Raw genomic sequence first — 57671 nt, forward strand, 5'->3', positions numbered from 1 at the left:
GATCTCGTGGGCGAAGGCATCCGAGATCGGCTTCGACGGGATCTTCGCCTTGACGAGGTAGCTGCGCCCCTGGGTGTTCGCCGTGGCCACGGGCGCGCGGCCGGAGAGGATCTCGGCGCCCTGCTCCTCGAGGTCCGCCTCGTAGCGCTTGAGCACGTCGGGCCACGGATCCTCGGGGCTGTCGATGCGCTCGTAGATCGAGAACAGGAACTGCCGCGGGGACTGGTACGTGATGAAGCGGCGCTCGGGCGTGTAGTCGGCGCCGCCGACGTTCCAGTCCATCGGGCGGCTCATCCGGACGTCGCCGTTCATGAGGCCCACGCCGATCCGGCGCGGCACCCGGTCCGTCGCCGGCGCGTCGAGCGGCGGGAAGTACACCTCGAAGCTCGAGTCCTTGCTCAGGGAGCCGGCCGCGCCGTGGAGGTAGAAGACGTCGTCCTGCTTGGGGGCGGTCGGGGAGCCGCCGCAGCCGGCGAGCAGCGCGATCGCGGCCACGGCGGCGCAGGCCACGCCCGCGCGCCCCGCTCCGGCGGCGAGCGGGCGGCGGGCGCGGAAGGCGGGGAGGTGCGCGAGCATCGGCATTCCGAGGTGCCTCATCGGGGGGAACTCTAGGCCAGCGAGGGCACGCCAGCCAAATGTTCGCCGAGGAGTTTGCCCTCGGGGTGCCCGGCATTGAATGATTGCCCGGCCCGGGCAGCGCTGCGCCCGCCGATCGAGGCGGTACCCCGTGCCGCGAGAGAGACATGTCCAACGAAAGCAAACCGAGTCGCAAGGGCGAGCCCGCCGGAGCACCGGCGGCGAGCGCGCCGAGCCCCCCCTCCACCAGCACGAGCCAGGGCCACGAGCGTCCGGCGCCTAGCCGCCGCACGCCCCGGCGCCCCGCGCTCGCGGCAGCCTTCGCGCTTGCGCTGGGGGCCCCGGCGTGCAGCGGCATCGACGCCGGCGTGGAGTACCCGGACGACCTGCCCGCGATCGATCGGTACCTCTTGACTCCCGAGAACGGCCCCGAGGCGCCGCTCGCGCTGGGTGAGTTCAAGATCGGCCCCGAGACGTGCAGCGGCGTCGACACGCACCCGGTCACCCAGAAGCTCTCGCCCGAGGATCTCAGCCGCTTCCTCGCGGCGCAGGGCGCCGGGAGCATCACCCCGAAGCTGGCGAGGTCGAACCTGTACTGGTTCGACTTCCCCGCGCGCGACAAGTCGTTCGTCCGCCTGCGCCTCGCGGTGCTCGAGGACTCCAAGCACGCGACGCAGGATCTCCACGACGCGGTGCTGCAGCACGGGCCAGGCTGGTGGGGCGTCCGTCGCTCGAACCTCGCCGTGCTCGCGCCGAAGGCGAACCTGAGGGAGGCGATGGCGTTCGCCATCAAGTACAAGCTCGTCTGCTGGGGGGTCTTCACGTACGCGGCCAACGACGACGCGTACGTCGTCCCCGGGCCCTACGCCGAGCTGTGAGGGGAGCCGGCGGCGCGCGGGGCGGAGGCGCACGCCGCCGGCGCGCCGTATGCAGAGCTCTGCGAAGCTGGCCCACGCTCGGGGAGAACGCGTAGACTGCGCCCATGCGCCGTTACGTCTTGCTCGCCGCCGCCGTTGCCCCGATCCTCGCCGTGACCGCAGCCGTCTCTGTGCCCGGCTGCGCAGAGGAATTCGATGACGTCTGCGCGTTCCTCGAAGACACCAGCAACTGCTACGCGGATTTTCATGCCGATGTCGTGAATCGGTGCGGTGCACCTGGCGCAGGAAACGGGCCCAGCGGCCAGTTCGCCAGCCGCGAAACCCTCGACATATGCTTCCTCAGGGAGGGAGGTCAGGTCGTCTTCGACCCGCCGCTCGACATCGCCGCGTTCCCTCCGAAGAGCATCGCATTCAAGCGCCTCGACGACCAGGCGCAGGAATGCGGCTCCTTCACGTACTCGGGGGAGTTCAGCTACTCGGTGACCATCAATCCATGCGTCCAGACGGGGAATGGAACCGGTGCCGGTGGTGATGGTGGTGGCGGCGGCGGTGCCGATGGTGGCGGCGGTGCCGCCACCATCCCACAATGCGAGAACGCAAGTGCCGGCGGTGGTGGCGCCACTGGCGGGGACGGCAACGAGGCTGCCGACGTGGACGGCGGTGCAGTGACCGTTATCACGCCGGAAGGCCGTGCAACACTCGACCTGAGCTGCTCGGAGGGCACGCAGTACCACTTCAACCGGCTCGAGGCCGAAACGAAGTGCGGCGGCTACGACGCGCTCCTTCCGAGGGCCATACTCAAAACGAGCCTAGGCAAACAGCCCCCCCCGGAGGCGGACCCCAACGATCTCGATGAGTACAATGGTTTCATTTCCTTCAGCATCCACTACCCACCTATCATTGCGCCTGGGGAGGGCGGCGGGGGCGATGGTGGAGCGGGCTCCGACGCGGCCCCCTCAGCTGAAGTGGTGGAATATTTCAATTGCGAGATCCCGGCGGCCCTCCCGCTTTGCTTCAATGGCGTGAAGGACGGCACGGAGACCGACATCGACTGTGGCGGCGCGCTCTGCAAAGCGCGGTGCGGCGATGGGCAGTCGTGTATCAGGGGCGGCGATGATTGCTCGGATGGGCTCGAGTGCCTCATCGTGGATGGCTTCTCCAAATGCACAGGGCCCACGGAAGGCACCGGCGCTGGTGGCGCCGGCGGCTCGGGTGGCGCCGGCGGCGCAGATGGTACTGGCGGTGCAGGCGGCGCCGGCGGCCAGTAGCCTCGCTCTCCGCTCAGGCGACCAGCACCTTCACCACGAACGTCGTGCTCCCGAGGCGCAGCCGGTCGTTGTCGCGCAGCTGCCGGCGCTCGCCCTGTCCGAGGCGCTGCTCGTTGACGAAGGTGCCGTTGCGGGAGCCGTCGTCCTCGATGAAGACCTGACCCGTCGTCGGGTCCGCGTGGATCGACGCATGCCGTGAGGACGCGCTCGCATCGGCGAGCCCGATCTCCGTCGCGGTGTCCGCCCCGGCGCGCCCCACCTGCGTCCGGCCGCTGTATATCGGCCAGAAGCTGCCTCCGGGATCGTTCTGGAACGTCACGATGAAGCCGACGAGGACACGGGCGGGCTGCGCCGATACCTGCGGCACCGCGCCCGAGACCGCGCCCTGGACGATCGGCGGCGCGACGATCGCAGGCGCCCTGGCCTGAGCGGCCATCGGCACCCCGCCCTGCATCATCGGCGGCGGCGCGACTGCGCCTCCCTGCACCATCGGCGGCGGCGCGACCACGCCCCCCTGCACCATCGGCGGCGGCGCGACAGCACCCCCCTGCACCATCGGCGGCGCGACCAGCCCAGACGCCCCCGCCGGCACGACCATCGGCGGGGGCGCAACCATCTGCGGAGGCGCGCCGAAGACCGGCCCCGGCGCCACGGGCTGCTGCCCCATCGCGCCACCCATCGACGCGCCAGGCACCATGCCCGGGCCCGGCGCCCCGAGCGCCGGCTGGACCGGCGGGACGCCCGGCGCGTTCATCGGAGGAGACGCCGGCTGCGACGTGAGCCCCGCGGAAGGTGCCGCTCGGGCCCAGGGGGAGACCGGGAAGGAAGCTTCCGCGCCCGTCGAGAAGGCGACGCCTCCCCCCGGCGATGCCGGCACCGAGAGCCCGCCTCCCCCGACCCCGTAGGCCTGAGGAGGAGGCGGATAGGCGCCCTGCGCGCCCCCCGCCGCGTAGCCTGGTGACGCCGCGCCGCCATAACCCGCGACGGCTGGCTGCTGCCCTGGATAGCCCGGCGGGCCAGGCGGAGCATAGGCGCCAGCCCCCGCCTGCACCGGCGGAGGCGCGACCGGAACAGAGGCTCCAGGCGATGCGCCCGCCACGCTCGTACCGCACATCGAGCAGGCAGCGTCGGTCTCCTTGAGCATCCACGCGCAGTTCGGACACGGCCTCATGCGATCTCGAGGCTACCGAGTCGCTTGACATCCGTCGAGGCGAAAGCCGCGCTTTGGCGAGAGCGCGCGAGCACGCCGCGCAGCTCGGCGCGCGCTGCGCGGGCGATGCGATGCCGCTTCCACGCGCTGCAACGCGAGAGCGCCAAGCTCGCCGAGAGGCAGGGGCGTCCGTCGCTGCCGCTCGCGCGTCTTCACGAAAAAAAGCACGAAAAAAGGCGCCGCGCGTTCAAGCCGCGCGGCGCCTTGGAGACAGGTCGCTCAGCGATCGCTGGCGACGGCCGTCATCAGTTGCTGGCGATCGAGCTCTTCTCCGACTTCTCGATCTCCTTCTTCTCGCCGTCCTTCGACTCCTCGGTCACGGGCGCGGGCTCGGGCAGCCGCTCGAGCGCGGCCTCCAGGACCTGCTCCATCCGGCTGACGAAGAAGAACTGCAGCTCGTCCACGACCTCCTTCGGGACCTCCTCGAGATCCGCCCGGTTGCGCTCGGGGACGATGATGCGCTTGATCCCGGCGCGGTGCGCCGCCAGCACCTTCTCCTTCAGGCCGCCGATCGGGAGCACGCGACCGCGGAGCGTGATCTCGCCCGTCATCGCGACGTCGTGGCGGACCTTGATCCCGGTGAGGAGCGAGACGAGCGCCGTGAACATGGTCACGCCCGCGCTCGGCCCGTCCTTGGGCATCGCGCCGGCGGGGATGTGGATGTGCAGATCGCTCTTCTCGAGGAAGTCCTTCGCGATGCTGTACCTCGACGCGTTGCTGCGCACGAACGACAGCGCCGCCTGCGCCGACTCCTTCATCACGTCGCCGAGCTGGCCGGTCAGCTGGAGCTTGCCCGTGCCGTACATCCGCGTCGCCTCGATGAAGAGGATCTCGCCGCCGACGCTCGTCCACGCGAGGCCCGTCGCGACGCCGCTCTCGGCGGTGCGCTCCGCGACCTCGCTCGTGTACTTCGCCGGGCCGAGGAACTCGTGCAGGTCGTCCTCGTTGTCGACGCGCCGCTTCTGCGTGTCGCCCTCGGCGACCTTCACCGCCACGCCGCGGATGACGCCCGCGATCTGCCGCTCGAGCGACCGGACGCCGGCCTCGCGCGTGTAGTGATCGATGATCTCCTCCAGCGCCTTGTCCGTGACCTCCAGCTGCTCGGTCGTGAGCCCGTGCTCCGACAGCTGCTTCGGGAGCAGGTGCTGCCGCGCGATCGCGAGCTTCTCCTTCCGCGTGTAGCCGGGGATCTCGAGGATCTCCATGCGGTCCCGGAGGGGCGGCGGGATCGGATCCGCCACGTTCGCGGTCGCGACGAACATCACGTGCGACAGGTCGTACGGGATCTCCAGGTAGTGATCCGCGAACGTGTTGTTCTGCTCCGGATCGAGCACCTCGAGCAGCGCCGCCGACGGATCGCCGCGGAAGTCGTGCCCGATCTTGTCGACCTCATCCATCATGAAGACCGGGTTGATCGTCCCCGACTTCTTCATGCCCTGGATGATCTGGCCAGGGAGCGCGCCGACGTAGGTGCGCCGGTGGCCGCGGATGGCCGCCTCGTCGTGCACGCCGCCGAGCGAGACGCGGTGGAACTTGCGGCCGAGGGCGCGAGCGATGCTCCGGCCGAGCGACGTCTTGCCGACGCCGGGAGGCCCGAGCAGGCAGAGGATCGGACCCTTCTTGTCCTGCTTCAGCTTCCGAACCGCCAGGTACTCGAGGATGCGCTTCTTGACCTTCTCCAGGCCGTAGTGGTCCTCGTCGAGCACCTTGCGGACGCTGCCGATGTCGAGGTTGTCCTGCGTCGACTGCGTCCAGGGCACGTCGAGGATCCAGTCGAGGTACGTCCGCACCACGGTGTACTCGGCCGACCCGACCTGCATCGTGCGCAGCCGCTTCAGCTGCTTCTTCGCGACGGTCTCCGCCTCGGTCGGCAGGTTCGCCTTCGCGATGCGATCCTCGAGCCCGTCGAGATCGCCCTGATCGCCGTCGTCCTCGCCCAGCTCCTCCTTGATGGCCTTGAGCTGCTGGCGCAGCACGTACTCGCGCTGGTTCTTGCCCATCTCCTCCTTGATCTGGGAGTTGATGCGCTCGCGCATCTTCAGGATCTCGAGCTGCCGCGTGAGCAGCCGCAGCACCTTGCGGATGCGCTCCTTGACGTCGATCGTCTCGATGAGCTGCGCCTTCTCCTCGACCGGAGCGTCGAGGTTCGCCGCGACGAGATCGGCGAGCGCGCCGGGCGCCTGGATGGAGTCGATGAGCGAGCCCGCCTCGCGCGGGAGCTCCGGCATGAGCTGGATGACCTGCTTCGCGATGTCGCGCAGGCTCATCGCCAGCGCCTCGGCCTCGACGTCCTCCGTCGCCGGCTCGTCCATGCGGCGGATCTTGGCGCGCAGGTACGGCGTGTGAGCCGTGACGCTATCGAGCCTGATCCGCGTGAGGCCCTGCAAGATCAACGAGTAGTTGCCCGAGCTGTGCTTCAGCGCCTTCAGCACGCGCGCGGCGCAGCCCATCGGGTACAGGTCCTCCGCCCCGGGATCGTCGGTCGACGGATCGCGCTGGGCGAAGATCGCGATGACCGGGCCGGGGAGGTTGTCGACATCCTCCACCAGCGCGACCGACTTCTCGCGGCCGACATCGAAGGGCGCGACGGCGCCCGGGAACAGCACCGCATTGCGGATCGGCAGAACCGGCAGCTCGTCGCCGAAGACGACCTCTTCCTCGGAGCGCGGCGGCATCGGCGGGTTCTTTTTCTCGGACATGGCGATCTCCTCTAGGCACCCGACCGGGGGAGGTAAACCCCTTCATCAACACGCAGCCGGGCCGCGCGGCCACCGCGCGCCCCGGTCATCTTGGCTTGCATCCAGACGGATGCGGATGGTGCAACGCGGAGCCCTGCTGGCAGCTCTTGGTGGAAGACAGCCCGCGAGGCTACGGGAACTCACCATAGACACGGCGCATGCCGCGTGCCACAGCCCTGGCCATTTTTTTGAATGAGGATACGCTGCGGGTGGTCAGCTCCGACTCCGACCTGCAGCGCTCGCTCGTCACGCTCGTCACCACCTGGCGCGCGACGCGGCGCAGGATCCCCGGCGGCTGGGTCAACGAGGCGCGCCGAGGAGGCGCGCCTCGGCCTTGCCGCGCGGCGCGGCCGAGGCTGCGCCCGGCACGGAGCGACACCCTGGCCCTCGCTGAACGATGATCGATCCCCTGCTCGGCCTCGGCGCGATCGCGATCGCGATGCTCGGCCTGCCGGCGGCGCCGTCGCTCGATCCAGGGCCCAGCCCGGCGTGCCCGGCGGACATGCGGCTCGTCACCGGCACGCACCGCGACGAGGTGCAGCACGTCTGCGTGGAGCCGGTCAAGAGCGGCAAGGCGACCCACTGCTTCGCGTACTGGGAGGACATCACGGCCGAGGAGGGGCCGTCGACCGAGATCGCCGTGTGCATGGACCAGTTCGAGGCGCCGAACCAGCGGGGGGCGAAGCCGCTCGTCATGCAGTCGTTCGAGACGGCGACGGCGTGGTGCGCCGCGCGCGGCAAGCGGGTGTGCGCCGAGCAGGAGTGGGAGCTCGCGTGCGAGGGCCCCGAGCGGCGTCCCCTCGCCTACGGCTGGCGCGTGGACAAGGCGGTCTGCAACAGCGGCAAGGCCTGGCGGCCGGTCGACGAGCGGAAGCTCGGCGCCTCCGGCGAGGCGGCGCAGCGCGAGGTCGAGCGGCTCTGGCAGGGCGCGCCGAGCGGCTCCCATCCCGGGTGCGCCTCGACCTTCGGCATCTTCGACATGATGGGCAACGTCGAGGAGTGGGTCGCCTCGCGCCGCGGCCGCCGGTGGCCAGGCGCGCTCATGGGCGGCTTCTGGGCCAAGCCGTGGACGGGCTGCCGCGGGACGAACGACGCGCACGATCCGAAGTTCGTGTTCTACGAGACCGGCTTCCGCTGCTGCGCCGATCCGCGCTCGGCTCTCCCTTCGCCCGGCGCGGCGGCGCCCGCGGCGGACGAAGAGGGCGGCGGGCGCCGAGCGCCCGGGCCCTGAGGCCGAGCCTCCACGGCGGCGATCGACGCGAGCGAAGAAGGCGGCACGACGGGCGCAGGTCCTGCTAGAAGCCAGGGCGTGCGCGCCCTGTTCTTCGGTACCCCCGCCATCGCCGTGCCGTCGCTCGAGGCGCTCGCGTCGATCGCGGACGTCGTCGGCGTCGTCTGTCAGCCGGATCGGCCGGCCGGCCGCGGGCTCGAGCTGAAGGCGCCGCCGGTGAAGGTGAAGGCGCTGGAGCTCGGCGTGCCCGTGCTGCAGCCCGAGAAGGTCCGCACGCCCGAGTTCGCCGCGTGGGTCGCGGGCGCCGGAGCGGACGTCGCGCTGGTGATCGCCTACGGGCGCATCCTGCCGAAGGCGGTGCTCGAGGCGCCGCGGCGCGGCTGCATGAACCTGCACGCGTCGATCCTGCCGCGCTACCGCGGCGCCGCGCCGATCACCTGGGCGATCGTCGGGGGCGAGGCCGAGACGGGCATCTCGCTGATGCAGATGGACGAGGGCATGGACACGGGGCCCGTCTACGCGGTGCGCCGGACGCCGATCGGCCCGGACACGACCACCGACGAGCTCGCGATCGATCTCGGGGCGCTCGCCGCGCGCGTCGTGCGCGAGGACCTCCGCCGCGCGGTGGACGGCGAGCTCGCGCTGACGCCGCAGGACCACGAGGCGGCGACGCACGCGGCGCTCCTGAAGAAGGAAGACGGGCGCATCCGGTGGGAGCGGAGCGCCCGGCAGATCCACGACCACATCCGGGGGATGACCTCGTGGCCAGGCGCCTTCACGACGATCGACGGCAAGGCGCTCAAGGTGCTGGCCGCGCATGTCGAGAGCGAGGCCGACCAGGCCGGCGCGCCGCCGGGGACCGTGGTGATGGCCGGCCGCAGCGTCGTGATCGTCGCCTGCGGCGCGGGCGCGATCCAGATCGTGCGAGCCCAGGTCGAGGGGCGGAAGCCGCTCGCGGCGGCGGACCTCGTCGCCGGGCGGACGCTCCAGACGGGGATGGTGCTCGGTCGTTGAGCGCCCCGGGCGCCGTTCACGGCGCCCTGTCGTCGAGCGCCGCTCGCGTCACGGCCCGGCCGGGTGCCAGATCGTCTTCATCTCGACGAACCGCTCGATCCAGCGGGGGGACGTTGCCGCCCTGTCGTCGAACCACTCCGCCTCGCCGAGCGATCGGGCGCGCACCCGCTTGACGCTGGCCGCGGCCGCCTCCTCGAGGCGCTTCGTCAGCGCCGCGTCCACGCCGTGCAGATCGAGCGCGGCGACGTCCATGTGCGCGGCGAGGTGCGGCAGCACCTCCGCGAGCTGGCCGGTGAGGACGTTGACGACGCCGCCCGGGAGATCGCTCGTGGCGAGCGCCTCGCCGAAGACGAGCGCCGTGCGCGGATCCGCCTCGCTCGCGAGCACGACGCAGGTGTTGCCGGCGGTGATCACCGGCAGGAGAGCGCCCAGGAGGCCGAGGAGCGCCGGCCGCGGCGGCGCCGCGATGACGACCACCCCCATCGGCTCGGGCACCGTGAAGGTGAAGTGCGGGCCGGACACAGGGTTCAGGCTCGCGAAGAGGCTCTGGTACTTGTCGGCCCAGCCCGCATAAGCGACCGCGCGATCGATCGCCGCCAGGACCTCGCGCTCGGCGGCGCCTGCGCCCTGCCCGCCGCGCTCGAGCGAGGCCGCGAGCTCCGCGCGCCGCGCCTCGAGCATCTCGGCGAGGCGGTAGAGGATCTGCCCGCGGTTGTACGCGGCGCGCCCCGACCAGCCGCCGAGCGCGCCGGCCGCCGCGAGCACGGCGTCGCGCCCGTCCTTGCGCGAGGCGCGCGGGATGTTCTCGACCGCGCCCGCGCCTCCGTGATCGCGCACCTGCGTGTACCTCCCGGACTCCGAGCGCACGAACGCGCCGCCGACGAACATCTTGTACGCCTTGCGCACGCCGACCCGCGCGCGCGCCTCGCCCGGAGGAGCGTCGAGCGCTGCCGCGCCGGCGCAATCCCCGATCGGCGTGCACCCCTCGTCGCCGCCGCTGTCCTTGTCGCCGAGCGCCATCAGTCCACCTCGAGGTAGGCGAGCAGCCCCTGGCGCCCGCCCTCGCGGCCGAAGCCGCTCTCCTTGTAGCCGCCGAACGGCGCGCTGGGATCGAACTTGTTGAAGGTGTTCGCCCAGACGACGCCGGCGCGGAGGCGCTGCGCGACCCAGAAGCTCTTCGAGCCCTTGCCGGTCCAGACGCCCGCCGACAGCCCGTACATCGTGTTGTTCGCCTTCTCGATCGCCTCCTCGGGCGTGCGGAAGGTCAAGATCGAGAGCACCGGGCCGAAGATCTCCTCGCGCGCGATCCGGTGCGACTGCGCGACGCCCGTGAAGAGCGTCGGCGCGAACCAGTAGCCCCGCTGCGGGAGCGCGCAGCTCACCGAGAAGCGGGCGGCCCCCTCGCGCTCCCCCGCCGCCACGAGCTCCTCGATCTTCGCGAGCTGCGCCCGCGAGTTGATGGCGCCCACGTCCGTGTTCTTGTCGAGCGGATCGCCGACGCGCAGGGTCGCCATGCGCTCGCGCAGCTTGAAGAGGAGCGCGTCGTGGACGCTCTCCTCGACCAGGAGGCGCGAGCCCGCGCAGCAGACGTGGCCCTGGTTGAAGAAGATGCCGCCGATGATCCCCTCGACGGCCTGATCGAGCGGCGCGTCCTCGAACACGATGTTCGCGGCCTTGCCGCCGAGCTCGAGGGTGAGCCGCTTCCCGGTGCCGGCGAGCGCGCGCTGGATGCGCTTGCCGACCTCGGTCGACCCGGTGAACGCGACCTTGTCGACGCCAGGGTGGCCGACGACCGCGGCGCCGGTCGCGCCGGCGCCCGTGACCACGTTGACGACGCCGGGCGGGAGATCGGCCTCCTCGATGATCTTCGCGAGGAGCAGCGCGGTGAGCGGCGTCGTCTCGGCGGGCTTGAGGACGCACGTGTTGCCCGCCGCGAGCGCGGGGGCGAGCTTCCACGCCGCCATGAGCAGCGGGAAGTTCCACGGGATCACCTGGCCCGCGACGCCGAGCGGCCGGGGGTCGCGCCCCGGGAAGGCGTGCTCGAGCTTGTCCGCCCAGCCCGCGTGGTAGAAGAAGTGCGCGGCCGCGAGCGGGAGATCGACGTCGCGAGACTCCTTGATGGGCTTGCCCCCGTCGAGCGACTCGGCGACGGCGAGCTCGCGCGCCTTCTCCTGGAGGGCCCGGGCGACGCGGTAGAGGTACTTGCCGCGATCGAGCGGGCGCATGCGCGACCAGTGCTTCTCGTACGCGGCCCGCGCCGCCTGCACGGCGAGATCGACGTCCTGCTCCGAGGCCTCGGCGAACTCGCAGAGCTTCTCCTCGGTCGACGGGCTGATGCTGTCGAGGTAGCGGCCCGAGGCCGGAGCGCGCCACGCGCCGCCGATGAAGAGCTCGTACCGCGGCGCGATCTTCACGTGGTCGCGCCCCTCGGGCGCCGGCGCGTAGCGCCAGGCGTCGCCGAACACGACGGCCGCGTCCCGCGCCGCGGTCGCGTCCGGGGGCGAGCCCCCGTCGCCGCCAGCCGCGGCGGTGCTGTTGTCGCTCATGCGGCGCACTCTACGCCCGCGGCCGCGCGTTGAACACCGACGCGGACCCGCCCTCGCGGGCGGTCAGTCCTTGCTGAAATGGTCCCCGCTCTGGTAGGCGCCCGTCCGCTCCTTCTCGAGCTGCATGAGCACGTCGTTGAGGAGCGTCGACGCGCCGAAGCGGAACAGGTCGCTCGTGAGCCAGGCGTCGCCGAGGGTCTCCTTGACCAGCACGAGGTAGTGGAGCGCCTGCTTCGCGGTGCGGATCCCGCCGGCCGGCTTCATCCCGACCCGCCGCCCGGTCGCCTGCGCGTGATCGCGGATCGCCTCCAGCATCACCAGCGTCACCGGAGGCGTCGCCGCCGGCGTGATCTTCCCGGTCGAGGTCTTGATGAAGTCGGCGCCCGCGAGCATCGCGATGCGGCTCGCCTTGCGGACGCGATCGTAGGTCCCGAGCTCGCCCGTCTCCAGGATCACCTTGAGGTGCGCGTGCCCGCACGCCTCCTTGGTCGCGGCGATCTCGTCGTACACGGCGCGGTACTCGCCGGAGAGCATCGCGCCGCGGTCGATCACCATGTCGATCTCGTCGGCGCCGAGCTCGACCGCCTGGCGGACGTCGGCGAGCTTGACGGCGAGCGTGGAGAGGCCGCTCGGGAAGGCGGTCGCCACACTGGCCACCTTGACGGTCGAGCCCGAGACCGCTCGCTTCGCCACGGAGACGAGCTTGGGATAGACGCACACCGCCGCACAGGAAGGGATGTCCGCGCGCTCGTGGGGTCGAAGCGCCTTCTGACAGAGCTGCTCAACTTTTCCCGGGGAGTCTTTCCCCTCGAGGGTGGTGAGGTCCATCATCGAGATGGCGAGCTTGAGGCCGGCGACCTTGGCGGGGCCTTTGATGCTCCTTTTGCCGAGCCCGGCTGCGCGCTCTTCGACCATGACCTTATCCACGGTGGGCGAAGAGAAATCGGGGTAGGTGACCTCCCTGCCCTGGCGCACCACGCCGGGCGCGGCGCCGCTGTCGTTTCCGAAGATCGCCATCGGCCTCGTCTCCTGGCGCGGGAACGTACCAGAAGCGTCGGATCGATCCTACCGAGTGCGTGCTAACGTGGCGCTCTGATGAAGAGACGCTTCCCGATTGCCGTCGTTTTTGTCGTACTTGCTGTCGTCTTTGCCTTTGCCTCGCTGCTCGGCTGTGGCGCGGCCGAGCGACCCGATGGTGGACAAGGGCTGATCCCGGTCGGCGCGGCGGCGCCCGACGTGTTCGCCGCGGATCAGCACGGCGCGATCCAGCGGCTGTCCGACCAGCGGGGTCGGGCCGTGGTCGTGTACTTCTATCCGAAGGACGGGACGCCGGGCTGCACCGAGGAGGCGTGCGCGTTCCGCGACGCGTGGGATCGCTTCAAGCAGGCCAACGTGCAGGTCTTCGGCGTGTCTTCCGACACCCGCGAGTCGCACGAGAAGTTCGCGACCGAGAACAAGCTGCCGTTCCCGATCCTCGTCGACACCGATCACGCGTGGGCCACGGCGTTCGGCGTGCCGATGCGGCTCGGTGCGACGGCCCGCGTGACCTTCCTCGTCGATCCGGACGGCAAGATCGCGAAGGTCTATCCGGACGTGGATCCCGGGGTGCACGCGGACGAGGTGCTGAAGGACGCCGCGCAGCTCACGGGCGCCGCGCTCCCGGTCGCGCCAGCGGCGTCGGGCAGCGCAGCGCCGGCCGGAGCGGACACCGCGGCGCCGGCCGCCACCGGGGCGGCGCCCGCGGCGGCGCCTGCGGGAGCGGCGGAGCCGGCCACCGCTGCTCCGGTGGCGACGGGGACGATGCTGCCCCCGGCGGCCCCCGCGGCGCCCCCGGCGAAAGGTCCGCCAGGGAGGCGGTGACGCCCGCGCGCACGCGGCGCAGGAGCGCCGGCAGGTCGCGCGCTGACCGCGCGGGCCGCGCGGAGGGCTGACGGGAGATCTGCAGACGGGAGCGCGCGCGTGGTGCGTAGGTCGTCGGAATTTTTGAACACCAACGGGTTGGAGCTCTGCGTCCATCGCTTCCGCGACGACCACGCGCGGCCGACGGGCCTCACGCTGCTGCTGCTCCACGGCTTCCTCGACGCCGGGAGCACGTGGGACCTCGTGGCCGGGCCGCTCGCGCGGGCGGGGCACGACGTCGTCGCGCCAGACCTGCGCGGGTTCGGCCGGAGCGCCCGCGTCGGACCGGGCAGCTACTACTACTTCCCCGACTACATCGCCGACGTGGCGGCGCTCGTGGACGCGCTCGCGCCGGCGCGCCTCGGCGTGGTGGGCCACTCGATGGGCGGCGCGGTCGCCGTGTACTACGCGGGCGCGTGCCCCGGCCGCGTAGAGCGCCTGGCGCTGCTCGAAGGCATGGGGCCACCGGCGAGCGGGCCCGAGGTCGCCGTGGTGCGCGTCGAGGCGTGGCTGCGCCAGATGGCGGAGCTCGATCGCGCGCCGCGGAAGCTCTCGTCGATGCAGGACGCGGTCGCGCGGCTCGTGGCGAACCACCCGCGCGTGCCGCGCGAGGTGCTCGCGACGCGCGCGCCGCTGCTCACGCGGGAAGAGCCGGACGGCGGGCTCGCGTGGGCGTACGATCCGATGCACCGGACGACGTCGCCGCTGCTGTTCCAGGTGGAGGCGTTCATGACGTTCCTGGAGCGCATCGCCTGCCCGACGCTGCTCGTGAGCGGCGGGCCGACCGGGTGGCACCCGGAGGACGAAGCGGAGCGGGTGGCGAGGCTCAAACGCGCGGAGCACGTCGAGCTGCCGGAGGCCGGGCACATGATGCACTGGTCGGCGGCGGCGGAGCTGGCGGAGCGGCTGGGCGAGTTCTTCGCCGCGGGAGGAGACGCCGGGGACGCGGCGGGCGAGGGAACCGGGAAAGCAGCCGAAGCAGCGAGCGAAACCGCGTCGCTCGAGGACGGAAATAAAAGAGCTTGACTCGGCAGGCCGAGTGGGTAATCTGCGCGCCTCCTCAACGAGAGGCGTGCCACCTTAGCTCAGTGGTAGAGCAACGGTTTCGTAAACCGTAGGTCTCGGGTTCAAGTCCCGAAGGTGGCTCAAAGTGAATGCCAGCGTGTTCGCTCACCTGTGGGTGAGCAGGAGGCCGCTGGCCCTGGTGGTCTGAGCAACGCGACGAGCTCTGTCGCTGGGGAGCTCGTGAACCCGGGATCTGCGGTTTACGAAACCGTTGCTCTATCGGCCGGCGTTGCAGCTAGCGCGCCTCTCCTGGGCGCGCTGGTGCAGTCGCTTCTTGTCGACGTCGAGCCCCCCTGCGGACGTCGCATCCCGGCGGTGACGTACCGACGGCAACATCGAGGTAGCCGTCGTATCTCGATACCCTCGGGGTTGGATTTCATCTCTCCCGACTCTACCGACAGGAGTCGACACCCGCCGGGTTGAATTTCAATCCTCCCTGGAACTTCTCGACACCCTCGGGATTGATTTTCAATCGTCCCGCCCGCCGCCGGCGTCCCCGCCTTACAGCGTGAGCACCAGCTTGCCCACCGTGCTGCCCGATTCGATCGCCCGGTGAGCCTCGCCTGCGCTCTCCAGCGGAAACGTCTTCACCGGCGGCGCCGAGAGGCGCCCCTCCTCCACCCAGCCGATGAGCCGATCCATGGCCTCGCGCAGGATCTCCGTCCTGTGGAAGAGATACGAGAGGTTGAAGGCCAGCACGCTCTTGTTGTCGTTGCAGAGATCGAGCGGGTTGAAGCGCGGCATCCGGAGGAAGTCGACAGCGAGCTTCGGGTAGCTCGGGCGGCCGCCCTGCCGCGGCAGCATCGTGTGGAAGCCGTACACGACGAGCTTGCCGGCCGAGGCCACGTGCCTGTAGCTCTGCCGCAGCGTCTCGACCCCGTTCGCGTCGAGGATCACGTCGTAGCCCTCGGGCGCGAGCCGCTCCGCCGCCGCCCAGAGCGGCTCGCTGCTCTTGTCGATCACCGCGTCTGCGCCGAGGCGCCTCGCCGCCTCGACCTTGTGCGCCGCGCCCACCACGCCGACCACCCGGCAGCCCGCGATCTTGCCGAGCTGGACGAGCGCGCTGCCGACGCCGCCAGCGGCCGAGTGCACCAGCAAGGACATGCCCGGCCGCAGCCGCACGAGCTCGAAGAGCGCGTAGTACGCCGTCATGAACACCGCGGGGAAGCCGGCCGCCTCCTCCGGCGTGAGCCGCGCCGGCAGCGGGAAGACCTGGTGGCGCGGCACCGCGACGCGCGAGGCGTAACCACCGAAGCGCGTCACGCCGAAGACGGGCGCCCCCGGCGCGAGATCGGAGGCGCCCTGGCCGAGCGCGGCGACGGTGCCGGCAAACTCGAAGCCGGGCGTGATCGGCCAGCCGACGTACTTCTTCGCCGACTCGTAAAGGCCCATGCGGACGACGCAGTCGGCGTAGTTGACGCCAGCCGCCCGCACGTCGACGAGCACCTCGCCGCGCGCGGGGGCCGGATCGGGGTGCTCCTCGACGCGGAGCTTGTCGTGGCTGCCGGGCTCGTGGACGACGATCTTGCGCATGGGCGCCTTGTGTAAAGGATCGACGCCGGAGAAGCATCCGCCGAAGGGGCTCGTGCCGGTTCATCCGCAGGAGCCCGCCGGACGGGTCTCGCCTGCTCCTCCTCTTTCAGATCGAGGCGCATGATCGCCCCGTCAGCTCCTGGGGCCCCGACGCCCCCTCGTTGCTTCAGGACAGGAAGCGACGTGAGCGTCACGGTCCGCCCTGCTCGAGCTCGTCGAAGATGTCCTCCGGCTGCGGGCTGACCGACACGGCGCGCGCGGCGTACGGGCAGCGCGGGTACTCGCGCCGGCGCGGGCCCAGCCCGCGCAGCTCGGCGAGCCGCAGCAGCGCGAGGCCCTCGACGAAGACGCTGGTCCGCGGAGCGAAGGTGACATCGTCGGAGAACATCGTCTTGGCGAGGTCCACGCGGTCGTTGCGGTCGTCGACCAGCGCGGAGAAGGCAGCCTCGAAGGCGTCGGCGTCGCTGGCCTCGAAGGCCTCCACGACGGCGAGCCTCGGAGAGGGGCCCCCTTGGGCGGACTTCATCTGCTCGACGAGCGGCGCCGTCGGGCCCGCGCCCCGGAGCAACAGGTGCAGGAAGCGGAAGTAGGCGAAGTCCTCCTCGTACTCGCCCTCCGGGATCCACGCCGTCGGAGAGAGACTGCCAATCTCGTCCGCGAGCGCTAGCGCGCCGGCGGCGATCGCGCAGAAGAACGAGTCGCACCGGCTGCGCGCCAGGTGGTGATCGTCGTCGTTCTTCTCGGCGGCGCTGCGCCGGAGGAAGCGGCGCCTGGCATAGCCCGCCCACACCAGATCTCGGTGGAAGCGCGCCGGATCCATCTCGAGGAGCAGCTTGCAGCAGCCGAGGGCCTCGAGGCCGCGCGCCGCGTCCTCGTAGGCGTCCCCCAGCTCCCTCACCGGGTGGCCGGCGCCGAGGAGCTCGAGGCTCTCCTCGAGCTCCTCGATGACGTCCTCTTTGATGTCGCGCAGGCTCAAGCTACTCCCTGTACTTGTCGATCTCGGTGAAGCTCACGCCCGTGAACTTGCCGCCCTCGATGGCCTCGGCCAGATCCCGGCGCACCACCACCGCGTTCTCCAGGTACTTGGGCCGGAAGAGGAGGAGATCCTCCGGGATGGCCTTCTGCTTGAAGACGAGCCGCTTGACGATCGCGATGAGGGTGGGGTCGATCTCGTTGAACTCGATCTTCGAGGCGTCCTGGTCGATGCAGTCCACGATCTCGATCGGGTTCACGATGTGGTACTTCTGGCCGCAGTCCCGCTGCTTGTGATCGATGAGGGCGACGGGCAAGTACTCGACGGATCGCGGCGAGCGGGCCTCGATGACCTCCTTGAGGCGGGCGGAGACCACGACCATCCCCTCCAGGTTTTGGAGGCTGTCGGGCAGGGCCACCTGTTTGGGGAAGCGCTTATCCATCTCGAAGCGGGCGTCCTCGGGAAAGCCTTTGGCTCGGGAGATGCCACGCTTGATCTCGTACTGGTCAGGAACGTTCTTGAGCCCATTGGCGACGCAGAGCTTGCTGCCGGACTCGGACTCCCAGATAACGAATCCATTGCTCATGTGGTCTGTCTCCTCATCTCCCTCAGCGCAGCTTCGCGAAGAGGCCCGTCGCTACCTTGCCTGGGGCGCCGGGATGCCGGTGCCTGGGCTTCTTCCCCATCGAGAACGGGTGATACCACGTCTTTTCGTACTCTTCTTTGAACCGATTCGGCCAGGCGACCAGCTTGCCGGGCTCGCGCGTCCCGCGCTCTTCCAATTCCTCGCGGAAGTGCTTCTCGCCTTTCACGAACTGGCGCTTGATCTTGGCCGCGTCAACGGCGTGTTGCTTCTTCGCGGCGCTAAGCGTGTCCCAGAGGTTCTTCTGCAGCCACTTGCTCACCTCTTTCGTGTAGCCGTCGGAGGTGTTGTGATCGACCTGGTGCGAGGGGACGTCGAGGGGTGTCCACCGGCTCGTGTCCGACGTGCTCGCCCAGTCGACCCGGAAGCGCCGGTTCCTGGGGAGCCCGATGAGGTTGTTCGCGTTGTTGATGTCCCAGTCGGTGATCCAGATGCAATCCTCGATGTAATCCCTGGTGGGATCGTCCTTGTAATACCCGAAGCGTGTCTCGATGGAGTGCTCGCACAAGATGTGGTGCACCTCGAATCTGTGCCTCTTGTCCTTGTACGGTCTCCTGTTGATGTATCCGGTATTGCAGGCCGACGCGTAGTCGCTCTTCTTCTTGTCCAGGTTCGAGGCGTGGTTCTCGTCCGACTTCGTGAAGTGCTCGCTCTCACCCTCAGCCATGGCTATCCCTCGCTCCCCTCGCCGCGGCGGCCGCCCGCGGCCTCTCGATGACCAAGGCGAGGCGCTCCGGCCCCTCGCCGCTCGCGATCACCAGCGCCCGATCGCCCACCGCGTAGCCGCGGGCGAACGCGCGCGTCGCCAGCCCGGCGGCCAGAATCGACGAGGCGACCCCGGTGTCCCCGAAGCTCGCCGCCGGCATCTCCTGCGCCCAGCCGTCCAGAGGGCCTACGCACTGCGCCCGCATCAGGGCCATCCCCCAGTCGGCGGCGCGGAACTCCTCTCCGTTGAGATCCAGATAGAGCGTGCCGCGATCGCCCTGCCCGAGCGTGGCGCGCAGCAGGCGCGCGAGCGCGCCGCCCGTGAGGGGCCTGTCGGCGGCGTGGTTGTTCTCCTCGATCTCCTCGCGCACATCGGTGAGGAGCGCGTCCGGCGCCCGGCGCCCCCCCCCGGCGGAGCCCGGGCGCTCCAGCAGGAGGAACACGGCGGCCTCGCCGGGGGTGAAGCCGACCGGGTTGTTGAGCGTCTTGAGCCTGCCAAGGTCGGCGCTCTGCTGGAGGCGGACCGCGTCGACCCAGCTGTCGCAGGCGCCCACGACGGCGTGCTCGCAGCGGCCAGCCCGCAGCGCCTCGGCGGCCTCGCGGAGCGCGCGGACCGTGCCGTGGTGCCCGAGGGCATGGACGTGCACGAGATCCGCGGGGGCTCCCAACGAGCGGGCAAGGCTCCTGCCCACCAGGCACGCATCGTCCTCGGTCATGGCCGGCAGGGCCAGGAAGCACTGCATTCGTCGTGGATTGATCCAGTCGGCGGCGGAGGCCAGCTCCTCGACGGCGAGCGCGCTCATGCGGCCGAGCCGCCCCGCGCCCTCGAAGCCGTCGGTGACGCCGACGATGGGCGCCCCCGCGGCCGGCATGGTCTCCTTCGAGTCGTCATCGACGTAGGTCAGGTCCGGTAGGTCGCGTGCGCGCGATAGACCCGCGCGCGCGGCCGCCGCGGCGGTGGTCATGCCGCCGAAGCAGGTGGCGGCGCCGAGCGCGGAAATCGCCAGCGGTCCGGGCCAGGGCGCGGCGCCGGCGGAGCGATCAGTACTCATGGTCGCAGACGGCGCAGAGGCGCTTGGCCCCCTCGCCCGTCTCGATCACGATGACCGGCCCCTGCATCACCGGAAACGGCGGCGTGTTCTTGTCGTTGTGGAGCATCATGTCCATCGCGCGCGCCACCCCCTTGCCCTCGAACTTCACGTCGAACGAGTAATTGACGAACTCCGCCTTGCCCTTGATCTTGTTCGATGCGACGCCGCCGCCCGCGCTCCCCGCCTCGTCCCCGCTGCTCATGCTGAAGTTGGACTTGGCGATGCAAACGGGGTTGCCGTCGCACTTCACCTTCTGCGTCCCGCTCGCGGTGTCGCTCGACATCGCGATGTTCGGGTAAGGGATCGGCACCGGCCCGCCCGGCGTCGGCGTCTTGCACACGTCCGGGAACGCCTGGGTGATCCCGCTCGAGCTCGCGTGGACCACCGACATGCCGTTGACTCCCACCGTTACCGGCATCGCTCACCTCATCTCGCCGTCGCGGCCGCTCTCGGCGGCTGCCATTGTAGCCCAGGCGCCTCGATCGCTATCGCCTTCACGTCGTGCGGCCCGTTCCGCAGCGGGACGTGCCCGCGCCACGTCAGGTACACGCGTTCGTCGTCGGTGTTCACCACCACGGTGTCGAGCCGGGTCTCCACGATCGCGTCCTCGCGCCGCGCGATCACCACGCGGCACACAGGCCGCGGCGCGCCCGGGAGGCGGAGCGACAAGCTCCCGAACGGCGACGCGCCCACCACCGCCACCTGCTCGTCGCCGCGCAGGAAGCCGGGCGCGACGAGGCCCGGCGCCGCGGCGTTGAAGAAGCGGCGATCGAAGTCGCGCGGCAGGAGCGGCATCCGCTCCTTCATCCACGCTTCGTCGTAGGTGCCGCCGAGCAGGACGCGAGGGTGCCAGTTGGCGGAGGTGAAGCCGAATCCGACGGGCGTCACCGCCTGTCCCAAGCTGCGGATGGGGTGCGCGGGATCTTCGATGTTGGGGAGGCGAACGCCCTCCTGGAACGAGCCGTTGCGCGAGCGGAAGCCCGTGCCCACGGGGTTTCTCGGCTCGTACGCGGGGCGCTCGGGCGTGCCCGCGGTGGGATCCCAGCCGCCGAAGGCGCGCTCCCACGTGAGCGGGATCTTCTCGAAGGGCTGCGGGCGGGTCATCACCGCGTCGCCGCCCCTCGGCGTCCACACGCGATCGCCGAAGACCCTCGCGGAGCGCGAGACGGGGCCGACCTGGAAGCCGACATCCATCTCGGTGATCCCCGCGCGCGACGCGTACGCGTGCCCGATGAGCACCACGTCGGTCGCGAGCTTGACGAACGCCATCTCGGGCTCGAGCTTCCAGCTCGAGGTCGCCGCGTCGCCGCCCCACAGCTCGCCGGCGACGCACACCGGAGCCTGCTTCTCGGCGATCTCGAGGCGGCGACCGACGATATCGTAGGTCGCGCGAATCACGGTCACGAGCAGCGGGCGCGCCTCTTCGTCGGTGAGGTACACCGGCTCGAACGCGAACGGCGTGCGGTTGTCGATGCTCGGGTGCCCCATGGCCGCCTCACCGAGGAGAGCGCGGATCGTTCGCGGGAGCAAGCCGATGCTCGGGTGCTCTCGGCCGAGGGAATCGGACTCCACGCCCGCGCGTCCCAAGCCGGACATTCACGCGAACATTGCAATGAGCTTGTTCTTCTCGGTTGCGTTCCTGGTTGCGCTGATCGCGTGTCGTGATCGACGTGCGCCTGCGCTCGGCCCCGCTCCGAAGAGGCACCCTTTCACCGCGCGGGCGCCCTCACCTCGACCACCTCCCGCCGCGCCCGCCGCAACGAAAGCTCCACCGCCGCCGCCACCCGCGCCGGCTGGCTCCCCCTCTGCAGCACCTCCCCAATCCACTCCACCGTCATTGGCCGCCCCAGCAGGTGCCGCGTCCCCCGCTTCAGCTCCTTCCCCCGACTCCCCCACCACGTCGCGACCTTCTCCCTGTCCGGCCACGGCAGGCTCTCGTCCGGATCCATGGCCACGTCGTCGTCCTCCGGATCGTCGTTCGGCCCGACCTGAAACCCCGGCGGCCGTGCCCCCCGCAGCTTCGCCTCCTCGAGGCTCACCCCGGTGATCAGGGTGAACGCCCCGCCCGCCGCCCGCGCGAGCTCCGGCGTCCCCATGCACTCGATGATCCACGGCATGAGCGCCGGATCCCCGAGCGCCGCCGCCCCCGCGAGCGCCACGCGCGCGCCGCGCATCGTCCCGGCGATCCCGCGCAGCCAGTTGGAGGACGCCGTCCCCGGCTCCATCCGCCGCATCGCCATCGCGCAAGCCCGCTCCGCGAACGGCCCGCCACGATCCGCGATGGCCCCGAGCGCCTTCAGCGCCGCCGCATCGCCGAGCAGCGCCGCCGACCACGCCGCCGCGAACCGACACGCCTCATCCTCGCTGCCTAGCTCTGCCCGCACCTCATTCAGCAGATCGCCCCGCCCGAGCTCGCCCACGGCGCGCAGCGCCCGCGCCTTCAAGCGCGCATCGCGCGACATCACGGCGTAGCCCAAGGCCCCCCCCGGATCCTGCCGGTGGACCGCGCACGCCGCGATCCCGATGCGGTGCAGCTCCGGCCCGACCCGGTGCGAGAGCAGCCCCGGGAGTATCGCCCGAACCTTCGAGAACGACGCCCACCCCAGCGCCGACACAATCGCCCGCGCCAGCGCCGGCACGCCCCCGCCCACGTCGAGTACCCCGGCGATGCCTCTCAGATCCGTCCGCTCCACCGCCAGCACCATCGGCGCAAACAGGCTTCCCGGCTCCTCCTCGTCGATGGCGTTCTTGCAAATCTCCCACCCTGCATCGCCAGCGAGCCGCAGGCCGTCGACATGCGCCTCCAGCCGCACGTCCAGCTCACCGAGGCGCTGCACATCGTAGAGCGGGTCCACCGCCGCGGCGTCCCGGTACGACCACAGGAACGCCGCCTCGAAGGCGTGCTGCTCGAAGGTCTCGGCCTCGATCGTCGAGATCAATTGATCTGCACCGATCCACCCTGGATCCGGTTCACGCCGGAGGACCGGGTCAGCAGATAAGCGCCCCGAATCAAGATCTTCCCAGCGCGCGTCAGCGTGATGCTGGCCTTCCCGCACTGGAGCACGATCTCCTTCTCCGCGGTGAACACCAGCCGCTCGCCGTCCGAGGTCGCCGTCGCTCCGTCGCGCACCGCCGCGCTCGCGCTCTCCCCGGCCACGTGCATCCGCCCCATCACCACCGGCCTGTCGCGCCGCCCGCCTTCGAACAGGAGCGCGACCTCCCGCCCCTCGTCCTCCGGTCCGAGCGCCGTCATCGCCCGCGCCGGGATCCCCCCACGCGCTCCCTCTCCCAGGACAGCCGCCTCGACGAGCGGATCGCCGTTCTGCCCGAACCCCACGATCCGCCCCACCACGACGCCCTCGATCGGCCCGGCCTCCTCGGCTGCCGCTCGAACGCGCTCCTCGTGCGCTGCGACCACCAGCTCGAGGAGCCCCTCCGCGCCCTCGAGCGCTCCCGCTTCTCCCCCGCCCTCGCCCGCCACCTCCCCGCCGGCGCCCGCCGCCTCCCCTTCCCCGTCCTCGATCAGGATCACCTCGCCGCTCGACTCCGCCGCCGGAGCCCGCCCGTCGTCCCTCATCGCCCTGCTCCTCTGCTCCCCCCTGATCCCGAAGCGCCCGCGATCCCCCGCTCCGCCTCAGTTCACCCCCACGTTGCTCCCCTTGATCTTGACGTTCCCCGAAGCCTCGACGTTCACCGCCCCCTCGCTCTTCACGTCGAGCTTCTTCCCCTCGACACGGACCGGCCCCTCGCCCTTCACCGTGATCTTCTTCCCCTGCACCATCACGTTCCCGTTCTTCTCGATCGTGATCGTGGCGTCCCCGCATTGGATCGAGAGCTTCTCCCCGATGATCATCGTCTTCTTCTCCTGCACCTCCTCCTTCGCGCTCTTCTTGATCGTCACCGTCATGTCCTTGCCCACGGTCAACGAGTACTCCTCGTCCACGCGGGTCGATTTGCCCTTGGAGACGCTCTCCGAGCTCGATCCGCCCACCGTTTCGCTCTTGTTCTTGCTGATCGACACGCTCTGGGCCTTGCCCACGTCGATCGACTGGCTTCCCCCGACCGACTCGGTGTGATCCCCCTCCACGCTGACCGACTGGCTCCCCTCGACCGACTCGGTGTGATTCCCGTCCACGCTGACCGACCGATTCCCGCCGACCGAGAGGGTCTCGTCCTCGCCGATGCTCTCCGTGTGGTTCTTCGCGACGTCGATGCTCTTGTTGCCGCCGATCTGCTCGCTCTGGTCGTTCCCCACCACCTTGCTCCGGTCGTGGTCCACCTCGAGCGCCTCGTCGTTCCCGATCCACTGCTTCTTGTCGTGCTCGATCGCGATGTTCCAGTCCTTCTGACCGTGCAGGAAGATCTCCTCCGAGCCCTTCTTGTCCTCGAACCGGAGCTCGTTGGACCCCCCGCCGCCCTTCGAGCTGTTCGACTTGATGGTGCTCTTCGTCTTCTCCGCAGGGAGCGCGTACGGCGGCACGTTGGTGCCATGGTAGACGCTCCCCACCACGAGCGGCCGGTCCGGATCGCCCTCCAGGAAGTCGACAACCACCTCGTGGCCGATCCGCGGCAGGAACACCGCGCCCCACGCAGAGCCCGCCCAGATCTGGCTCACGCGGATCCAGCACGAGCTCTGCGCGTCCTTCTTGCCCTCCCGATCCCAGTGAAACTGGACCTTGATGCGGCCATGCTCGTCCGTATAGACCTCCTCGCCAGCAGGGCCGACCACGATCGCGGTCTGGATCCCCTTGATCGTCGGCCAGGGCGTCACCGACTGCGGACGGAAGGGGACGTCGGACGGCACGACCTGGAACTCGTTCCGGTAGGCCGCGGCGTCGCCCTCGGGGACAGCGTCCACCGTGGGCTCGTGGCCCTCATGGCGCACGGACACCAGCAGATACTCCCGGTTGAAATCGTCGCGCGCGTGCTCTGCGAGCGTGAAGGTCTGGCCAGGAACGAAGCGCGGGCAGACGCTCTCGCCGCTGCCGGTCTTGCGTGAGGTCTGGATCTGCTCGAGCCGGATCTTGGCGATGCTCGATCCCGCGCCGGGCGCGTCGTAATCCCCGGGATAGTCGTAGACCTCGAGATCGTCGTCCGCCTCGGCCTGGGCGTTGCTCTCGAGCGACAGGCCGGGCTTCTTGAAGTTGTAGTCGCGCAGCGTCACCTTCCCGGAGCGCACCCGCTCGGCATAACGGAAGCGGGAGACGTGCTCGCTCTGGTGGAGCGCGCCGAGCGGCGGCCGGAACACGACGGTGCTCTCCCCCGCGATCGGCCCGTGCCCCGACGCACCGTCAGAGAACACGAGCACGTGGCCGCCCTCGTCGTGCTCGAAGAAATAACAGATGCCCTCCTCCTCGAGCAGGCGCGACAGGAAGGCGAAGTCGCTCTCCCGGTACTGCACGCAGTACTCCCGCGGACGATATGCGCCGCTCAGCACGAAGCGATAGCCCTTGCTCGCGATCCCGGCCGCGCGCAGGACCTTCTCGATGATCTCCGGGGTGGAGAGCGCCTGGAAGATTCGGCTGTTCCTGCGGTGCTTGAGGCGGGAGACATCGGGCACGATCGTGGCGTGATAGGCCGTGACCCGCTTGCCCTCCTCACCTTGCTCGAAGCTCGCGACGACACCGTGAAGGTGCCTCGGCAGCTCGCCGATCTGCCAGGTGAGCAGCGCCGTCTTGCCCACGACGTCCGCGAACGCGATGTCCCTGTCCGCGCAAGCGACGAGCACATCGAAGTGGAAGAGCTCGGAGATGCCCTCGCGCCCCTCGAACCGCGTCACTCGGAGCTCCTGCTCCAGTCCGTCGACCTGAAACGAGTGCATGGACTCTCCCCTGTTCAGAGCGCGTGCGCGGACAGACCGCGGGCAGCATTCAACCGGAGTCATCCTACATGCTGCGACCGCTCGACCGCAATGGACGGTTGAGCTCGATGCCTGTGAGGCGCGTCGGGACAACCGAACGCGGCGTCGGCGCGGCCGGCGGGCGCGCGCCGGAGCGGCGCGGCCTCGGCAGTCCCCGGGGGTGCTAGCCGTGAAGCAGCCCTGCCTCGGCCATCGCGGCAAGGAACTGAGCGCCGAGCGCCTCCGGCAAAGCGCCCGCATCGCCGAGGCTCCGCGGATGCACGATGGGCGGCGCCGCATGGACCTGCGCGGTGACGAGAGGCGCTGGCGAGAGAAGCGAAGGGGGCGCTGGAGGCGCGCTGGATGACGCTGCCTGGCGCGGAGGCGCGGCAGGGGCGGCGACCGGAACTCGGCGTGCGTCGAACGGCGTCGCGGCGGAGGCGATCGCCCTCGCCGCGTCCTCGGGCTCGAGCGAGGTCGTCTCCTCGAGCAGATCACGGACGCCGCCGGGCCGCGCGGGAGGGGCCGCAGCAGCTCGCGGGGCGGCGGCCAGCGGCGCCGTCGGCGCTGCCGAGCCCGCAGGTTCCGACGGTGTACGGCGCGCGTCGAACGGCGTCGCCACGGAAGCAACCGCCCTGGCCGCGTCCTCGGGATCGAGCGAGGTCGTCTCCCCGAGCAGATCGCGGACGCCGCCGGGCCGCGCGGGAGGGGCCGCGGCAACGCGCGGGGCGACGGCCGGCTGCGACGTCGCCGGCGTCGCAGAGCGCGCAGCCTCCGAAGGCCCTCGCGCTGCGCTGAACGGCATCGCCCCGGCGGCCACCAGCCTGGCCGCGTCCTCGGGATCGAGCGCGTCCGTCTCCCCGAGCAGATCGCGGACGCCGCCAGCCCGCGCCGGCTCGGCGGCAGCAGCCCGCGGGGCGACGGCCGGCTGCGACGTCGCCGGCGTCGCAGAGCGCGCAGGCTCCAAAGGCCCTCGCGCTGTGCTGAACGGCATCGCCCCGGCGGCCACCAGCCTGGCCGCGTCCTCGGGATCGAGCGCGTCCGTCTCCCCGAGCAGATCGCGGACGCCGCCGGGCCGCGCCGGCGCGGCGGCAGCAGCCTGCGGGGCGACGGCCGGCTGCGACGTCGCCGGCGTCGCAGAGCGCGCAGGCGCCGAAGGCCCTCGCGTTGCGCTGAACGGCGTCGCCGCCGCCGCGACCACCCTGGCCGCGTCCTCGGGGCTGAGCTGGTTGGTGCCGCCCAGCGTGATGGCCTTGGCGTTTTGCTGTGAGGCCAATCCAGAGGGCGCGGCGCGCGCAGCGGGCGCGCTGCCGGCGGCGAACGGATCGGCCCATGCGATCGGCTGCGCCGGGAGCTCCACGCCCGCGAGCACGCGCAGCGACTGGATCTCCACCTCCTCGACGGGCGTATGGCCTCGCCACACCACCGAGCAGCGCCGCCGATCCACGTCGACGTGCACCGTGTCGGCGCGGAGCGAGATTGGCTCCCCGGCGCGCGGCGCGGCAAGCTTCTGGCGGTACAGCCGCGCGACGCCGCGCGCCTCGGGCAGCTGCGTCCGGAGCTTCGGCCGCTGCGCGATCATGCCTCCGAGCACGATCCACTCGTCGCCCCGCAGCGCCGGGGTGCGCTGATCCATGGGCGCCGCCTGGAAGTAGCTCCAGTCGAGCCCCTCGGGGATGTCGAGCAGCGAGCCGTGAACGCGACGCGCGTCGACCGCGCCGAGCAGCCGGCTGCGCAGCGGCGACGTGCGGGGAAGCGGCCCCAGGCCGTCGATACGGACGTGGGAGCGGGCTGGCCCGACGCGCGCGGAGCCGTCGAGCTGAGCTTGCTTGTCGATGCGGACCTGGCCGTCCTGCACGACCGTGAGCCGGACCATGGCGTGCGGCGACGAGAAGCCCGGCGGCAGCTCTGCATGGCCGGTCACCACGACGCTGCACGGATCGAGGTACGGCGCGAGATCGCTCGCGATCTGGAGCCGCTGGCCAGAAGGATCCGGCTGCTCATCCGCCGCGATCGGGTCCGGGGCGACGGGCGACATGCGCCCCTCGGGGACGAGCGCGAACGTGGCCTTCACGACGACCGTGACATGGATCTGGCCGCGAAGGCGCCAGATGACCGTCGCGGCGGCGGAAGGGCCGAGGGGGGAGCTCGCAACGTGCCGCGTCGGTGGGGTCATCGAAGCCGGGACATCATGCCTCACGGCCATACCGGCATCTAGCGGGTTCGGCTGCGGTCGTTCGAGGCTCCAGAAGAGCCCTGTCGTCCAGCGCGACACACGGACTCGATGTTGCTCGGGTCGAGATACGTCAGCAGCCATCGGCGTCGGCTTGTTCGGGATTGGCAACGAGGGGGCAGTCGTCGTCCCCGTCGGGAATGCCGTCCTCGTCGGCGTCGAGTCGGCACGCACCCGCGATGCATCCGTCGCTCAGGGACCCGAACGGCGCGTCGCAGCAGGCGGCATCCGCCTTCCCGGGGATCGCGGCCAGGCGACCCCACGCTCCGCCCCCGGGTGTGCTAGACCGCCGCCCCGATGCGCATCGCGCTCGTTTACCCGCCGACCTGCGATCCCACGGCCCCGTACCTCGCGGTGCCGATGCTGACGGGCTTCCTCCGCGCGAACGGCGTGGAGGTCCTGCCCGTCGACGCGAACGTCGAGGCCTTCGACGCGCTCCTCACGGCGCAGCGCATGGCCGACCTCCGCGACCGCCTGGAGGCGCGCCTCGGCGAGCTCGACCGCCGCGCCTCGCTCCCGCACGCCGATCAGCTCGAGTACCTCGCCCTCGCCCGCGCGCGCGGCGACGCGCACGCCGTCCCGGATGCGGTGGACCTCGCCAAGGCCACGCTCCGCTCCCCTGACGCCTTCTACGATCCGGACGCCTACGCCCGCGCGGTCGCGACGCTCGACGCGGCGCTCGGCGTCGTGTCCGCCACGCACCACCCGCTCAAGCTCGACTTCACGGCGTACCGCACGCCGTTCGGCCTCACGTCGATGGACGAGATCGCCCGGTCGAGCCGGCCGGAGCACGACCCCTTCGACGCCTGGGTGCAGCAGACGCTCGTGCCCCGGCTCCGCGACGCGCGCGCCGACATCGTGGGCCTCTCCGTGTGCTTCCCCGGCCAGCTCCAGCCCGCGTACGCGTTCGCGCACAAGATCAAGGAGGCGCTGCCCGGCGCGCACGTCACGTGCGGCGGTCCCGGCGTCACGCAGCTGCTCCTCCGGCTGTCGGGAGAGCGGCTCGCGCGCGCGCTCGGCCCGTTCGACTCGGCGTGCCTGTTCGAGGGCGAGCACACCCTCCTCGGGCTCGCGCGCGCGCTCGACGAGGGCCGGCCGCTCCGGGACGTGCCGAACGTCGTCGCGCGCGATCGCCTGATGGGCGCGCGCTGGACGCCCGGTCACGGCATGGAGGACCTGAAGGCGCTCCCCGCGCCCGACTTCGATGGGCTCCCCCTCGAGGCGTACCTCGCGCCGGCGCTCGTGCTCCCGTACGACCCGACGCGGGGCTGCTACTGGGGCAAATGCACCTTCTGCCATTACGGGCTCGCGGAGGTCGGCACGGCGGCGTACCGCGAGCGCGCCGTCGAGAGCATCGTGGCGCACCTCGCGGCCCTCGGCGCGCGGCACGGCACGCGCCACTTCTACCTGTCGCAGGACTCGGTCGCGCCGAAGACGCTCGTGAAGATGGCGCAGGCGATCCTCGACGCCGGCCTCGACGTGCGGTGGGCCACCGACCTCAAGCCGGAGAAGTACCTGACCAGGGAGCGCGCGGACGTGCTGCGCCGCGCGGGCGCCGTCGCGTGCGCGCTCGGCGTCGAGTCCGGGTCGCCGCGCGTCCTCGGCCTCATCGACAAGGGCGCGCCCGTCGAGGTCGTCTCCGACGTCATCGACCACCTCGCGTCCGCGGGCGTGGCCGCCGAGGCGATGTGCTTCACGGACTTCCCCACCGAGACGCACGCCGAGGCCGTCGAGACGCTCGACTTCCTGCGCGCGCGGCGGGAGGCGCTCGCTGTCTACATCGTCGGCGAGTTCGGGCTGACGCACGGCTCGCTCGTCGCGCAGACCCCGGAGCGCTTCGGGATCGACGAGGTGTTCGCGCTCGAGGGCGACGAGCTCGGGCTCGGCCTGTTCTTCGTCCCGCGGGAGCCGTGGAAGACCGACGCCGAGCGCGCCGACGTCGACGCGCGGCTCTCCGACCTGTCGCGCGGCTGGACGTTGCGCAGCTACCCGTGGGCCGGCGCCGTGTCGACCGCGCACACGATCCTCCAGTACGACCGCTTCGGCCCCGGCGTCTTCCGCGATCGCGCGGCGCGCCGCCCCGACGACAGCATCCCCGGAGCCAGCACCATCGAGCGCGGGCTGCGCTTCGATCCGCGCGCCGCCGAGCACGCGGAGGCGCGCGAGGCGGAGATCTGGGCGACGCTCGTCCACGAGGAGCGGCGCGTGGGGCGCGACGCCTACGAGCAGCTCGCCCGGTCGTTATCGCCGCTCCGGCCGAGGCCGGTGCGCGTCAGGTTCGTCGCGGGCGCCGCGCCGGCGGTGACGTCGGGGCGACGGCCGTCGCACGCGACCAGCGCGGCACGCTGAGCCTCGGCCCGAACAGGAACGGCGATCGACGCACCACGCGATGGCTCGCCGTTGCGCGTCGAGGCGTGGATCTGCCGACGATGCATGGGTGGCTTGCTTGCCTGGCCGCGCGCCGCGGCGGCGATGTCGTCCGACGTGAGGTGAAAGCGGCCTATCGTCGCACACGCGATGAATCGCTGTATCAACGATGAATCAAATGGGCTTCCCACAAGCCTTCACGATCGGTTAAATTCCTTCGTTGGAGGTCCGTCGCCCCCGAGCCCCCGAGTCAGCGAAGCACAGGAGGAGGCTCCGGAAGTCGATAGGACATGCGCCTTCGGCGCGCTTTCTTGGGGAAGCCGCGTGCGGGTCGTCACGCGGTGGAGTTCAAAGGCATCAACGGATGAAAAGTTTCAACGCATTCGCAATCCTTGGTTCTGTGCTCGCGCTGGCGGGGTGCGTCGTCGACGTGGACTCCTCAACGGAGCTGGGGGAAGACGCGGAGGTCGACGAGCAGACCGCCGTCGCCGAGCAGGCGGTGACGAACGGCGCCGTGAACGCCGCCTGCGCCGAGTCCCTCACGCTCCGCTACCAGGCCGGCGGAGCGACGATCGGCACGATGTACAGCGGTCCGCTCAACGGCGTCTCGAAGTTCTACGTGCACTCGACGAGCGGGAGCTGGTCCTACGGCTACTCGTACTCGCTCGGCCAGTGGGGCTGGGCGATGACGTACTACCTGACGGCGAGCTACACGGAGCGGGGGGTACCGGGGCAGCTCGGCTATCATTACGCGTGTTATCGATCGGACGGCACGGCCATGGGCGGCGGCGTCGGCTGACCGGCGCGGCGGGTCGCGGGCGGCGCTCCTGGGGCCGCCCACCCGGCGCTATACCGCCGCCGCTCCGCTCCCGCCGGCGGCCTGCCTTCGGGAGGACATGGTAGAATCCGGCATGGCCCAGAAGGCGCCCCAGGCGAAGCTGTCCCCGGAGGAGTACCTCGCGCTCGAGCGCTCCTCCGAGGTGAAGCACGAGTACGCTGGCGGCGAGGTGTTCGCGATGTCGGGCGGCACGCGCGAGCACAGCCTCATCGCGGCCAACGTGGTGGGTGAGCTCCGCGGCGCGCTGCGAGCGCGTCCCTGCGAGGCGCACGCGTCCGACCTGCGGATCAAGAACGTGACGATGGGCCGCTACGTCTACCCGGACGCCTCGGTCGTCTGTGGCCAGCCCCTGTTCGAGGACGAACACCGCGACACCCTGCTCAACCCCACAGCCGTCTTCGAGGTGCTCTCCGACTCCTCGGAGAGCTACGACCGCGGCGGCAAATTCGCCCTGTATCGGGGCATTCCATCCATCGCCGATTACATCCTGCTGTCCCAGAAGCAGGTGGAGGCCGAGCACTTCCGGCGCCAGCCGGACGGAACGTGGCTGCTCCGCGTGCTCGGGCCGGGCGAGCGGCTCCAGATCGCGTCGATCGGCTGCGATCTGGCAGTGGACGAGCTCTACCTCAAGGTCTTCGCTCGGCCCACGGGCGGTTGAGCGGCTCTGCTCGGCGCTCGGCCGGCGCGGAGCCGCCGCTCCAGGACTACACCGCCGCCGCCCCGCCCCCGCCGGCCGCCTGCGCGCGCGCCCGCTTGCGGACCATGATCTCCGGCGACTCCGCGACCGCCATCCCCACGAGGCGCATGCCCTCCAGGAAGTGCTTTACCCCGCTCCGGACGAGCTCGTGGCTCGCCTCGCCGACCTCCGGGTAACCCTGCCCCGCCGCGTCGGGCTGCACCTTGCCCCAGTTCGCGAAGAGGCGCCCCCAGGGGCTCTCCAGCACGGGGGCCATCTTCTCCTTCGCGTAGCGCGGGTACCAGAACATGTCGTGATACGTGACGGACGCCACGTAGGCCCAGGGGGCGAGCCACGTCTTGAGCGACCACTCGATCGGCTTCTTCAGCGGACCCCAGTAGATGCGGTGCTGGTTGCGCGAGGCGAACGTCATCTCCTTGAACGGTCCATCGAAGTTCCACTGCTCGTTCGCCGCGTCCACGTCGCCCACGAGCTCGATGTCGCGCACGTCGCCCGTCCCGAGGCCGAGGTCGTGCGCCAGCCGCACGAACTTGAGATCGCGCAGCGGGTCGAACCCCATCAGCTTCGCCGCCACGGCGTCGATCGCCACCTGGTCCGAGGACGCGAGCAGCACGTTCTTCACGTGTGGCACCATGCAGCGCGGCCCCGGGCCGTCGCCCGCGAACGTCCCGTCCATCACCGCGAAGACCCCGCGGTGGATCTTCTTCTGGATCATCAGGAGATCCACGAGCGTCTCGTGGATCACCGGGTGCGTCCAGTGCCGGTGCTCGTTCAGGAGGCCGCCGAACGCGTTCTTCATCGCGCCCGTCGTCGTCGTGAAGATGTGGGTCTTCACCGTCGGCAGGTGGATGATGTTCTCCCCGATGAAGCGCTTCGGGATCGAGAACCCCTTCGGGTACACCTCGTTCAGACAGAGGAACTTCTTCCGCAGATCGCCGACCGCGTCCCCGATCGGGATCCACTCCTCCCCTTCGTAGAGGTGGACGTTGCGCAGGCCGTGCGCCTGCACGACGTCGATCTGCTTGTTCTCGCGCTCGCCGAGGTGGGCGTCGATGACGACCGTGCGGTTGTGGCAGGCGTGGATCAGGTCCTTCGAGTACCCGTCCTGCGTCATCGCCCGGATGACCCCCTCGAGCTGCCAGGGCGTCGTGGATGAGCTCGGGTAGAAGAAGTGCCAGGAGATGTTCACCTTGAGCGCCGTGTCGGCGTCCTTGGCGATCACATCCTGGTAACCGGCCAGGTTCATCAGCCGGTGGTAGTCCGAGAGCACCGTCGCAGGCGACGTGCGGATCACAGCGACCTTCGATTTCGGCATGGCCGGGTCCTTATAGCCCGTCCAGAGTCGCCCGTTCCGGGAAGTTGCAGGGCGTCCGCGTGGAGCCTCCGTGCAGGCGCCGTCGGCACCGAGCAGCGCGGCGCAGGGGCGCGCGCTTGCCCGACGCCCCTGTTCCGCGCTCCGCCCACGCGCAGGTCACCCTGTCACGATCGAGGCATCTTGCCCCAGACGTGAAGCGCAGCACGCGTGCCCGGACGGAAGCGGCTGGGCCGATCTCGGCGCTAGCCGCCTCGCGCCGCCGAGAACGCGCCGGCCGACAGCCTCTGCCGCCGGCCGGCACGGGGACTGCAATAGCCGGGGAGCAGCAGGGAACAGCAAGGAACCGCGGCGAACAGCCGCCATCAGGAACCACGTTGAGGTCGTCTCCACGAAACAACGGATCGACCCCTGACCCCCCTTGGAGGACATCATGCTCGGCTGGACTGTCACCTTCTTCATCATCGCGATCATCGCCGCAATCTTCGGCTTCGGCGGGATCGCCGCCAGCGCCGCGTCGATCGCGAAGATCCTGTTCGTCGCGTTCCTGGTGCTCGCCGTGATTTCGCTCGCGCTCGGGCGCCGCATGCCGGCATGATCCGGAGATAGGGTGGAGGCCATGAAGAATGCGTCGCAACCGAGGAACGGTACGTTGAACAGCACGTTGGACAGCACGTTGAACAGCGCGCCGAACATCGCGCCGAACGGTGAACCCTGGAAGCCCGGCGCGCCGCAGCCGGCGGCGAGCCCCCCCGACGAAACGCCTGCGACGCCAGCGACCCCCGGCTCGCCTGGCTCGCCCGGCCGTACGTCGCCGGACCGCGAGATCCAGCTCCCGGGGACGGCGCAGCCCGGAGGAGATCCGGGGACGAGGCACCAGCCCGAGGTGCCTGCGCCCGCGCACACGCAGGAGATCCCGGCGCCGCCGCCTCACGAGGTCCCCGGCCACGATTTCCCGCGCGCCCGGAGCGGTCCATAGGCGATATGCCAGAGACTCCCGCCCTCCCTCCCGCGCCCGGCACCTGCGAGCCGCCCCGGCAAGGCCGCTTTCGCCGGGCGCTGGCCCGCGCGGCCGCGGTGTCGGCCAGCGTGGTCGGCCTGGGCGGCGTCTTCGTCGCTGCGGCGGCGGTCGGCGCCGTCATCCACCTGAACGCCGGGTCGACCCGCAACCTGATAAGGCAGCTCGTCAACGACACCCTGCGGTCCACCCTCGAGGGACGGATCGAGATCGAGCGCATCGACCGCCTCGGCCTCTTCACCGCCGACATCTCCAGGGTGACGGTGAGCCACCCGAACGGAACCGAGCTCCTGGGCGTCAGCGGCGTCCACGCGGACTTCAACGCGCTCTCGATCGCGACGGAGCTCCTCCTCGGCGACGGCGACCTCGCCGTCACGATCCCGCTCGTCCGGGTCGCGGACGCGGACGTGCTGCTCGAGCAGGACGAGCAAGGCGCGCTCACCCTGGCCGAGGCGTTCACGCCGACGCCGCCTTCGGAGCCGCCCGCCGAGCCTGCGCGGCCGCTTCGCCTCGAGCTGTCGCGGGTCGTGCTCGATCGCGCGGCGGTCCACGGCACCGTCGCGCCGGGGAGCCCCATCGACGCCACGATCGAGGACCTCGCCGGCGGCGTCGTCGTCGCGGACCGGAGCCGGTACGCGCTCGAGCGCGTGCGCATCACGGAGCGGCGCCTGCTGCCGGTCCCGGTCGAGGCGACCAGCATCTCCGGGAGCGTCAGCGTGCCTGCGGACGCGCCGATGGAGCTCACCGCGAAGCTCGAAGGGAGCGTCGGCGCGATCCCGCTCACGGCCGAGGGGACCCTGAAGGACGAGCGCCTCACGGCGCGGGTCTCGTCCGCGCGCGTGACGCCCGAGGCAGCCCTCGCGATCGATCCGAGCGCGCCGCTCGCCCGGCCGCTCTCGGTGCTGGTCACGGCCGACGGAGCGCTCTCGGACCTGGCCGTCACGGCGCGCGTCGCGGTCCTCGATCCGCTCGTCGCGGGCGACGCCGTGACCGGCGAGGTCACCGCCAGCGCCCGGCTCGACGCGCTCGATCCGAAGCGCATCACGGCCGAGGTGCGGATCTCGGAGCTCGACCCGCGCGCCTTCGTCGGGGAGGCGCCCGCCGCGCGGGTGAGCGCGGAGGCCCGAGGGGAGATCCACCTCGACGAGGAGGGCGGGCCGCGCATCGTCGCCGAGGCCAGGACGGAGCCGTTCGTCGTCGCGGGGCAGCGCGTGCCGGCGACGGAGGCCCGCGCGACGCTCGAGCGCGGCGCGCTGCGGGCCGCGGCGACGATCCACGAGCCCGGCGCGCCCATCGAGGCCAGCGTCGCCCGCTCGAAGGACGGGGTGCTCGAGTTCGAGGCGCAGAGCGAGATCCCGTCGCTCGGCGCGGTGCAGCGCGTCCCGCGCGGCATCCACGGCAGCGCCGCGCTCCACGTCGAGGGAGCGCTCAGGGATGACGCGCTCGACGCCAAGGCGACCGTGCGCGTCGCAGGGCTCCGCGTCGGGTCCGATCTGCAGCTCGGGCGCGGCGAGGTCCGGGCCAAGGCCAGGGGGCCGCTCGACAAGCTCACGATCGACGGCGTGTTCCGCGGAGCGGACCTCCGCGCCCAGCAGTACGCGTTCCGCAGCGTGACGGCGAGCGCCGCGGGGCCCGTCACGGCGCCGCACGTCCGCGTGTCGCTGGCCAGCGCGGAGCGCCGGATCACGGCCTCCGCCCACCTCGATCTGCCGCGGAGCGAGGCGCGGCAGCTCCGCGTCGAGGTGGCGCGCGGGGAGGACGAGGTGACCGCGCAGGCCGCCCGCGTCGCGTGGGACCGCGGGATCGCCCTCCGCGGGCTCGCGCTGCGCGGCGACGGCGTGGGGGAGCTCGAGGGGAGCCTCTCGCTCGCCGGGGACGAGATCGAAGGAGACCTCCGCGGCACCGCGATCGACCTCGCGCGCGTCGCCGACATCACCGGCGCGCCGCTCGGGATAGGAGGCCTCGCCAACCTCGACGTGTCGGTGCACGGCCGGGGGGCGCGCCGCGCGGGGCGCGTCCAGATCGAGCTCGAGGACGGCTCGGTCCCGGGCGTGGCGCCGCGACTCTCGATGAACGTGACGGCGCGCCTCGACGGGGAGGCGCTGAAGGCGGACGGCCTGGTCCGGCTGCTCGCGCCGCCCGAGCCGCCGCCAGCCCAGACGCGGGAGGCCCAGCGCCGGGGCGTGACACCCGACCCGACGTTGACAACGGCCTTCGACGCGGCGCCGCAGCAGAAGGCGCCCCCCCCGCCGGTGTGCCACGGCGCCATCGCGCGCGTGCTGGTCGACGCGAGCGCGGCGAGGCTGCGCGGGCCGCTCCTCTCGGCGCGCACCTGGCAGACCGTCACCGGCTCGGCCCGCATGGACGCCGACGCGTGGCAGCTCGGGTGCCTGGCGCAGGCGTCGCCGGTCCAGCTCGCGCTGAGCGAGCTCTCGGGCCGGCTCACCGCGCGCCTCGCGGTGGCGCGCGAGGCGGGAGAGCGGCTCCCGTCGGTGCGGAGCCTCCTTGTCCGGACGGAGGGCCTGCGCGCGGCCGGGCCGATCGACGCGCAGACGGGCGCGCCGGCGTGGGTGTCGAGGAAGCTCGACGCGCGGATCGCGGGAGATCTCGACGCGAAGACCGGCGACGCCCACGTCACGCTGTCGGTGTTCGATCGCCAGCTCGTGGCGGAGCTCTCGGCCGCGCTCGACGCCGATCTGCCGGCGCTCCTCGCCGATCCGGCCGCCGCGCTCCCGCGGACGTCGATCGCCGCGCACCTCCGCGTGCCGCGCCGCCGGCTCAACGATCTCACCGAGCTGGCCGCCTTCGGGAAGCGGACGCCGGTGCTCTCCGGCTCCGCGGGGCTCGACGTGTACTTCGCGGGGAAGCTCGCCGAGCCCCGGCTCGTGGCCCGCGCGACGGCGGCGAACGTGGGCGGCACCGCGGGCCCCTCGCTCTTCGGCAAGCTCCGGGTCGACACGCTGCTCGTCTATGACGGGCGCGACGCCGCGCTCGACGCGTACGCGTTCCGCGGCCCGCTCACGTACATGACGGCGAAGGCGAAGCTGGGCGCGGACGCCACCGCCCTCCTCGGCGAGGCCCCTTCCGCTCGGCGCTTCAGCAACGGCAGCCTCGAGGCGAAGATCGCGGATCTTCCGCTCGCGGAGGTCCCCGTCCTCGCCGACATGCAGATCGGCGGCGAGGCGCGCGGCGAGATCTCCGTGCGCGGGCTGTTCGAGGCCGCGCCCGAGGTCAGGGCGCACCTTCAGTTCCCGGGCCTCACGCTCGGCCCCGACGCGCGGTACGAGACCGCCGAGGCGTCGCTCGACATCGCGCCGCCGGGCGGCGCGGGGCGCACCGCGGCCGTGGCCAGCGTGCGGCTCGAGGGGCGCGACGGCGGCCGGATCGAGGCCAAGGCCCAGGTGCCCATGGTGTGGGACGCGAACGTGATCCCGACGCTCACCGACGATCGGAACGCCTCGGTGTCGCTCGCGGTCGATCGCTTCCGCCTGAGGGCGCTGGAGCCGTTCGTGCAGGGCTCGGTGAACCGGCTCGACGGCACGCTCGACGGCGAGGTGCGGCTCGGGCTCGGCGCGCAGGCCGGCTTCTCCGGCGAGATGCGCCTCGAGGGCGGCGTCGTCCAGGTGGCCACGATCGGCCAGCCGTTCGAGAACGCCTCGTTCCGCGTCGCCGCGAGCCCCTCCGGCGAGCTCCGCATCGACGACCTCCGCGCCGACGCAGGCAACGGCCAGGTCCGCGGGAACGCGACCCTCCAGATGGAAGGGCTCGCGTTCCGGAACGCCCGCGCCGAGCTCTCGATCCCGAGAGGCCGGGCCCTCCCGATCGCGCTGGAGGGCGTCCCGATGGGCGAGGTGCGCGGCAGGGTGGCGCTCGCGGCGGAGAAGCGGGCCGAGGAGATCGCCGTCCGCGTCGACGTGCCCTCGCTCGATCTGACGCTGCCGCCCACGATCGGGCGGAGCGTGCAGCCGCTCGGCGAGAACCCGACCATCACGACGTCGGCGCCGCTCAGCCAGGAGGAGTACGAGGCGCGGCGAGCGCCGGCCGAGCCGCCGGAGCAGGCGAAGGAGAGCGCGGGCGGCACGCCGATCGCCATGGAGGTCCACCTGGGCAGGATCAGCGTCGAGGGCGACATGGTGCGGGCCTCGCTGTCGGGGGATCGGGCGCACCCCCTCCGCATCAAGGTCGCTGGAGAGACCGAGATCCGGGGCAACGTGAACATCGTGTCGGGCAGGCTCGAGGTGCTCGGCAAGGAGTTCGAGATCGAGCCTGGCGTGGTCGCCCTGCAGGGGGATCCGTCGAATCCGTTCCTGAACGTGAGGGCATTCCACGACACGCCGGAGGGGACGCGCATCTTCATCGACTATGTGGGGCAGCTCAACCCGATCACCGAGGACAAGATCACCTTCCGTTCGGAGCCGCCGCGCCCGGAGAACGAGGTGATCGCCGAGCTCCTGCTCGGCAGGGAGTTCGCGGAAGGGACGCTGGCGGGCGGCACGTCCGAGCAGCCCGCGTCGGGCGGCGGCAGCGCCGCCGGCGGGGTCGCGGCCAGCGTGGGGACGGGGCTCGCGTCCGCGCAGCTCAACATGATCCTCCAGAGCATCGGTCCGCTCCGGAACTTCGAGACGAAGCTGGGCACGACCGAAGAAGGCGCGCTGAGGACGACCGTGGGCTACCAGCTCGGGCAGCAGGTGACCGCGAGCGCGAGCTACGAGGCGGGGCCGACGGGGCAAGGACAGGGGCCAGGGTCCGGGGGCGGCAACACCGGCGCGCAGGCGCGCACCGAGGTGAGCCTCGAGTGGCGCTTCCGCCGTGACTGGTCCGTGCGGGCGGCGATGGCCACCGGCGCGAACCCGGCGACGAGCCTCGACCTGCTCTGGAAGCACCGCTACTGAGCGCCGTCGCGCGGCGGGCGCGCCCGTTCGTCAGGGCGGCGCATCCCCTTCGGCACCGGCTGCGCGCCGGCTCAGCGCGCGACGCAGATGCCGCCGCAGTCCGCGCCGATCGGCGGGCTGCAGTCGTCGCCCGGATCGTCGATGCAGGTGAGCCCCTCGGGGCACGGGCGCGCCGTGATGCCGCCGCACGCCTGCGGCTTTGGCTCGGGCACCACGCAGATACCGCCGCAGTCCGCCCCGCCGTGCTTCGGGTCGCAGTCGTCGCTCGGATCGTCGATGCACACGAGCCCCTCGGGGCACTCGAACCCCGCGATCCCCCCGCAAAACGGCGGCTTGGGCGTCGGCTCCACGCAGATGCCGCCGCAGTCCGCCCCGCCGCGCTCCGGGTCGCAGTCGTCGCTCGGATCGTCCACGCACTCGAGCCCGTCGGGACACGGGAAACCCGCGAATCCCCCGCACATCGTCGTCGGCGGGTCCTCGACGCATACGCCGGGACAGTCCGCGCCGCCATGCTCGGGGTCGCAGTCGTCGCTCGGATCGTCGACGCAGGCGAGCCCGTCGGGACAAGGGGTCCCGAGGAACCCGCCGCACGTCTCTGATCCGGGCGGATCCGGCGGCTCTCCGGTGTCGCCGCCGCCGTCCTTATGGCAGCCCACGAGCCCGATCACGATCAGCAAGAGAGCCATCCCTTTGTGGCGCATCAGAACCTCCGCGTTGCGTTTGTCCGAACCCCACCATGAAGCAGCTTCGGTGCCACGGGAAGCGGACGCAATTCGGGCGGAGCGCGCGGTCCTCGGCGCGGGCACCGCGATCGCGGTGTCTTGCTGTGTCGCGGTTGTGCCAATGGCTTGACGGGAGGATCCGCGGGAGCGCGCGGAAGTCGTCTCCTCCGCGAGCCCAGGGGCGGCGTATGCGTTGTATGCATTCCGCGCGCCGTCCCTGGGTGGGCCGCGTCGATGGGGGGCGCCGGCGCGTCAGAGCGCGGTGGAGAGCCGGTCGAGCACGGCGTTCATGATCGGCCGATAGCCGTAGTCAGACGACGAGGTGTCGTCCAGCTGCCTCGGGCAGATCGAGCCGGCGACCCCGCGCTCCCCGAGGCTCCGGATCAGCTGCAGCTCGCGGAGGCCGGGATAGGCCTTGGCGTGGTCCTGCACGTTGGACCGCGCCCCGGGGTCCGCCGGGTCGTTCGTGCCTTCGGGCCTGCACAGCGGGTTGTCGCTGGGCACGCCGGCGATCGGCCTGCAATCGCACGACTGGCCATTACTCTCGCAAATGCGCTCTTCGGCGAGGGGGAAGATGCAGGCGTACTGGAGATCTCCAGTGCTACCCGGCGGAACCGTGTACTCGCGGCCGTTGATCGGGTTCCAGCCCGCGCTGCTCGGGTGGACAGTCGTGTCACCGGTGATCGGGTTCATGCCCGAGCGGGGCGCCATCGACTCGATCATGAGCGGATCCGCGGGCGGGATGTAGTTCGCCGGATCGCCGAGGATGGCTTCCCAGGTGCTGCTGAGGGTCGTGCCGGACGGCGGATCGGCGAGCTCGGCGGCGTTCTTGAGCCCGCCGACCGGCTGACCGAACTGGTTCAGGCCACCCAGGAGGTCGGGCTCGCCGAGCGCATTCTGGCGCGCGAGGTCCTGCCACGGCACGCCGACGATGCCGGTGAACACGATGTGCTGCGGCCCTCGGGTCCGGGTGTTGTCGTCGCTCGGGTCCAGATCCGAGAAGATCGGGTTCGGCACGATGTCTCCGCTCCTCGACACCACGGTGCGCTCCGTGAGCGCCCGGGTGTACCGCTCGATCGGGTAGAGGAAGTCGACCCCGAAGCGGCGCTTCTGGTCCCAGCACCGGCTGTTCACCGGGTCTTCCGCCGCGGTGAGCCTGGCGACGGTGCCATCGGGGGCGGTGCAGGCCGGATCGACGGGGCAACCGTCCTGCTGCTGTGCGCAGGACGTGCAGCACGGACTGTTCGGGTCGGTGGCGCACTCGCTCCGCGGCCGCCACAACCTGAAGTTCTGTCCCGTCTCGGCGACGAGGTAGTTCTTGCCTTCCTCCCTGATCGAGCAGTCGTTCTCGTCGGAGAGCATCACGACGAGCAGGAGCGAGTCCGGCCGGAGGAAGGCCTTCCGCTGCGCCAGGAGCGTCGTGTCGAGCCCGGTCACTGTAATGTTCTCGTTCGCCGACACGCCGATCGTCTCATACGGCTCGGGATCGACGAGGAAGCGATAGAAGCTCTCCAGCGGCGCCTCGAAGCCGCACCCAGCTTGCCCGACCCCTTGCACGATGTCGCTGAGCTTTTCCGCGAGCGCCACCGGATCGGAGTCTCCCGCGGGGACGTGGCTTCCGGTCGGGTCCCACACGAGGAAGCCCTTGTCCTGGTACGTCGGCAGGTCGTTCTCGGTCGACGACTCATTGGAGCGCGCGAGGAGGTGGGCCATGTCGACGTTCGAAGCGGACGTGGCCGGCTGGCAGGCGCCCGACCCGTGGCCGCCGAGGCTGCTGCTGATGACGCCGATGTGCATGTCCTGCACCGGAGTGCGCGCGCGCAAAGTGCCAGCGGGGCACGCGCTCAACCCGCTCGGGGGCTGGACGGGGGGAGCAGCACCGGTCGGATCCACGCAGAACGGGTTGGTCATGCCGTCGACGAAGTCGGCGAGCACGAGGCGCATCAGCTCCTGCTTGTCCGCCATCGAGCCGGAGTTGTCGACAACGAAGAGGAGATCGACCTTGTCCGGCGTGAACTGCGGCGGAACCCAGCCCCCCGCGCCCGTGCTGGAGTCGCCGCCGCCAACCCCGGTACCATCGCTGCCGCCGCTGCCCCCGGGGCCATCGCTGCCGCCGATTCCCGAGCTGGAGCTCCCGCCGGCGCCGCCGAGGGAGACCTCGACTTGACATGCCACGAGCGAGACGGCGCTCAGGACGAGAAAGGGTGACAGTGTTCTCGATAGCTTCGAAGACATAATTCCTCCTTGCGCGGTGCCGTGACGCGCCGTCCAACACCGGCAGTGACCGAACGTGAAGGGACGCCCGCTCCGCTTCCCATTTCAAAAAAACCACCTGGCCCCAAACGACGCGGACAGCCCCCGTTCCCGCCCCTCCCCCTGGATCGCCCCCCGCAGATCGCAGAGCGGGGCTCTCCCGCACAGGAGACGGGCCCAGATCGGGGTTTTCGGCGCGGAAGCGCGCTCAAGCGCGCTGAGCACCGAAAGCGTAAAGATGGGTCCGTCTCCGAAGCGGGAGCGCTCCGCTCAAATGCCGTCCACCAGAAGTCCGGAGAGAGAGTTCAACGCAAAGGCGCCAAGACGCAAAGGCGCAAGGAGAACAAGTTCTCGTGCATTTTTGCGTCTTTGCGTCTTGGCGCCTTTGCGTTGAACTCTCTCTCGGCTCGCGAGGCAGATCCCTGGCAGGACTTCTGCCCCGCGGTCTAGTGAGTGGTGAAGGAGCGGAGTCGGGGTACGTGCGGGCTCGACGGATAGGCGAGGAGGAACGCCGACGCGCGCTGCGCGGCCGCCGCGCGATCGCCGCTCTGCCAGAGCGCCTCGATGGTCAGCGCCTCGCGCTCCTGCGCCAGCGCGCCGCCGGGGAAGCGGAGCCGCGCCTGCTCGGCGATCCTCAGCGCGCCGGAGGCGTCACCGCGCCGGAGCGCCGCGCGCGCGTCGCCGAGGAGCGTCAGCTCCTCACGCAGCCGGCTCTCCCGCAACCCCGGGCTGGACGCGCCCTCCGCGCCGAGCTCCGCGCCTGTAGCCTCGGGCGCGGGCGCCGCTTCGAGGACGTCCGCCCCGGTCGCGGGCGGCGCGCTCGCGGCGCGCTCCGATAGCGGCGCGCCCGGGCTCGCGGGCGTCGCGGCCGCGCGGGGGCCGGTTCGCGCGGGTGACCTGTCCGGCAGCGGCGCATTGGCCGGGGAAAGCGGCCTGGATCGCAGCGGCGCCTCGACCGGCGGCGGCTCGGCAGGTGCCGGCTCGGCAGGCGGCGGCTCGGCAGGTGCCGGCTCGGCCCGCGCGGCAGGGTCACGGCCCTCCGGCGGCGAAACCGGCGCGGATACCGGCGCCGCGACGGCCTCCGCGGCCTCGACGATCCGAGCCGGCGGCGCCTCGCCCGACGGAGCCACGACGACATAGCCGGCGACGATCAGGCCCCCGCAGGCCGCGCCGAACAGCATCGCCTTCAGGATACCCGCAGCGCCCGCCGCCGCGGTCACGCCGCCGGTGACCGCCGTGCCGGCAGCGCCGGCGCCCGCCGCAGCGGACGCCGCCTTGCCCGCGGACACGGCCGCGGCGATCTCGCCAGCGCCCGCGCTCGCCGCGCCGCCCGCGCTCGCCGCGCCGCCCGCGTTCACCGGGAGCGCCCCTCCCGCGGCGCCTTGAGCCCCTCCGAGCGCGGCGGCTCCGGCCAGGCCGATCTGCGCGGCCATCGCGGCCCACACCCGCTCCTGCGCCCCGTCGGGCGGGTCCGCCGGCGGAGCTGCGCGCAGGAGCTCGCGCTCCGTCCCGAGCGCGTTCGCCTCGGCGTCGAGCCAGCGCACCGGATCGCTCATCGCTCCCCTCCTGCGCGCTTCCAGACGGGTTGCCGCTCCACCTCCGGCAACGGAAGGACGACCGAGGGATGCCCCTCGGGCACCGGCGCGGCCTCGACGGCCGCCTTCAACACGGGCTGCGACCGCATGACCCGGGGCCCGCCCACGTGGAACTCGTCGCGCGCCTTCAGGCGCGCGACGGCGCGGCGAAACGCATCGCGGGCGAGGCGGAGGCGCGAGTAGACGGTCCCCAGCGGGACGTCGAGCAGATCGGCGACCTCCTCGCCGCCCATGCCGTCGAGCTCGAAGAGCGTGAACACGGCGCGCTGCTCGAGGGGCAGCTCGTCGAGGATCGCCTCGAGCAGCGTGATCGCCTGCCGCCGCTCCGCCTCCGCGCCGACGTCGGCCCGGTCATCGGCGCAGTCGAGCAGCGGCTCGTCGTCGTGAGCGCGCCGCCTCATATGCGCGAGCTTGCGCCGGTCACGGGCGGCGTGAAAGCAGATGCTGTAGAGCCAGGTCGTAATTTTCGACCTGCCCTCGAATTCGGACAACCGCCGATGGACGACCAGGAACACGTCCTGGACCGCGTCCGCGACGTCGCTCTCGGGCACGCCGAGGCGTCGCAGCGACCGCCACACGAACCGGAAGTGCTGCGCATAGACCTCTCCGAAGGTCATCCTGTCCTGCCGCTTCTCGCCATGCCCATCGCCTCCGTGGCGGGTCCCGTGGCTCGCCATCAAAAAATCGACACGCGGGCGCTCAGGCCGACGAGCAGCCCCACCGGGGAGGGGTCGAGCGCCACGTCCTGCGTCAGGGGCGCGCCGGCCTCGCCGCCCGCGGGGCGCTCGACCGTGAAGCGCGCCCGCGCGACCGGCGCGAGGAGCGTCGCGCGCGCGGACCAGCCCAGCGCGCTGGAGCCGAGGAGGGTCCCTTCCGCGACGGCCGAGCCGCCGAGGGCGAACCAGGGCGCGGAGGCCTCCCGGTCCGGGGCGAACCCCTTGCCGGAGCCGTACACGGCGCCCAGCACCGCCGCCGCGCAGGCCGAGAGCCGGAGGCCGTCGAGATCGCCGGCGATCGTCGCGCAGCCGCGCGCCGTGGCGGCGCCGAGCCCGAGGGAGACGACGCCCGGCGCGAGCTCGGTGTCCTGGGGGGGCAGCCATACCCCGCCGACGCCTGCGGACCACCCGCGGCGCCGCAGGGAGACATCGGCGATCACGGCCGCCCGGAAGGGATCGAGCATGCCCACGGTCTGCGCGGCGCCGAGCTCCATCGAGACGTCCCCGCGCGCCGCCCGAGGCGGAGCACGCGGCGGCGCCGGCACGACAGGAGCCAGCGCGGGCGCGACAGGGGCCGGCGCGGGCGCTGCCGGCGCGGGCGCAGGCGCGACAGGGGCCGGCGCAGGCGGATCGCTGTCGAGCAGGATGGCAAGGGTCAGCGCCACCGCCTCGACGAGCTCGCCGCAGGACGCCCCCACCTCGGACGAGAGCTGCCGGGTGCGACCACCTGCCTGAAGGACGGCGGTGTAGGTGGCGCCGTCGTGGAGAAAGCGGACCTCGAGCTCGGTCGCCCCGCCCGAGCTCGCCAGGGCGCCTTCCCCGTTCGCTGACGTGTCGCCAGGAGGGGCGCTCCCCGCGCTCGTTGACGTGTCGCCAGGAGGGGCGCCGCCCGGGTTCGCCGGCGGGTCGCCGGCAGGGGCGCCGGCGCCGCTGGGCGGGCCGGCGGTGCTCACGGGGTCGAGAGCCCGCCTCTCCATCACGCGTTCGACCGCGACCGCGAGCGACGGCGCGTCCGGGCAGTCGGCCGCAGCGGGCGCCCGCTGGACCGCGAGCCGCGGGAGCGGAGCGGCCGCGACGACGCTCGGCCAACCGAGGGAAAAGGCGCACACGGCCAGGACGCACAGCGCGCCCCGACGCGAGGGATGAGGGCAGGTCACAGGATGCCTCCCATTACCGCAAGGAACGGCGCAAGCGGAATTAGGACGCGCAGAGCTCTGTGGCCTTGGGCGAAATCGCTGCGAGGGCGAGACCGCCAGACGGCCAGGCCCCCGGCGCCTGCGGGAGACGCCGGTCGCGACGGCGCGCGTTCCATGGCGGAGGCGTCACCGCCTGCCACGCCGGAGCGCACGACGCCGCCGCCCGTGGCGCGAGCGATCGACCGATCGAACGACGGCGACGCCGGTCGCGAGCACGGCACAGGATCGGATAGAGTGCGCCGCATGAACTCCTACGAGCTGGTGACGTGCGCGAGCTGTTATGGCGAAGGCGAGATCAACACGGACTCCGGCCCCTATCTGTGCAAGGACTGTCACGGAAACGGCCGCATCCTCCCGACCGGAGAGCAGATCGAGGAGCGCATCCGCGAGATCGAGGTCGAGCTGGAGCGCCACCCCCAGGAGGCGAAGCCGGAGACCCGATGGCTCGTCTTCGAGCTGCGGCGCACCCGCAAGCTGCTCTGGCAGATCCGGTCGTACTGCGAGGAGGCGCGGAGCGACACAGACGACGCGATCATCGTCAAGATCCGCGATCTCGCGGACGCGGCCGTCGCCCCGAGGAGCCCTGCGGTGCCGCGGGAGATGCTCCCAGAGGACGCCTGATGCGCGGCTCCGCCGGGGAGCCGGACAGCCGACCCCGGGGAGCGCCCGCGTCCTGCTCGAGCGCGGCGCGGGGTGTTCCAGCGCCTGCTCTCTACCCTGCCCTCCTCGGCGCCGCGTGGGCCGCGCTCGCGCCGCCGGTGCAGCGCCTCCACGCGGGCGGCGTGCGCGCTCGCGGCCGCTTCCGCGTGCGGCGCGGCCGGGGGCTCGCGGCGCGCCTTGTCGCCGGCCTGCTGCGCATGCCGGAGGCGGCCGAGGATGTGGCCGTGACGCTCGCCGTCGAGCCGGCGGGCGACGGCGAGCGGTGGCTCCGCACCTTCGGGGTTCGCCCGCTCTTCTCCTCGCAGTGGCGCGCGGGTGATCTCCTGGTGGAGGGGCTCGGCCTCGTCCAGTGCTGGTTCCGGCTCCGCGCCGAGGGCGGAGCGCTCGTGTTCGAGCAGGTGCGGTCGACGCTCGGGCTCCGCCGCCTCTGCCTGCCGCTGCCCCGGTGGCTCGCCCCGCGGATCGAGGGGCGGGCCGGGCCGCTCCAGGACGAGGTCCACGTCGACGTGCGGATCTTCGCGCCGGTCGCCGGGCTGCTCGTCGCGTACGAGGGGCGCGTGGCGAACGAGGCGGGCGACGAGGCGCCCCCTGCTCGCGCCGGCGGGTCCACGCCGGAATCGACCGCGCCGTCAGCGCCGGAGCCCCGCGCGCCGGAGCCCCACGCATGATCACGGCGCTCGTGCTCCTCGCCGTGCAGGGCGCGCTCGGCGCCTTCGACACGCTCTATTACCACGAGTGGCGGGCGCGCCTGCCCGGCGGCGTGCCGGGCACGGCGCCCGAGCTTGTCCTCCACGGCGCGCGCGATCTCCTGTACGCGGTGCTCTTCGCCTCCTTGCCGTTCGTGCGCTGGGAGGGGCTCGCCGCGTGGGCGCTCGCGGCGCTGCTCCTCGCGGAGATCGCGATCACGCTCCGCGATTTCGTCGTCGAGGACACGGTCCGGAGGCCGCTCGGCGGCGTCTACCCGGGAGAGCGGGTGATGCACGCCGTGATGGGCATCATTTACGGCGGCGCGCTCGCCCACCTCGTCCCCGAGATCTGGCGCTGGGCGCACGCCCCCACCGGCTTTTCCCGCTGGGACGCGCCGCTCTCGCTCCGCGTGATCCTGCCGCTCATGGCCGCAGGCGTGCTGCTCTCGGGGCTGCGCGACCTCGGCGCCGCCTACGGGCCTCGCTGGCTGCGCTTCCCGTGGGGGCGCGCGTGAGCCGCCGCCCGCGCCGCGCGCGCCGCCTGACGCGCCGTCAGCCCTTCACCGCGCCCGCCGTGAGCCCCGCGAGGATCCGCCGCTGGAAGACCAGCGTCAGCACCACGAGCGGCACGGTCACGACGATGGAGGCCGCCATGGTCTGCCCCCAGGGGATCTCGTAGAGCCCGCTGCTCGTCGTCGAGAACGCCTGGATCGCGTAGGTCACGGTGCGCTTGTCCGGCGTCTGGGTGAAGGAGAGCGCGAAAAGGAACTCGTTCCAGGCCGCGATGAAGGCGAGGATGCCCGTCGTCGCCATCCCGGGGACCGAGAGCGGCAGCATGACCCGGGTGAACACCTGCCAGTGCGTCGCGCCGTCGACGTAGGCCGCCTCCTCGATCTCACGCGGGATCGCCTTCATGAAGCCAGTGAGCACCCACACCGTGAAGGGGAGCGTGAAGATGAGGTATGTCAGGATCAGCGCGGGGAGCTGGTTGTACAGCTTGAAGAAGTTGATCATCTGGAACAGGGCGCCGAGGACGGCGATCTGCGGAAAGATGGTCATCCCCAGGACCACGTAGAGCACGAGGCTGCGCCCTCGGAAGCGGAACCTCCCCAGCGCGTAGGCGGCAAGCGAGCCCACGGCGAGCGAGACCGCGGTGACCGAGACGGCGACGATCACGCTGTTCAGGAGCGCCGTCTGGAACTCGCCGTTCGCCAGCACGAGGCGGTAGTTATCGAGCGTCGCGCGGCCGGGCCAGTAGCGGACCGGGGTCGTGAAGAGCTCGTCGTCGGGCTTGATGGAGGAGACGAACGCCCAGACGAACGGGAAGACGGTGAACACGAGCACCGCGGCGACGAGCAGGTAGAGCAGGGCCCGCAAGGCGCCCTGTCCCAGCGAACGCCGCCGCCCTGCGCCTCGCGAAGCGCCGCTCATCTCACACCTCCTCGGCGCGGAACACCGCGAGATAGATCATGATGAACACCGCGATGATGAGGAAGAGCGCGACGGAGATCGCCGAGCCGTAGCCGATGTCCGAGACGCTGACGAGGGTCTGCTGCGCGTACGTCGCCATGGTCTGCATGTCCGGCCGGTTGCCGAACATGACGAAGAAGACGTCGAACACCCGGAGCGCGTCGAGCGTGCGGAAGATGAGGGCGACCAGCATCGCGGGCCTGAGGAGCGGCAGCGTGATCCGGGTGAACTGCTGGAGCGCCGTCGCGCCGTCGACCCGCGCGGCCTCGTACAGATCGTGCGGGATGAGCTGTAGCCCGGCGAGCAGGAGGAGCGCCATGAACGGCGTCGTCTTCCAGACGTCGATGAGCGCCACGGCCCAGAACGACACCGCAGGATCGGCGACGAAGGCGATGTTGCGGTCCAGGACGCCGAGCTGGTTGACGAGCAGGTCGTTGAAGACGCCGTAGACGTCGTTGTACATCCACTTCCACATCTGGGCCGAGATGACGGTCGGTATGGCCCAGGGGATGAGCATGGCCGCGCGCACGGCCGAGCGCCCCTTGAAGCGGGAGTTGACGACGAGCGCGACGCCGAGCCCGAGGGCGAGCTCGCCGAGCACGGTGACGACCGTGAAGAGCACCGTGAGCAGGACCGCGTCGTGGAAGTAGCTGTCCTGCACGAGATCGACGTAGTTCTGCGCCCCGATGATCCTGGCCGGCTCCCCGGTGCCGAGGCGCGCGTTCGTGAAGCTCAGGTAGAACGTCTCGGCGAGGGGATAGAGGGCGATGAACGCGACGACCGCGAGCGTCGGCAGGAGGAACAGCCAGGCGCGCCGCTGTCGCCGCGCGTCGAGCGACGGGTGGTCTGGAGGGGCCGCCGCGCTCGTGGCCGCTGGGTTCGCCGGCATGCTCATGGGATATCCGTTCTCGCGAGCGTGCGGCGTCAGCGAAGCGCGCGCGTGAGCCGCTGCTCCACCTGCCCGAGCACCGCCTTCGGCTCCTTGCCCTGCAGGACCTGGCTCACCCCCTGGAAGAAGGCGATCGACGCCTCGTTGTACCGGGCGCCGGTGCTGTTCGAGGGGCGCGGCACGAGCGCGATGTCCTTCGCGCTCGCCAGGAAGGGCAGCGACTTCACCACCTCCGCGTCCTGCTGCACCGATCGGATCGTCGGGAGGAAGGAGCCCGCGGTCGCGCGGAACCGCTGCGCCTCGGGGCTCGTCATGTAGCGGACGAGCTCGATCGCCGCGTCCTTGTTCGGCGAGAACTTCGACACCGCGAGCTGCCATCCGCCGATGGTGCCCGCGCTCTTCTGTCCGGGCTCGTGCGGCAGCGGGCCCGCCGCGAACTTGCCCTTGATCGGCGACCGCTCGGCGTTGCCCGCCGCGTAGGCATAAGGCCAGTTGCGCATGAAGGCGGCGTTGCCTCCCTGGAACGCGTTGCGCGCGTCCTCTTCCTCGTAGCTCGTCACGCCGGCGGAGGAGATCGAGCCCACCCAGCCCCTGGCGCGCGCGAGCGCCTTCTGGGCTTCCGGGTTGTTCACGGTGATCTTGCCCTCCTCGATGATCGCGCCGCCGCCGTGGGAGGCGATCCACTCCAGCGCGTTGCAGGTCAGCCCCTCGTAGGCCTTGCCCTGCCAGACGAAGCCGAGGAAGTTCGGGCTCGCCGCCCGCTCGCCGTCCTGGATCTTCTTCGCCATCTGCTCCAGCTCGTCCCACGTCTCCGGCGGCTTCTGATACCCGTACTTCTCCAGAAGATCGGTGCGGTAGTAGAGCAGCCCGAAGTCGGTGAACCACGGCATCGCCACGAGCTTGCCGTCGACCGTGTTGTTCTGGACGATGCTCTCGATGTGCTGCTTCGCCGCCTCGCCGAGCTTCTCGCTCAGATCGACGAGGTTCTGCGCGAAGGCGCCGGGCCAGATGACGTCCAGCATCATGACGTCGACGTCCCCGGACTGCGCCTGGAAGAGGCGCTGGTAGACGGAGTAGGTCTCGGTCGCGTCCTTGGGACGGGGGATGATCGTCACCTCGATGCCGGTGTCCTTCTGGAACTGCTGGATCATCACCCTGTCGAGCTCGGCGCCCACGCCCACCGGCTCGCTGTAATACTTGAGCTTGCTGCCGGCGTATCGCTTCGCCTCGGCGGCGTTCGGCACTGCGGGGGGCTGCGCCTTGATCGCCTTCTCGCCCGGCGCCTCCGACACCGCGGCCGCCGTCGTGGCCGCGGCGCCAGGGGGGTTCTCGCGGGCAGGCGGGCTCTTGTCCCCGCGGCAGGCGCACAGCCCGACGACGAAGAAGATCAGCGCTGCGGTTCGCCATGCGCGGAGATCATGCTGCCGAGTGGGGTCCATCGCAGGATCCTTTCTGAGCTCTGTTCTGGAGAATTTTCGCATTCCCGGTGGCCGGCAGAGCTATCGAGACGCGCCGCTCACGCCCGCGCCGCGAAGGGCGAGTGCCCTCGGCAGCATCGACCAGATGCGCGCTCGGGGGCAAGGGATCGCGCCGCCTCTCCAGCGGTAAAAAGCCCAGGAAAGAGCCGTCGATCACAGACGGGACGGAGCGCGCGCTGCTCGGCACTGCTCTGCTCGCTGATCGCTGGCAGCGCAGCACAGCAGACGGCGCGCGGCGCGAAGCGCGCTGTGCCGTGCGGAGACGCGACGCGCGCTGGCGGCGAGGTGAGGTGAGACGAGACAGCAGCGCTGGCCGCGAGACGCGACACGACGCGCGCTGGCGGCGAGATGAGGTGAGACGAAACGCGATGCGCCTGCGTCGCGCGGAGACAACACGCGCAATACGTGCGCGGGCGTGCGCGTGCACGCCCGCGCGCCGACGCCACCACCTCGCCTCGAAGCGCAATTTCAGCGGCAATTCAGCGGTAGGCGCGCGCCGCACGCGCCCTGAACGTGGGCTGCTTTGCGCTTGCGGAGCCTTTCCGGAGGCGGTAGAGCCGATGCTGCGTGGCCGGCGCTCGCGATCCGGCACGGTGCCGCGGGCTCGTGGCCTGCTGGCTCCAGGCTGGTCCTGCCGAGCAGGACGAGCCCGAACCGGCCTGCGCACGGCGGTGCATGACTCCCCTGACGTTCTCCTCCTCGGCCGACGCCCCCCGCCAGGCGGCGCGGCTCGTCGCCCGCACCTTCCGGCTCGACGCCGACACGCTCGCGAAGCTGCCCGGCGGCGTCTCGTCGCTCATGGGAGACGGCGCGCGCGTCTGGCTCCATCCCGGCACCCAGCTGGTCGCGCACGGGGTCGCCGCCCGCCTGGAGCTGCCGCACGGCATCGAGGGCGGCGTGGCGTGGATCAAGGAGGCGCTCGCGTCGATCGAGACCGCCGACGCCGTGGGCCGCCCGGGCTGCGGCCCGGTGGCGCTCGGCGCCCTGCCGTTCGACCGGACGGAGCCGGCCGCGCTCGTCGTGCCGGCCCAGATCGTCGGCGCGGCCCCCGACGGGACCGCGTGGGTCACCACCATCGGCGAGGGCGCCGCCCCGGCGCCGCACCTGGAGCGGGCCGAGGGCCACCGGCGCTCGCCCGACAGCTTCACGCTCCGCTCGGCGCTCCCGCACGAGGAGTGGTGCGGGCGCGTCGCGCGCGCGGTGGCCGACATTCAGCAAGGGGTCCTCTCCAAGGTCGTGCTGGCGCGCGCGGTCGACGTCGAGGCGAACCGCCCCATCGTCGTCGAGGAGGTCCTGCGCCGCCTGACCGCGCTCTACCCCTCGTGCGCGATCTTCCATGTCGACGGCTTCCTCGGCGCGAGCCCCGAGCTCCTGCTCTCGCGCCGCGGGCGCGCCGTCTCCTCGCACCCCCTCGCCGGCACCTACGCGGTCTCCGCCGACGTCGACGCCGACCGCCGGTTCGCGGAGGTCCTGCGGCGCTCGGCCAAGGACCAGCGCGAGCACCGCTTCGTGGTCGACGCCGTGGCCGCCGCGCTCGCGCCGGAGTGCGCGTCGCTCGAGGTCCCCAGCGAGCCGTCGATCCTGAGCCTCCGCAACGTGATGCACCTCGGCACCCCGATCCACGGCCAGCTCGCGGAGGCGGCGCCGGACGCCCTCACGCTCGCCGCGCGGCTGCACCCGACGCCCGCCGTGTGCGGCACGCCGCGCGAGGCGGCGGAGGCCTGGCTGGGCGCGCACGAGGGCATCCGGCGCGGGCTCTACGCGGGGCTCGTGGGCTGGGTCGACGCCCGCGGCGACGGCGACTGGTTCATCGGCATCCGCAGCGCCACGGTCGACGGCGCGCGCGCGCGGATGGTCGCGGGCGTCGGGGTCGTCGCGGGCTCGAGCGCCGAGGCGGAGCTGGTCGAGACGCAGCTCAAGCTCCAGGCCATGCTCGCGGCCATCATCCGCCCTTGATGCGGCGCCCGCCGCCGGGGCACCTCACCCGAGCCGGGATCCGCGCCGGCTCGCCTGCATCGACGGCCTCGACGCGGGCCCCGAGGCGAGCTTCGCCGTGAAGACACTCCTCATCGACAACTACGACTCGTACACCCACATCCTCGGGCAGTACCTCTGGGAGGTGAGCGGCGAGGAGCCGATCATCGTCAAGAACGACAGCCTCTCGCTCGCCGAGATCGAGGGCCTGGAGCTCGACAGCATCGTCCTCTCACCCGGCCCCGGCCGCCCGGAGCGACGGGCCGATTTCGGCGTCTGCGCCGAGGTGATCGAGGCCCTCGCCGGGACGCCGATCCTCGGCGTCTGCCTCGGCCACCAGGGGCTCGCCGCGCGCTTCGGCGGGCGCGTCCAGCACGCCCCGCGGGTCATGCACGGCAAGATCGTGGAGATCGAGCACGACGGCGCCGGGCTCTTCGAGGGCGTGCCCAGCCCGTTCCAGGTGGTGCGCTACCACTCGCTCATCGTCGGCGACGGCGAGCTGCCGGCGGAGATCCAGGTGACCGCGCGCACGCGCGGCGACGGGCTCATCATGGCCCTCAAGATCAAGGACCGGCCGTTCTACGGCGTGCAGTTTCACCCCGAGTCGATCGGCACCGAGCACGGCAAGAGGATCATCCGCAACTTCAGGAATATCGCCATGAACACGCCGCGCGACCGGAGGGGCGCGGCGCCCCACCGGATCGCGCGCGCGCCGGGCCTCTCCGCAGGCGCGCTGGGCGATTGCGCGCCGGGCGCGCGGCGACGCGGGCGCGTGCGTCACCTCCGGCTCCCGTGGGTCGATCCCGAGCGGGCCTTCGCCGGGCTCTTCGCCGCGGCCCCTTACGCCTTCTGGCTCGACTCGAGCGCGACCGGCCGTGACGGGCGCTTCTCGTTCATGGGGAGCGCGACCGAGGCGATCGAGAGCCGCGGCGCCGCCGTGACGCGCTGGAGCGCCGGCGGCCCTGGAGACGCCCTCACCTCGACCACGTCCGAGGGGAGCCCGTTCGTCGCGCTCCGGCGGGAGCTCGCCTCGATATCGCTCGATCCGAGCGGTCTACCCTTCCACTTCACCGGTGGCCTCGTGGGCTACCTCGGCTACGAGCTCAAGGAGCACCTCGGCTTCGGCGCGTCCGCCCACCCGCGCCGCGCGCTCCCGGACAGCGCGATGATGATCGCGCGGCGGCTCCTGGCCTTCGACCACGTCGAGCGCACGGTATACGCGTGCGCGATCGACGCAATCGACGCGATCGACGCGATCGACGCCGACGAGCCCGCGCCGCCCCCGTCCGGACCGTGGCTGGACGAGATCGCGGCGCGCCTCCAGGGCCTCCCAGCGCTCTCGGAGCCGCTCCTGCCGCCCGTCCCGGAGGGCTTCGCCGACCGGATCGCGCACGCGCCGCGCCTCTCGCGCCGGGAGCACCTCGACGCCATCGAGGCCATCCTCCGCGAGATCCGCGAGGGCGAGACGTACGAGGTGTGCCTCACGAACGAGTTCCACGTACGGACCTCGCTCGATCCGTTCGCCCTCTACCGCGTCCTGCGCCGGACGAACCCCGCGCAGTTCTCGGCGTTCCTCAGGCTGCCGGAGGGCGCGGTGCTCTCGTCCTCGCCGGAGCGGTTCCTGGCGGTCGACCGGGAGCGGCGGGTGCGCAGCGAGCCCATCAAGGGGACGCGACCGAAGGGCGCCACCGAGGAAGAGACCCTGGCCCTGCGCCGCGATCTCGCGGCCAGCGACAAGGACCGCTCCGAGCTCCTCATGATCACCGACCTCGTCCGCAACGACCTCAGCCGCGTCTGCGCCATGGGCTCGATCGACGTCGAGGCGCTCCAGCGGATCACGGAGCACGCGACCCTGCTCCAGCTCTCGTCGGTGGTCACGGGCGCGCTGCGCGAGGGGAAGGGCGCGCTCGACGCGCTCGAGGCGTGCTTCCCCGGCGGGTCCATCACCGGCGCGCCGAAGCACCGGACGATCTCGATCATCGACGCGCTGGAGCGGCGCACGCGGGGCGTGTACACGGGCTCGATCGGGTACCTCGCGTACGAGGGCCCCATGGACATGAACATCGCCATACGGACCCTCGTCGCCGACGGCCGGGGGCTCAGCTTCGGCAGCGGCGGCGCGGTGGTCGCGGAGTCGAGCGCGGAGGCCGAATACGAGGAGGTCCTCGTCAAGAGCTTCCCCCTGCTCCGCGCCATCTACCTCGCGGAGCGCGCCGTGGACGCCGGTCGAGCGCCCGCGCGGGACGCACGCGCCACGAGCGCGCAGCGCGGATGACGCGCCCGACGGAACCAATCACGCGGCGAAGATGCCGGTACGGCGCGCATGCCGCACCGCGTATACTCATCGCACAGAAGGAGACGCGGTCGTGAAACGAGAGAGCAACATTACGCGGAGGGGCGTCGCGGTGCGGCGGACGGTCGAGGACCTCGCCGTCGACGGCGCCATCCAGCCCATCGTCGAGGCGCTCGACAGCCACCTCGGCGTGGTCCTGGCGTCCAGCTACGAGGTCCCGGGCCGGTACACGCGCTGGGACATCGGCTTCGTCGATCCGCCGCTCGTGCTCGTCTCCCGGGGCCGCGACTTCCGGTTCACCGCGCTGAACGAGCGCGGGCGCGTGCTGCTGCCGGCCATCGACGAGGCCCTCCGTGATCTCGACGCGGTCGCGGGCCTCGAGCGGCGCGGCGACGAGGTGGTCGGCGCGGTCCGGCCGCCGGGCGAGCGGGTGCCGGAGGAGCTGCGCAGCCGGCAGCCGTCCATCTTCTCGGTGCTGCGCCGGCTCATCGAGCTCTTCGGGGTCCCCGGCGACCCGCTCTTCGGGCTCTACGGCGCGTTCGCGTACGATCTCGCCTTCCAGTTCGAGCCCATCCGGCTCCGCCTGGAGCGCCCGGCGGATCAGCGGGATCTCGTCCTCTACCTCCCCGACGAGATCATCGCCGTCGACCACCGCCGCGAGCGCGCGACGCGCACGCGCTACGAGCTGAAGTACGGCGATCGCTCGACCGAAGGGCTGCCGCGCGAGGGCGCGACGCACGCCTACGTCGGCGCCGACCGCGCGCCTCAGAACGAGTACGCGCCGGGCGAGTACGCCGAGCTCGTCCGGCTGGCGCGCGACTCCTTCAAGCGGGGCGATCTCTTCGAGGTCGTGCCGGGGCAGACGCTCTTCGAGCCGTGCCCGGTCGCGCCCACCGAGCTGTTTTACCGCCTGCGCGAGCGCAACCCGGCGCCCTACGGCTTCCTGATGAACCTCGGCAACGCCGAGTACCTGATCGGCGCCTCGCCGGAGATGTACGTCCGCGTCGAGGGCAATCGCGTCGAGACCTGCCCTATCTCGGGCACGATCCCGCGCGGCAGCGACCCGCTCGCCGACGCCGCGCAGATCGCGCGCCTGCTCGCGTCCGCGAAGGACGAGTCGGAGCTCACGATGTGCACCGACGTCGACCGCAACGACAAGTCCCGCATCTGCGTGCCGGGGAGCGTCCGGGTGATCGGGCGCCGGCAGATCGAGATGTACTCGCGGCTGATCCACACCGTCGATCACATCGAGGGCCGCCTGCGCGACGGCTTCGACGCGCTCGACGCGTTCCTGGCGCACACGTGGGCGGTCACGGTCACGGGGGCGCCGAAGGCCTGGGCCATGCAGTTCATCGAGGATCACGAGCGCTCGCCGCGCGCGTGGTACGGGGCGGCGGTCGGCATCGTCGGCTTCGACGGCAGCATGAACACGGGGCTCACGCTGCGCACGATCCGCGTCAAGGACGGCGTGGCCCAGGTCCGGGTCGGCGCGACGCTGCTCTTCGACTCCGATCCCGACGAGGAGGAGCGCGAGACCCAGGTGAAGGCGTCGGCGCTCCTCGACGCGATCCGGAGGCCGCGCGGCGACGCCACGCCGCCTCCGGCGGCCATCCAGCCGGTGCCTGGCGGCACGCGCAAGGTCCTCCTCGTGGATCACCAGGACTCCTTCGTGCACACGCTGGCCAACTACCTCCGGCAGACGGGCGCCGAGGTGATGACGCTCCGCGCCGGCTTCCCTCACGAGGAGCTCGACGCCTACGCTCCCGACCTCGTGGTGCTCTCGCCCGGCCCTGGCACGCCGAGCGATTTCGATCTCTCGGGCACGCTCGCGGCGCTGATCCAGCGCCGGCTGCCCGTCTTCGGCGTCTGCCTCGGCCTGCAGGGGATGGTCGAGCACTTCGGCGGCAAGCTCGGCGTCCTCGATTACCCGATGCACGGCAAGGCCTCGCAGGTCCGTGTGCTCGGCGGGCGCCTCTTCGAGGGGCTGCCCCGCGAGTTCCGCGCGGGGCGCTACCACTCGCTCTACGCGTTGCGCGACGCGCTCCCTGCGTCGCTGAAGGTCACGGCCGAGACCGAGGATGGGGTCGTGATGGCAATCGAGCACACGGAGCTGCCGATCGCTGCCGTCCAGTTCCATCCGGAGTCGATCCTGTCGCAGGACGACAACGTGGGGCTCCGGCTCGTGAGGAACGCGGTGACCGAGCTGCAACGGGGCGCCGCGCGGTGACGGTCGAGCGGTAAAGCGGGGCGCTGGCGGCGAAATGAAAAAGCGCCGCCGGGGCCTCGGGGGGGAAAAGGCCACGCCAGCGACGCTGAACCAGAATATCAGCATGAGGCGTGCCATGACGCACTTCCGTCAGGGCCGGGCAATTCCCATGGATGTCCTGGGCGCTTATTTCGGTTCTGCACGAACAGCGCTGCACACCTGAAATGTGCGCCGCCCTCGACGAGGCCCGGGGCGCCGGGAGCGGCTCAGGCAGGCGCCTCTGGGCTCTCGCTCCGCCGCGTGAAGATCCCCTTGCTGTACGCCATGAAGAAGCCGAGCCGCATCGCGTTGCGCTCCGTGGGGATACCGGGGCTCGCGCTGATGCACGCCAGCAGGCGACCCTGCTCGCGCACCCGCTCCAGGCGGCGGGCGATGAGCGCTTGCTGGACGCCGCGCTCGCGGAACCGGGGGAGCACCGAGGCGCCGAAGAGCGCGGCGCCCTCGCCGGAGATCTCCACGCTGCCGCCGCCGGCGGGCTCGCCGTTCACGAGCGCCAGGTACGAGTCGCATCCGGGGTGCGCGACCACGCGGCGCGTGATCTCGAAGAGCACCGGCGAGATCGGCGCGTCCGCGGGCCGGAAGCCGCTCGTCGCGATCTCGATGAACACCCGGACCTGCGCCTCGTCGCCCGGATCGATGCGCACGATCTCCAGCTCCCCGGGGCCACCATACGACGCCAGCGCGCGGAGGTCCTCGTCCGGCGCGAGCTCGCGCGCCAGCACGTTCTCGAACTCGCGCAGCACGAACCCTCGTTCGGCGAGGCCGCGCACAAGCGATCCGTGCGCGAAGGGGCAGACCTGTATCTGCGGCTCCGCGCCGCGCGCCGCGTAGAACGCCACGAGGCGATCGAGCTCCTCGCCGGAGACAGGCCCATCGAGCCCGAGCCCGACAGCGAAGTTTCCCCAGG

Annotated in this window: 45 protein-coding genes and 1 tRNA gene (2 of these 46 cut by a window edge); 19 read left to right on the forward strand and 27 right to left on the reverse strand. The window is 71.6% G+C overall.

Features of this window, described 5'->3' with window-relative positions:
- Positions 1-597 carry the 5' portion of a hypothetical protein gene (locus tag WMF46_RS26885; protein ID WP_437979813.1) on the reverse strand. 111 nt of this gene lie to the left of the window's left edge, so the window shows 597 of its 708 coding nt (coding positions 1-597); it begins with the start codon at positions 595-597; the stop codon falls past the left edge of the window.
- Positions 598-743: 146 nt separating this feature from the next.
- Between WMF46_RS26885 and WMF46_RS26890 the strand changes: the two genes are divergently transcribed.
- Positions 744-1454 carry a hypothetical protein gene (locus tag WMF46_RS26890; protein ID WP_437979814.1) on the forward strand — a complete coding sequence of 237 codons (711 nt, stop codon included), beginning with the start codon at positions 744-746 and terminating at the stop codon, positions 1452-1454.
- A 104-nt stretch (positions 1455-1558) separates the two neighbouring features.
- Positions 1559-2722, forward strand: a complete 1164-nt coding sequence (locus WMF46_RS26895) for a hypothetical protein (protein WP_437979815.1) — start codon at positions 1559-1561, stop codon at positions 2720-2722.
- Between the two features lie 13 nt (positions 2723-2735).
- Here WMF46_RS26895 and WMF46_RS26900 read toward each other — a convergent pair whose 3' ends face one another.
- The gene (locus tag WMF46_RS26900; RefSeq protein ID WP_437979816.1) at positions 2736-3893 is read right to left on the reverse strand and encodes an FHA domain-containing protein; all 1158 of its coding nucleotides are present in this window, start codon (positions 3891-3893) and stop codon (positions 2736-2738) included.
- Positions 3894-4177: 284 nt separating this feature from the next.
- On the reverse strand, positions 4178-6631 hold the full coding sequence (gene lon / locus WMF46_RS26905) for an endopeptidase La (protein ID WP_437541452.1): 2454 nt from the start codon (positions 6629-6631) through the stop codon (positions 4178-4180).
- A 436-nt stretch (positions 6632-7067) separates the two neighbouring features.
- Here lon and WMF46_RS26910 point away from each other — a divergent pair, with 436 nt between their 5' ends.
- Together WMF46_RS26910 and fmt are read left to right on the forward strand one after the other, a co-directional pair.
- A complete protein-coding gene (locus tag WMF46_RS26910) occupies positions 7068-7901 on the forward strand; it encodes a formylglycine-generating enzyme family protein (RefSeq protein ID WP_437979817.1) in 834 nt (277 codons plus the stop codon).
- A gap of 78 nt (positions 7902-7979) precedes the next feature.
- Positions 7980-8915, forward strand: a complete 936-nt coding sequence (gene fmt / locus WMF46_RS26915; RefSeq protein WP_437979818.1) for a methionyl-tRNA formyltransferase — start codon at positions 7980-7982, stop codon at positions 8913-8915.
- A 48-nt stretch (positions 8916-8963) separates the two neighbouring features.
- Here fmt and WMF46_RS26920 read toward each other — a convergent pair whose 3' ends face one another.
- The 3 genes from WMF46_RS26920 to deoC form a co-directional block, all read right to left on the reverse strand.
- Complete coding sequence (locus WMF46_RS26920) at positions 8964-9803, reverse strand: aldehyde dehydrogenase family protein (RefSeq protein ID WP_437987941.1); 840 nt, start codon at positions 9801-9803, stop codon at positions 8964-8966.
- A gap of 131 nt (positions 9804-9934) precedes the next feature.
- A complete protein-coding gene (locus WMF46_RS26925; RefSeq protein WP_437979819.1) occupies positions 9935-11461 on the reverse strand; it encodes an aldehyde dehydrogenase family protein in 1527 nt (508 codons plus the stop codon).
- Between the two features lie 63 nt (positions 11462-11524).
- Positions 11525-12478: a deoxyribose-phosphate aldolase gene (gene deoC, locus WMF46_RS26930; RefSeq protein ID WP_437979820.1), complete on the reverse strand. Its 954-nt coding sequence runs from the start codon at positions 12476-12478 to the stop codon at positions 11525-11527.
- 78 nt (positions 12479-12556) lie between these two features.
- Between deoC and WMF46_RS26935 the strand changes: the two genes are divergently transcribed.
- The 3 genes from WMF46_RS26935 (at position 12557) to WMF46_RS26945 (ending at position 14506) form a co-directional block, all read left to right on the forward strand.
- On the forward strand, positions 12557-13321 hold the full coding sequence (locus WMF46_RS26935) for a peroxiredoxin (protein WP_437979821.1): 765 nt from the start codon (positions 12557-12559) through the stop codon (positions 13319-13321).
- 123 nt (positions 13322-13444) lie between these two features.
- Positions 13445-14386: an alpha/beta fold hydrolase gene (locus tag WMF46_RS26940; RefSeq protein ID WP_437979822.1), complete on the forward strand. Its 942-nt coding sequence runs from the start codon at positions 13445-13447 to the stop codon at positions 14384-14386.
- Between the two features lie 48 nt (positions 14387-14434).
- Positions 14435-14506 (forward strand) — tRNA-Thr (locus tag WMF46_RS26945).
- A 420-nt stretch (positions 14507-14926) separates the two neighbouring features.
- Here WMF46_RS26945 and WMF46_RS26950 read toward each other — a convergent pair.
- From WMF46_RS26950 to WMF46_RS27000, 11 genes are all read right to left on the reverse strand, one after another.
- Complete coding sequence (locus WMF46_RS26950) at positions 14927-15958, reverse strand: synaptic vesicle VAT-1 family membrane protein (protein ID WP_437979823.1); 1032 nt, start codon at positions 15956-15958, stop codon at positions 14927-14929.
- Between the two features lie 190 nt (positions 15959-16148).
- Complete coding sequence (locus WMF46_RS26955; protein WP_437979824.1) at positions 16149-16934, reverse strand: Imm49 family immunity protein; 786 nt, start codon at positions 16932-16934, stop codon at positions 16149-16151.
- A gap of 1 nt (position 16935) precedes the next feature.
- Positions 16936-17517, reverse strand: a complete 582-nt coding sequence (locus WMF46_RS26960) for an imm11 family protein (protein WP_437979825.1) — start codon at positions 17515-17517, stop codon at positions 16936-16938.
- A gap of 22 nt (positions 17518-17539) precedes the next feature.
- Positions 17540-18241, reverse strand: a complete 702-nt coding sequence (locus tag WMF46_RS26965; RefSeq protein WP_437979826.1) for a hypothetical protein — start codon at positions 18239-18241, stop codon at positions 17540-17542.
- Positions 18234-19331 (reverse strand): hypothetical protein, encoded by a 1098-nt coding sequence (locus WMF46_RS26970; RefSeq protein WP_437979827.1) that lies wholly within the window; start codon positions 19329-19331, stop codon positions 18234-18236. The genes WMF46_RS26965 and WMF46_RS26970 overlap by 8 nt, the downstream gene beginning before the upstream one ends.
- Positions 19321-19788 (reverse strand): DUF4150 domain-containing protein, encoded by a 468-nt coding sequence (locus WMF46_RS26975; protein WP_437707697.1) that lies wholly within the window; start codon positions 19786-19788, stop codon positions 19321-19323. Before WMF46_RS26975 ends, WMF46_RS26970 begins: the two co-directional genes overlap by 11 nt.
- An 8-nt stretch (positions 19789-19796) precedes the next feature.
- The gene (locus tag WMF46_RS26980) at positions 19797-20966 is read right to left on the reverse strand and encodes a DUF2169 family type VI secretion system accessory protein (RefSeq protein WP_437979828.1); all 1170 of its coding nucleotides are present in this window, start codon (positions 20964-20966) and stop codon (positions 19797-19799) included.
- Positions 20967-21079: 113 nt separating this feature from the next.
- A complete protein-coding gene (locus tag WMF46_RS26985; RefSeq protein WP_437979829.1) occupies positions 21080-22309 on the reverse strand; it encodes a TIGR02270 family protein in 1230 nt (409 codons plus the stop codon).
- Positions 22306-22788 (reverse strand): DUF6484 domain-containing protein, encoded by a 483-nt coding sequence (locus WMF46_RS26990; protein WP_437719592.1) that lies wholly within the window; start codon positions 22786-22788, stop codon positions 22306-22308. Before WMF46_RS26990 ends, WMF46_RS26985 begins: the two co-directional genes overlap by 4 nt.
- 216 nt (positions 22789-23004) lie before the next feature.
- Positions 23005-25191 (reverse strand): type VI secretion system Vgr family protein, encoded by a 2187-nt coding sequence (locus WMF46_RS26995; protein WP_437979830.1) that lies wholly within the window; start codon positions 25189-25191, stop codon positions 23005-23007.
- A 202-nt stretch (positions 25192-25393) separates the two neighbouring features.
- Entirely contained in the window at positions 25394-27385 is a 1992-nt protein-coding gene (locus tag WMF46_RS27000) for a DUF2169 domain-containing protein (RefSeq protein ID WP_437979831.1), read from the reverse strand.
- A gap of 354 nt (positions 27386-27739) precedes the next feature.
- On the opposite strand from WMF46_RS27000, the gene WMF46_RS27005 reads away from it, so the two are divergent.
- The 3 genes from WMF46_RS27005 to WMF46_RS27015 all read left to right on the forward strand — a co-directional run bounded on the left by WMF46_RS27005 (position 27740) and on the right by WMF46_RS27015 (position 31305).
- On the forward strand, positions 27740-29791 hold the full coding sequence (locus tag WMF46_RS27005) for a B12-binding domain-containing radical SAM protein (protein ID WP_437979832.1): 2052 nt from the start codon (positions 27740-27742) through the stop codon (positions 29789-29791).
- A 382-nt stretch (positions 29792-30173) separates the two neighbouring features.
- Complete coding sequence (locus WMF46_RS27010) at positions 30174-30608, forward strand: hypothetical protein (RefSeq protein WP_437979833.1); 435 nt, start codon at positions 30174-30176, stop codon at positions 30606-30608.
- Positions 30609-30720: 112 nt separating this feature from the next.
- Positions 30721-31305: a Uma2 family endonuclease gene (locus WMF46_RS27015; RefSeq protein WP_437979834.1), complete on the forward strand. Its 585-nt coding sequence runs from the start codon at positions 30721-30723 to the stop codon at positions 31303-31305.
- Between the two features lie 46 nt (positions 31306-31351).
- On the opposite strand, the gene WMF46_RS27020 is transcribed toward WMF46_RS27015, so the two are convergent.
- Positions 31352-32659: a DUF362 domain-containing protein gene (locus WMF46_RS27020; protein WP_437979835.1), complete on the reverse strand. Its 1308-nt coding sequence runs from the start codon at positions 32657-32659 to the stop codon at positions 31352-31354.
- Between the two features lie 430 nt (positions 32660-33089).
- On the opposite strand from WMF46_RS27020, the gene WMF46_RS27025 reads away from it, so the two are divergent.
- From WMF46_RS27025 to WMF46_RS27035, 3 genes are read left to right on the forward strand one after another with little or no spacing between them, the layout of a single operon-like run.
- Positions 33090-33254, forward strand: coding sequence for a DUF1328 family protein (locus tag WMF46_RS27025; RefSeq protein WP_012237660.1), 165 nt, complete (start codon positions 33090-33092; stop codon positions 33252-33254).
- 54 nt (positions 33255-33308) lie between these two features.
- The gene (locus tag WMF46_RS27030; RefSeq protein ID WP_437979836.1) at positions 33309-33635 is read left to right on the forward strand and encodes a hypothetical protein; all 327 of its coding nucleotides are present in this window, start codon (positions 33309-33311) and stop codon (positions 33633-33635) included.
- Between the two features lie 5 nt (positions 33636-33640).
- Positions 33641-38566, forward strand: a complete 4926-nt coding sequence (locus WMF46_RS27035; protein ID WP_437979837.1) for a translocation/assembly module TamB domain-containing protein — start codon at positions 33641-33643, stop codon at positions 38564-38566.
- A 71-nt stretch (positions 38567-38637) separates the two neighbouring features.
- On the opposite strand, the gene WMF46_RS27040 is transcribed toward WMF46_RS27035, so the two are convergent.
- The 5 genes from WMF46_RS27040 to WMF46_RS27060 form a co-directional block, all read right to left on the reverse strand.
- The gene (locus tag WMF46_RS27040; RefSeq protein WP_437979838.1) at positions 38638-39252 is read right to left on the reverse strand and encodes a hypothetical protein; all 615 of its coding nucleotides are present in this window, start codon (positions 39250-39252) and stop codon (positions 38638-38640) included.
- 288 nt (positions 39253-39540) lie between these two features.
- Entirely contained in the window at positions 39541-41523 is a 1983-nt protein-coding gene (locus WMF46_RS27045) for a hypothetical protein (RefSeq protein WP_437979839.1), read from the reverse strand.
- 464 nt (positions 41524-41987) lie between these two features.
- Positions 41988-43097: a hypothetical protein gene (locus WMF46_RS27050; protein WP_437979840.1), complete on the reverse strand. Its 1110-nt coding sequence runs from the start codon at positions 43095-43097 to the stop codon at positions 41988-41990.
- Positions 43094-43753, reverse strand: a complete 660-nt coding sequence (locus WMF46_RS27055; protein ID WP_437541511.1) for an RNA polymerase sigma factor — start codon at positions 43751-43753, stop codon at positions 43094-43096. Before WMF46_RS27055 ends, WMF46_RS27050 begins: the two co-directional genes overlap by 4 nt.
- 59 nt (positions 43754-43812) lie before the next feature.
- The gene (locus tag WMF46_RS27060; RefSeq protein ID WP_437979841.1) at positions 43813-44961 is read right to left on the reverse strand and encodes a hypothetical protein; all 1149 of its coding nucleotides are present in this window, start codon (positions 44959-44961) and stop codon (positions 43813-43815) included.
- A gap of 330 nt (positions 44962-45291) precedes the next feature.
- On the opposite strand from WMF46_RS27060, the gene WMF46_RS27065 reads away from it, so the two are divergent.
- The 3 genes from WMF46_RS27065 to WMF46_RS27075 are packed head-to-tail and all read left to right on the forward strand — an operon-like array spanning position 45292 to position 46909.
- Complete coding sequence (locus WMF46_RS27065; RefSeq protein ID WP_437739461.1) at positions 45292-45669, forward strand: hypothetical protein; 378 nt, start codon at positions 45292-45294, stop codon at positions 45667-45669.
- Entirely contained in the window at positions 45669-46376 is a 708-nt protein-coding gene (locus WMF46_RS27070; protein WP_437979842.1) for a DUF4166 domain-containing protein, read from the forward strand. The genes WMF46_RS27065 and WMF46_RS27070 overlap by 1 nt, the downstream gene beginning before the upstream one ends.
- Complete coding sequence (locus WMF46_RS27075) at positions 46373-46909, forward strand: hypothetical protein (protein ID WP_437541518.1); 537 nt, start codon at positions 46373-46375, stop codon at positions 46907-46909. Before WMF46_RS27070 ends, WMF46_RS27075 begins: the two co-directional genes overlap by 4 nt.
- 37 nt (positions 46910-46946) lie before the next feature.
- On the opposite strand, the gene WMF46_RS27080 is transcribed toward WMF46_RS27075, so the two are convergent.
- The 3 genes from WMF46_RS27080 to WMF46_RS27090 are packed head-to-tail and all read right to left on the reverse strand — an operon-like array spanning position 46947 to position 50192.
- Positions 46947-47825, reverse strand: coding sequence for a carbohydrate ABC transporter permease (locus WMF46_RS27080; RefSeq protein WP_437541520.1), 879 nt, complete (start codon positions 47823-47825; stop codon positions 46947-46949).
- 1 nt (position 47826) lies between these two features.
- A complete protein-coding gene (locus WMF46_RS27085) occupies positions 47827-48759 on the reverse strand; it encodes a carbohydrate ABC transporter permease (protein ID WP_437979843.1) in 933 nt (310 codons plus the stop codon).
- Positions 48760-48788: 29 nt separating this feature from the next.
- Positions 48789-50192 (reverse strand): ABC transporter substrate-binding protein, encoded by a 1404-nt coding sequence (locus tag WMF46_RS27090; RefSeq protein ID WP_437541524.1) that lies wholly within the window; start codon positions 50190-50192, stop codon positions 48789-48791.
- A gap of 714 nt (positions 50193-50906) precedes the next feature.
- On the opposite strand from WMF46_RS27090, the gene WMF46_RS27095 reads away from it, so the two are divergent.
- From WMF46_RS27095 to WMF46_RS27105, 3 genes are all read left to right on the forward strand, one after another.
- Positions 50907-52187, forward strand: coding sequence for an isochorismate synthase (locus WMF46_RS27095; RefSeq protein ID WP_437979844.1), 1281 nt, complete (start codon positions 50907-50909; stop codon positions 52185-52187).
- 97 nt (positions 52188-52284) lie between these two features.
- Positions 52285-54480: a chorismate-binding protein gene (locus tag WMF46_RS27100; protein ID WP_437979845.1), complete on the forward strand. Its 2196-nt coding sequence runs from the start codon at positions 52285-52287 to the stop codon at positions 54478-54480.
- A gap of 31 nt (positions 54481-54511) precedes the next feature.
- On the forward strand, positions 54512-56725 hold the full coding sequence (locus tag WMF46_RS27105; RefSeq protein WP_437979846.1) for an anthranilate synthase component I: 2214 nt from the start codon (positions 54512-54514) through the stop codon (positions 56723-56725).
- 245 nt (positions 56726-56970) lie between these two features.
- Here WMF46_RS27105 and WMF46_RS27110 read toward each other — a convergent pair whose 3' ends face one another.
- Positions 56971-57671: the 3' portion of a GNAT family N-acetyltransferase gene (locus tag WMF46_RS27110; protein ID WP_437979847.1), read on the reverse strand. Its footprint extends 127 nt past the window's final position; only the last 701 of its 828 coding nucleotides appear in the window; the start codon falls outside the window, past its right edge — the gene reads right to left on this strand; it ends in the stop codon at positions 56971-56973.

Origin of the sequence: Sorangium sp. So ce117 (assembly GCF_051524395.1) — a bacterium.
Classification (GTDB): domain Bacteria; phylum Myxococcota_A; class Polyangia; order Polyangiales; family Polyangiaceae; genus Sorangium; species Sorangium cellulosum_B.

Bases quoted from the DNA above. Each gene is read 5' to 3' on its own strand.
- deoC (WP_437979820.1), bottom strand. From the start codon at position 12,478: ATGGCGATCTTCGGAAACGACAGCGGCGCCGCGCCCGGCGTGGTGCGC.
- WMF46_RS27045 (WP_437979839.1), bottom strand. From the start codon at position 41,523: ATGTCTTCGAAGCTATCGAGAACACTGTCACCCTTTCTCGTCCTGAGC.
- WMF46_RS27040 (WP_437979838.1), bottom strand. From the start codon at position 39,252: ATGGCTCTCTTGCTGATCGTGATCGGGCTCGTGGGCTGCCATAAGGAC.
- WMF46_RS27050 (WP_437979840.1), bottom strand. From the start codon at position 43,097: ATGAGCGATCCGGTGCGCTGGCTCGACGCCGAGGCGAACGCGCTCGGG.
- WMF46_RS26890 (WP_437979814.1), top strand. From the start codon at position 744: ATGTCCAACGAAAGCAAACCGAGTCGCAAGGGCGAGCCCGCCGGAGCA.
- WMF46_RS27000 (WP_437979831.1), bottom strand. From the start codon at position 27,385: ATGACCCCACCGACGCGGCACGTTGCGAGCTCCCCCCTCGGCCCTTCC.
- WMF46_RS27090 (WP_437541524.1), bottom strand. From the start codon at position 50,192: ATGGACCCCACTCGGCAGCATGATCTCCGCGCATGGCGAACCGCAGCG.
- WMF46_RS26900 (WP_437979816.1), bottom strand. From the start codon at position 3,893: ATGAGGCCGTGTCCGAACTGCGCGTGGATGCTCAAGGAGACCGACGCT.
- WMF46_RS27065 (WP_437739461.1), top strand. From the start codon at position 45,292: ATGAACTCCTACGAGCTGGTGACGTGCGCGAGCTGTTATGGCGAAGGC.
- WMF46_RS27035 (WP_437979837.1), top strand. From the start codon at position 33,641: ATGCCAGAGACTCCCGCCCTCCCTCCCGCGCCCGGCACCTGCGAGCCG.
- lon (WP_437541452.1), bottom strand. From the start codon at position 6,631: ATGTCCGAGAAAAAGAACCCGCCGATGCCGCCGCGCTCCGAGGAAGAG.
- WMF46_RS26935 (WP_437979821.1), top strand. From the start codon at position 12,557: ATGAAGAGACGCTTCCCGATTGCCGTCGTTTTTGTCGTACTTGCTGTC.
- WMF46_RS26975 (WP_437707697.1), bottom strand. From the start codon at position 19,788: ATGCCGGTAACGGTGGGAGTCAACGGCATGTCGGTGGTCCACGCGAGC.
- WMF46_RS26895 (WP_437979815.1), top strand. From the start codon at position 1,559: ATGCGCCGTTACGTCTTGCTCGCCGCCGCCGTTGCCCCGATCCTCGCC.
- WMF46_RS26965 (WP_437979826.1), bottom strand. From the start codon at position 18,241: ATGGCTGAGGGTGAGAGCGAGCACTTCACGAAGTCGGACGAGAACCAC.
- WMF46_RS27015 (WP_437979834.1), top strand. From the start codon at position 30,721: ATGGCCCAGAAGGCGCCCCAGGCGAAGCTGTCCCCGGAGGAGTACCTC.
- WMF46_RS27055 (WP_437541511.1), bottom strand. From the start codon at position 43,753: ATGACCTTCGGAGAGGTCTATGCGCAGCACTTCCGGTTCGTGTGGCGG.
- WMF46_RS27075 (WP_437541518.1), top strand. From the start codon at position 46,373: ATGATCACGGCGCTCGTGCTCCTCGCCGTGCAGGGCGCGCTCGGCGCC.
- WMF46_RS26925 (WP_437979819.1), bottom strand. From the start codon at position 11,461: ATGAGCGACAACAGCACCGCCGCGGCTGGCGGCGACGGGGGCTCGCCC.
- WMF46_RS27070 (WP_437979842.1), top strand. From the start codon at position 45,669: ATGCGCGGCTCCGCCGGGGAGCCGGACAGCCGACCCCGGGGAGCGCCC.
- WMF46_RS26970 (WP_437979827.1), bottom strand. From the start codon at position 19,331: ATGAGTACTGATCGCTCCGCCGGCGCCGCGCCCTGGCCCGGACCGCTG.
- WMF46_RS26960 (WP_437979825.1), bottom strand. From the start codon at position 17,517: ATGAGCAATGGATTCGTTATCTGGGAGTCCGAGTCCGGCAGCAAGCTC.
- WMF46_RS27105 (WP_437979846.1), top strand. From the start codon at position 54,512: ATGCCGGTACGGCGCGCATGCCGCACCGCGTATACTCATCGCACAGAA.
- WMF46_RS27025 (WP_012237660.1), top strand. From the start codon at position 33,090: ATGCTCGGCTGGACTGTCACCTTCTTCATCATCGCGATCATCGCCGCA.
- WMF46_RS27095 (WP_437979844.1), top strand. From the start codon at position 50,907: ATGACTCCCCTGACGTTCTCCTCCTCGGCCGACGCCCCCCGCCAGGCG.
- WMF46_RS26950 (WP_437979823.1), bottom strand. From the start codon at position 15,958: ATGCGCAAGATCGTCGTCCACGAGCCCGGCAGCCACGACAAGCTCCGC.
- WMF46_RS26920 (WP_437987941.1), bottom strand. From the start codon at position 9,803: ATGTTCGTCGGCGGCGCGTTCGTGCGCTCGGAGTCCGGGAGGTACACG.
- WMF46_RS27080 (WP_437541520.1), bottom strand. From the start codon at position 47,825: ATGAGCGGCGCTTCGCGAGGCGCAGGGCGGCGGCGTTCGCTGGGACAG.
- WMF46_RS27085 (WP_437979843.1), bottom strand. From the start codon at position 48,759: ATGAGCATGCCGGCGAACCCAGCGGCCACGAGCGCGGCGGCCCCTCCA.
- WMF46_RS26910 (WP_437979817.1), top strand. From the start codon at position 7,068: ATGATCGATCCCCTGCTCGGCCTCGGCGCGATCGCGATCGCGATGCTC.
- WMF46_RS27010 (WP_437979833.1), top strand. From the start codon at position 30,174: ATGAAAAGTTTCAACGCATTCGCAATCCTTGGTTCTGTGCTCGCGCTG.
- WMF46_RS27020 (WP_437979835.1), bottom strand. From the start codon at position 32,659: ATGCCGAAATCGAAGGTCGCTGTGATCCGCACGTCGCCTGCGACGGTG.
- WMF46_RS27005 (WP_437979832.1), top strand. From the start codon at position 27,740: ATGCGCATCGCGCTCGTTTACCCGCCGACCTGCGATCCCACGGCCCCG.
- WMF46_RS26980 (WP_437979828.1), bottom strand. From the start codon at position 20,966: ATGTCCGGCTTGGGACGCGCGGGCGTGGAGTCCGATTCCCTCGGCCGA.
- WMF46_RS26995 (WP_437979830.1), bottom strand. From the start codon at position 25,191: ATGCACTCGTTTCAGGTCGACGGACTGGAGCAGGAGCTCCGAGTGACG.